Here is a 57,671-nt window from a genome sequence, read left to right as displayed (position 1 = left end):
TGAGAAAATAAAAGAAAAGCATGATGAAATGATGGCACAACAAATGCGAATTACAGAACAAAAGCAAATGGATGATATTTCAATTCAACAATATTGTTATCGAGAAACAAGGTGAGCGTCAATGGAACAGTTTGAAAAAGAAGAGGAAAAGAAAAAAGCGAGCAAGCTTCAATGGTTTCTTTTTGTCGTTTTTATTCCGCTTTTATTTACGATTTCGGTTGTTTTACTTATTTTAACGTTCTCTGGTATTAACGTATTTGAACAAGGGAAAAAATATGCAGGGCAACTGCCGTTCGTTTCCCAATGGATTGAGGGAACAGACGCGAACGAAAAAAAGAAACTACAAGAACAAATTGTCGAGCTAAAAGCAACGATTGTTGAGAAAGAAAAGGAGCTCGCAAAAACGAAAGATACTATAAAAGAAAAAAATGCCGAAATTGACACGCTCAAACAAGAAATTGCACGTTTGCAGGCGGAAAAGGAACAAGCACAACAGCCGACAGCACAGACAAAAGAGCAGACAAATGCTCCGCGTGTAGACGTTGTGAAAATGTATGAAACGATGTCTCCAAAAAAAGCAGCAGAAATTATTCCGCAAATGTCGGACCGCGAAGCTGTCGATTTGCTCTCGCAACTAAAAACAGACAAAGTGGCGGCCATTTTAGAAAAAATGGATGCCGCAAACGCCGCGAAATATACGAGCTTGCTTGCGAAAAAAGCGAACAATTGAAAGGAGGTGAAAACATGAATATCGCGCCGATTTCTTCAATCGTTTCGTTCGGCGGATCTCATCAACAAGCAACCGTTCAAACGGGTGATGGGGATGTATTTTCCCAATTGCTTTCATCATTGCGTCAAACGTCAGAATCGTTACAAGCATTGTCGGAACAGCCGGAAACGATGCAACGAGTGGATTGGGAGCAGTTGCAGCAATGGTTTGAACAGCTTCCGGCGCATGATGCGTATGCAGACAAGCACATATTATCAACTGAAATGATACAATCGTTTCTTTCTCTTTTACCAGAAGAAACAAAAGAGCAAATTGTTCAACGATTTTCAGCTGAGCCACCGTTTGAAACGATGTTTTCAGCGTCAGATGATCATGATGAAAAAGATGAACTGATGCTCGTCATTGCTTTGTTTCAACTAGAACAAAAGCAATGGACGATCCCACAGTCGATGACTGAACAAGTACGCACAACGTTGCGCAATGTATTTGGTGTGCAAGACGAACAGAGCGACACGATGACAGCGATGTTGCAAGCAATGTTGGACAACCAAACCCGGTTGGACAGCAGGCTTAATGCGAACGAAGTGAAGAGAAAAACAGTAAAATCGATGGCTCAAACGATTGCAGATCGACAATCACAATTAAACAACGTGCATAGTGTGAACAAAATGGAAAGTGAATCAGTAGAATTGACTGCTCGAATGATTACAGACCATCAAGTACGATGGAGCGGCAAAGAAAAAATAAAGGATAAATTGTTGAATATAGTTCCGTCCACTCATGAGTCGTTAGCTACAGATGTTGAAAAAATATTTGAAGATGGGAACATAAATAGTGATTTGTTCCGAAAATATCCGATTACTTCGCGAGCACAATTAGTAAGCACGTATGTACAAGAACAACAATCATCGGGGTCTGCGAAAAAGGAAGATGCTCTATTGACACAAGAGCGCAAACAATGGACGATTCGTTTGTCTGATTTGGTGCACGCTGTTCAACAATCAGATGATAAACATGTACCGTTTGACCGACCAACGATTGATACGACGAATGAAACACCGTTTGTCGCACAGTTTGAGCGAATTGTTCGTTCAAGTCAATTCACGAGATGGAAAAACGGCAATGCGCAAATGCTGATTCGCCTTCAACCTGAACATTTAGGATATATAACGATTAAGCTTATTCAACAAAAAGGGAAGCTAACGGCAAAAATGATTACATCGACTGAAGCGGCGAAACAGCTAGTGGAACAACATATTCATCAGCTTGCGCATATTGCGGATCATATTACGGTCGAACAATTTAATGTATTTGATCAAGCGAAATTTCGCGATCATTCATTCCATCAACAAAAACAGCAACAGCAACAACAAGAGCAACCAAGAGAAGAGAAAAAGCAACCTGATCAATCATTTGATGAGTGGCTAAACGAATGGTTTGACTTTGACATGTAGAGGTGATAGACGTGACAGCGATCGATCCGAGCTTGCTTTTGTCTCAGCGGCAAGTACAGCAGCGCGAAACAGGGAAAAGCTCTTTAGGAAAAGACGATTTTTTAAAAATTTTAATTGCTCAATTGCAACATCAAGATCCGTTAAATCCGATGGAAGACCGTGAATTCATTTCACAAATGGCAAACTTCTCATCGCTTGAACAAATGGTCAATATGTCAAATATGATGAGCAAGTTTATTGAAACACAGACGGGCACATCGGAAAAACTTACAGGTACGTTAGATGCATTGCAAAAGCTTATTCAACAACAATCTGCCCCATCGCTTGCTCAATATAGCGAATGGATCGGTAAGACGGTTACATGGGATGAACAAAGCGGTGTGGTGAAAGCTGTCGTTCAAAAAGAAACAGACATATGGTTAGAGCTTGATCAAGGGAAGATGGTGTTAGCCTCTCGCGTCACAAGAGTGTCGCAATAAAGGAGGTGAGAAAATGAATCGCATTCAATTTTTTCCGCACACCCCATTGATTCCGTCGAAAAAACAGACGGTTGCTTCAACGGAGCGGCAATCGTTTCACGATGCCCTTGTTGAAGCGGAGCAAACGTTAAAAATAAGCAAACATGCCCAACAACGTTTGCAAGAACGAAATATTCATATTAACGATGAACAGTGGGCAGCGATCGGACAAAAAATTGTTGAGGCAAAACAAAAAGGGGTGCGCGACTCGCTCGTCATTACAAATGAAGCTGCGTTTATTGTGAGCGCAGTCAATCAAACGGTCATTACAGCGATGCATCGTGAAGAGGCGCAGAGCCAATTGTTCACAAACATTAACGGAGCCATTATTATATAAGGCCGGACCTTTACGGAGGCCTTCGAGCGTGCGGAATGACAGAAGCCGCTCAAACAACGAAAAGGAGAGGATTATATGTTACGTTCCATGTTTACTGGAATTGGTGGTATTCGCAACTTTCAATATAAATTAGACGTCATTGGTAACAATATTTCTAACGTCAACACGTATGGCTACAAAAAAGCGCGCGTCACATTTAAAGATCTTGTTTCCCAACAAATTTCTGCGGCAACATCATCAACAGGAACACGCGGGGGAATTAATGGCAAACAAATCGGATTAGGAAGCGGGCTAGGTTCGATCGAAACGATTCACACGCAAGGTTCGACGCAAACGACATCGCGTCCGCTTGACTTAGCGCTCGGCGGCGACGGCTTTTTCGTCGTTGGGTCGATTAATGATGTGACATTAATTAGTATGGATGGACCAGCTGGAAAATTAGGAACAAATAGAGTGAATGCGGGTGTACCGATCGATCGAGTGTTTAATTTGAATTTTACACGTGCTGGAAACTTTTATTTAGATGAGTATGGCTATGTTGTAAACTCTGATGGACAATATTTAATTGGTGAGGCAGCGATTAAGACATTACCTTCTGCCACAAACCTTAATCAAGTTAACACTTTAAGAACTCAACTCGATAACTTTGTAAACGGGGCTGGAGGGCTAGTTAATTTCGTTCAAAATTGGAAAAATAATTTTGACCCCCCTTCTTTTTCTAACTTTAATACTTTTATCAACAATTTTAATACACAAATTAACAATATGAATACGAATATCGGTAACTTTAATAACAATGTTTCGCCAAAAGCAAGTATCAATAACATGACAACAATTCCAACAAGCGGATGGCCAACTACGTTAGACCAAGCTGAAAAAATGATGGGCCCATATTTAGAAGGAATTAGTGGTTCTGTGGAGAGTATTCAACAAGTGCTGCAAGACTACAGCGAGCCGAAATACGGAAATGTGACAAGTTTTGAGCCGGGGTTAATTCAAATTCCGAAAACAGCGAAAAGTTTTGGAATTACGGCGGACGGAAAAGTGACGTTCATTGACAGCAATGGGCAATTAAAAATTGCAGGACAAATTTTGTTGGCGCAATTTCCGAACCCGAGCGGTTTAGAAAAAATGGGCGGAAATACGTTTAAAGAAACGAACAACTCGGGGAAACTCGACCGAAATGCAAACGGCTTGACGATTAATGAATTGTCGCGTCCAGGTTTAAACGGTGCCGGTGAAATTATTTCCGGGGCATTAGAAATGTCGAACGTCGATTTATCTGAAGAGTTTACAGAAATGATCGTTGCGCAACGAGGATTCCAAGCGAATACACGCATTATTACAACGTCGGATGAAATTTTACAAGAGCTTGTCAACTTGAAGAAATAATAAATAAAGGGGGGACGGGGGCGTTTGCCCCCGATACATAATGATTCGATTAACGAGGTTAAACGGTAAACCTTTTACGTTAAACGCCATTTACATAGAACAAGTTGAAGCGTTCCCAGACACGACCATTACGTTAACGAATGGCAAAAAGTTTGTCGTGCGGGAGTCTGTAGAAGATGTTATGTTATTAGTAGAAACGTTTTATCGTAACATTTCTGTGCTCGGATTAAGGAGAGAGGCGGAGGGATCCGACGTTGAAAGACAATAAAATGTTAAAAATCATGTTGATTGTTATGGGAGTGATTACGCTTGTTAGCGTCGTCGCCCTTGTTGTTGTTATGAAATTTATGGGGAATAATGAGCCAAAAGAACCGACAGTCGATGAAATTGTCGCCAGTTCGTTTGATGTACCGGAAATCATGACGAATTTAATGGACGGAAGCTTTATTAAAATTGCGTTTAAAATTCAAACAGATAGCGAAAAAGCAAAAGAAGAAGCCGAAAAACGCGATTTCCAAATTAAAAACATCATTATTGAAGAATTATCAGAAATGACAGCGGAACAGTTTAAAGGAAAACAAGGAAAGTTGCTTTTAGAGAAAAAACTTCGCGAACGCATCAATGAGCTCATGCAAGAAGGAAAAGTTGAGAAAATTTATATAACCTCCTTTATTCTCCAGTAAATAAAATGAATAGGAGTAGGAGGTGAGAACGATGTCAGGAGAAGTTTTATCGCAAAGTGAAATAGATGCCTTGCTTGCGGCGCTATCTGCTGGAGAGATGAGCGCCGATGAGCTGAAAAAAGAAGAAGCAGAGAAAAAAGTGAAAGTGTATGACTTTAAACGGGCGTTGCGGTTTTCAAAAGATCAAATTCGCAGTTTAACGCGCATACATGAAAACTTTGCTCGACTATTGACGACGTTTTTTTCCGCGCAATTGCGCACATATGTGCAAATTTCCGTCGCATCGGCTGACCAATTGCCATACGAAGAGTTTATTCGCTCTATTCCGAAAATGACAATTTTAACGGTGTTTGAAGTTCCTCCGCTGGATGGACGCGTGCTGTTAGAAGTCAACCCAAACATTGCTTATGCCATGCTTGATCGCGTATTAGGAGGCAGAGGTGTAAGTTTAAATAAAATCGAAAATTTAACCGAAATTGAAACAAAAATTATGTCCAGTTTGTTTGAAAAAGCGTTTAGCAACTTGCGTGAAGCGTGGGAGTCTGTAGCAGATATCGATCCGATGCTCACAGATTTTGAAGTCAATCCACAATTTTTACAAATGGTATCACCAAATGAAACGGTTGTTGTTATTTCGCTAAATACACAAATTGGTGATACAAGTGGAATGATTAACATTTGTATTCCACACGTCGTTTTAGAGCCGATTATCCCGAAATTATCTGTTCATTATTGGATGCAAACACAAAAAAAAGAGCGTGAACCAGAGGAAGTTGCGACGCTACAAAAACGATTAAAACAAACGAAAGTACCAATGATCGCAGAGCTTGGTACATCGAGCATTTCCGTCCAAGAATTTTTACAACTTTCCGTTGGCGATGTCATTCAGCTTGATCAAACGGTGCGCGATCCACTCATTATTAAGGTAGGAGATGTACCGAAATTTATTGGACAGCCGGGAAAAATGAATAAACGATTAGCAGTGCAAATTTTAGATGTAATAAAGGGGGAAGACGGCGATGATGAGTGACGATATGTTATCTCAAGATGAGATTGATGCGTTGTTGCGAGGAATTGACGAAGACCCGATGCCGTCTAGTACAATGTCGATCGATGAAGTATTGACACCAATTGAACAAGATGCGCTTGGTGAAATTGGAAATATTTCGTTTGGCAGTTCAGCGACAGCGTTATCGATGTTATTAAATCAAAAAGTTGAAATTACGACGCCGAGCGTTTCACTCATTGAACGTGCACGCGTGGCAGAAGAGTTTCCGCATCCGTATGTTGCGATTCAAGTGAGCTATACGGAAGGATTTTTAGGAACGAATTTACTTGTCATTAAACAATCTGATGCCGCCATTATCGCAGATTTAATGATGGGGGGAGACGGCACAAATCCGCCCGCCTTTATGGATGAAATTCAACTGAGTGCTGTGCAAGAAGCGATGAACCAAATGATGGGTTCCGCCGCAACGTCAATGTCGACGATTTTTAGTAAAAAAGTCGATATTTCACCACCAAGTTTACACTTACTTGATTTATCAGAAGGCGAAGGGTTTGAATATTTACCGCCGGACGACGTGCTTGTAAAAGTATCGTTTCGCTTAAAAGTAGGCAATTTAATTGATTCTAACATTATGCAACTGTTGCCGATTCATTTTGCGAAAGAATTAGTCGAAAATTTATTAAATCCGTCTAGTACAAAAGCGCAAACATCAGCTACAATAAATACGAACGAGCCACGTCAAACCGCGCCATCCGCACAAACGCAACCAGCGCCTTCACCGGCTCAACAAATGCAAAAAGAAGCTCCTCAACATTTTGGAACGGGAGCCGTGCAGCAGCCTGTCAACGTCCAGCCTGTTGCTTTTGCAAGTTTTGAACCAGCGCCGCTTCCAGAAGCGGAATCGCGCAATCTCGACATGTTGCTTGACATCCCGTTGCAAGTGACGGTTGAACTCGGGCGAACGAAGCGTTCTGTACAAGACATTTTAGGCTTATCGTCAGGTTCTATCATTGAGCTCGATAAGCTAGCTGGTGAACCAGTTGACATTTTAGTAAACAACAAACTGATCGCAAAAGGCGAAGTTGTTGTCATTGATGAAAATTTCGGCGTGCGTGTGACAAGTATTATTAGCCAAAGCGATCGGCTAAACAAATTACGATAATTTGGGAGGTTTTTGGAGAATGGCGAGAATTTTAATTGTTGATGATGCAGCATTTATGAGAATGATGATTAAAGATATTTTAACGAAAAACGGGCACGAAGTTGTCGCAGAAGCAGCCGATGGAGCACAAGCGGTCGAAAAATATAAAGAATTTCGTCCGGACTTAGTTACAATGGACATTACGATGCCAGAAATGGATGGCATTACGGCGCTGAAAGAAATTAAAAAAATTGATAGCAACGCCAAAGTCATTATGTGTTCAGCTATGGGGCAACAAGCGATGGTTATCGATGCTATTCAGGCAGGAGCAAAAGATTTTATTGTCAAGCCGTTCCAAGCAGATCGTGTCATTGAAGCGATTAACAAAACGCTCGGTTAGAGGTGGAATTCATTGCGCTATATTCGCATCATCATGTTGTGCGCGTTCGTTGTTCTGCAAGCAGTTTCTCCTGCTTTTGCAGAACAAACGAATAGCGTAAAAGAATGTGTAGAGCATCCAGAAAAGTGTCAAGAACAACAAACAGACAAGGCAACGGAATCCGAAATCGTTGCCCAACCGTCTCCGATTACGGTTTGGGATTTTGTCAAACTGATTGCCGCAACGGCTTTTGTTGTATTGTTGTTATATGCGCTTTTAAAATGGTTAAATAAACAAAACCGATTTTATGAGCGAAAAGGGCTTATCCAACATTTAGGTGGGACAAGTTTAGGAATGAATCGGACGATTCAAATTGTGAAAGTCGGTCGGCGTGTGTTTGTTGTCGGTGTAGGTGAATCAATTCACTTATTAAAAGAAATTACGGATGAACAAGAAATTGAAGAGTTGCTTAAGCAACACGAAGCACGTCTTGATTCATTGCTTGATAAGAACGTATGGAAATCGCTCCAATCGTTTTTGCAGCGAAAAACAAACGAGCCTCGTTTTCGCCAATTATTCGATCGAGAATTACAACAGTTAGCCGAGAAGCGAAAACAAGCGATGAGAGCGCTGGAAAAAGAAAGGGATCCACATGAATGAAGTCATGCAGTTTTTTAATAACAGTGCGCCCGAAAACGTAGCAACATCCGTCAAACTGTTGTTGCTTTTGACGGTCTTGTCAATTGCACCCGGTATTTTAATTATGGTGACATCGTTTACACGCATCGTCATTGTTTTATCGTTTGTTCGAACAGCGCTCGGCACGCAACAAATGCCACCAAACCAAGTCATTATCGGGCTATCGCTATTTTTAACATTTTTTATTATGGCACCGACTTTTCAACAAATTAATCGTGATGCCTTGCAGCCGCTGTTTGATGAAAAGATTAATTTAGAGCAAGCTTATGAACGTGCCGAAGCGCCGCTAAAAGAATTTATGAGTAAACATACGCGACAAAAAGATTTAGCTTTATTTTTAAGCTACGCAGGAGCTAAACAACCAAAAAAGGTGCAAGACATTCCGATGTCAGCGCTCGTCCCCGCTTTTGCGATTAGCGAACTAAAAACAGCGTTTCAAATCGGCTTTATGTTATTCATTCCGTTTTTAGTCATTGATATGATTGTCGCAAGTGTATTAATGTCGATGGGAATGATGATGTTACCGCCGGTCATGATTTCGTTGCCGTTTAAAATTTTATTATTTGTTCTCGTGGATGGTTGGTATTTAGTCGTGAAATCATTATTAGAAAGCTTTTAAAGTAGGTGGGAAAAATGAGTCCCGATTTTGTCATTCAAGTTGCGGAACGCGGTGTATACATGGTGCTTGTGATATGCGGTCCGCTCATGTTGCTTGCCCTTGCGGTCGGCTTGTTTATTAGCATTTTGCAGGCGACAACGCAAATTCAAGAACAAACGTTAGCGTTTGTTCCAAAAATTGTCGCAGTGCTACTCGGTCTCGTCTTCTTCGGACCGTGGATGCTTTCGCGCATGGTGTCATATGCATATAATATTTTTAGTAACTTGAGTAAATTTGTAGGATGAAGCGTATGGAGCTATATACGTATGTACCGACATTTTTACTTATTTTCGCGCGCGTCGCTTCGTTTTTCGCAACGATGCCGCTTTTCTCCTATCGAAATGTACCAAACGTTCATAAAATCGGTTTTGCTTTTTTTATAAGTTGGCTCATGTTTTTTTCACTCGATCCAAAGCCATTAGATATTGACGGAACGTATATGATGTTGCTGATGAAAGAAGTGCTTGTCGGGTTACTGATTGGGCTTGTTGCGTTTATGATCATGTCAGCGATTCAAATTGCAGGAGGATTCATTGATTTTCAGATGGGGTTTGCGATCGCAAACGTCATCGATCCGCAAACAGGCTCCCAAAGCCCATTAATGGGACAGTATTTATACACAATTGCTTTGTTTTTTTTGCTTGCCGTCAATGGACATCATTTGTTGTTAGACGGTATTTTTTATAGCTATCAGTTCATTCCGCTTGATCACCCCATTTCTTTCGAGAATGGACAAATTGCAGAACAAGTCGTTCGTTTATTTCAAGCGATGTTTGTTATTGCATTGCAAATGGCCATTCCGATTGTTGGCTGTTTGTTTTTAGTTGATGTAGCACTCGGCATTGTAGCCCGAACGGTTCCGCAGATGAACATTTTTGTCATTGGGCTACCTGTGAAAATTATTGTTAGCTTTGTTTTGTTTGTCATTGTATTTTCAAGCATGTTTGTCGTCACAAAACAACTGTTTGAATTCACCTTTATGTCGATGCGCAGCATGATGAAACTATTAGGAGGCGCGTAACGTGAGCTGGCTGTCCGTTGATTTGCAGTTTTTCGCCGGAGAAAAAACAGAAAAAGCAACGCCGAGAAAACGGCAAGAAGTGCGTAAGAAAGGACAAGTAGCAAAAAGTGCGGATGTGACCGCTGCCTTTTTAATGCTCATTGTTTTTCTTGTTCTTTCGTTTTCTTTAGGCATATGGGGAGATGCGATCGCCCGGCTATTTCGTCAGTCGTTTCAACATTACTTTTTCATGGACGTCACGGTCGATTCCGTGCAGTTGATTTTCGTTGATCTTCTTCGCCAGTTTGCGTTGCTTGTTGGTCCGATTTTTTTAGCCGCCATTGCTGCAGCGCTATTTGCTAATTTTGTGCAAGTTGGTTTTTTATTCACGACCGAACCACTGCAAATGAAGCTAAGCAAACTCGATCCGATTCAAGGATTTAAGCGCATATTTTCACTTCGGGCGCTTGTAGAATTGTTAAAGTCCATTTTAAAAGTATTGTTTGTTGGTGTTGTAACTTTTTCCGTTTTGTGGATGCACATCGATGATATTTTATCTCTATCTCATAAATCAATCGGAGCGATTGCGGCCACGCTTGGACGTTTAACGATTCAAATGGGGCTTGTTGCTTCTGTCGCTTTACTATTTCTTTCCCTTTTCGATTACTTGTATCAACGGTACGATTTTGAAAAAAATATTCGTATGTCAAAGCAAGACATTAAAGACGAATATAAAAAGACAGAAGGGGATCCGTTAATTAAATCCCGCATTAAGCAAAAACAACGAGAAATGGCGATGCGCCGTATGATGCAAGAAGTGCCGAAAGCCGATGTGGTCATTACAAACCCAACCCATTTTGCTGTGGCGTTAAAGTATGATGAACAACAAGCAGACGCTCCGATCGTTGTCGCTAAAGGAGCAGATTATATGGCGCAAAAAATCAAAGACATCGCGAAAAAAAATGATGTCATGATTGTTGAAAATCGCCCGCTTGCACGTGCACTATACGATCAAACAGATATCGGCATGGTCATTCCAGAAGCTTTTTTCAAAGCGGTAGCAGAAATTTTAGCGTACGTCTATAAAACAAAAAATAAACTTTAATTTTATGTATGTGAACAGGAGAGAACGTTTATGTCGGCAAGGGACTTATCTGTATTACTTATGGTTGTATTGATTGTAGCGATGCTCATCATCCCTCTACCATCGTGGTTGCTCAGTATCCTCATTATTATGAATATTTCTCTTGCATTGCTCGTTCTCTTAACATCGATGAATATGCGCGAACCGCTCCAATTTTCGATCTTCCCTTCGCTTCTCCTTTTGCTTACATTATTTCGCCTCGGTTTAAACGTTTCCACGACTCGCTCGATTTTAAGTAAAGGGGAAGCAGGGGGAGTGGTTGAAACGTTTGGAACGTTTGTTATTGGTGGAAATGTTGTTGTCGGTTTCGTTGTGTTTTTAATTTTAATTATTATTCAATTTGTCGTCATTACAAAAGGAGCAGAGCGCGTATCTGAAGTTGCGGCGCGCTTTACGCTCGACGCGATGCCGGGAAAGCAAATGAGCATTGACGCCGATTTAAATGCCGGCATCATCTCTGAACAACAAGCGAGAGAACGACGTGAAAAAATTGCGCAAGAAGCTGATTTTTATGGGGCGATGGACGGAGCAAGTAAATTCGTAAAAGGTGACGCGATCGCAGGAATTATTATTGTATTAATTAACATGTTATTTGGAATTGTCATCGGCATGGTGCAACAAGGGATGGACATTGGCGAAGCGGCAAGAAGATATACGCTATTAACCGTTGGAGATGGAATTGTTAGCCAAATTCCAGCGTTATTAATTTCAACGGCTACTGGTATTGTCGTTACTCGTGCGGCTTCCGATGATAATTTAGGTGCCGATATTATGCGGCAGCTGTTTGCGTATCCGAAAATGTTATACGTCACAGCGGGGACCATTTTTTTACTCGGTTTGTTTACCCCGATTAATGATTTGCTAACGATCCCGATTGCTTCTTTGCTCGCTTTCGGAGCCTATCAATTAGCAAAACAAGCGCATGTGGATGAAACAAAACTAGAAGAGACAGAAGAAGAGATCGAAATGGATCAAATGAAAAGCCCAGAAAGTGTTGTTAGTTTACTTAGCGTTGATCCGATTGAGTTTGAATTTGGATACGGATTAATTCCGCTTGCTGATGCGAATCAAGGTGGAGATTTATTAGATCGTATCGTCATGATTCGTCGTCAACTTGCTTTAGAGTTAGGAATCGTCATTCCAGTTGTTCGCATTCGTGACAATATTCAATTGCAGCCGAATGAATATCGACTAAAAATCAAAGGAAATGAAGTAGCGCGTGGCGAGTTGTTACTTGATCATTATTTAGCGATGAGCCCGGGCGTTGATGATGATTCCATTGAAGGAATCGATACGATTGAACCGGCGTTCGGTTTGCCAGCGAAATGGATTTCTGAAGAAATGAAAGAGCGAGCCGAAATGTTTGGATATACGGTCGTTGATCCACCATCTGTCGTATCTACGCATATTACTGAGCTGTTAAAGGCACACGCACATGAATTGCTCGGGCGTCAAGAAACAAAACAGTTAATCGACCATGTGAAAGAATCGTATCCAATTTTAGTGGAAGAAGTGACGCCAAATCCGTTATCCGTTGGTGATATTCAAAAAGTACTTGCCAACTTATTGCGTGAAAAAGTATCGATTCGCAATTTGCCAGTCATTTTTGAAACGCTTGCGGATTTCGCTCGAATGACGACAGATCCGGATCTTTTAACAGAATACGTTCGGCAAGCGCTCGCTCGTCAAATTACGAGCCAATATGTAGTTGAAGGTCAACCTTTACGTGTCATTACATTATCAGGAAAGGTCGAAAAAATGATTGCCGAAGGTGTGCAACAAACGGAACACGGTAACTATTTAGCGCTTGATCCGGTCGTTTCGCAAGCGATTATTGAAGCGATTGCGATGCAAATTGAACAATTTCCGTTTCAAGATCAATCACCAATTTTACTTTGTTCACCGGCTGTGCGCATGTATGTGAGACAATTAACGGAACGATATTTCCGTCACGTTCCAGTATTGTCGTATAATGAGCTTGAGGCAAATGTTGAAGTTCAAAGTGTTGGGGTGGTGAATGTGGAATGAAAGTAAAAAAGTTTGTCGCTTCGTCTATGCCAGAAGCGATGAAAATGATTCGAGCAGAACTTGGCAATGATGCTGTCATTTTAAACTCAAAAGTTGTGCAAAAAAAAGGTTTTCTTGGGTTGTTTTCTCGGAAAAATATCGAAGTGATCGCTGCCGTTGATCCAAAGCCTGCCACTGCGTCCGTTCAAAAAATAAAAGAAAAACGAAAAGAGCGTACAGAACCGGCGCACGATGAACAACTATTAAAAGAAATTCATGAATTAAAAGCGACGATCCGCCAGTTGTCACAAGGAGGGGGAGTTGAGCATTACCCCGCTCCGTTAAAAGGAATAGATGCTCATTTAATCGATCAAGAAATAAGCGATGATGTGCGGGCAATGTTTATGTCCGCATTGTTGCAACGTTGGTATACGTCCGGGGCGAACGCTTCATATGACGAAGTGAAACAATGGCTTCATGAAGAAATCGTTCACATGCTATCCCCTCTTCCGTTTGGTGGCATGTCGTTTCAAAAAAAATTTGTCAACGTTGTTGGACCGACCGGTGTTGGTAAAACGACAACGCTTGCGAAAATGGCCGCCGATTGTGTCATTAAACACCGAAAAAAAGCGGCGTTTATTACGACAGATACGTATCGTATTGCTGCTATTGATCAGCTGAAAACATATGCAAAAATTTTAAATGTGCCGCTTGAAGTATGTTACAATCTCGACGATTTTCGTAAAGCGAAAGAGAAGCTTGCATCGTATGATATTGTGTTTATTGATACAGCTGGACGAAATTTTCGCAATGTCCAATATGTGAACGATTTAAAAGAAATGATCGACTTTAATGAAGAAATGGAAACGTTTCTCGTTTTATCACTAACCGCAAAGTGGCGAGATATGAAAGACATTTATACACAGTTTTCGATCATTCCGATTCATAAATTTATTTTTACGAAAGTGGATGAAACGAGTCGGCATGGAGCGATGTTAAATATGATGATCGGATGCGGCATCGGTGCAGCTTATATGACGCACGGACAAAACGTACCTGATGATATTGTTGAAGCTACTCCACAGCTTGTGGCAAATATGGTTACTGGGGTCGAGCAACAATGATGAGAGATCAAGCGGAAAGCTTACGTTTGCGCGTGAAAAAAATGCAACATGGAGCAGAAACGAAAGCGATTGCTGTATTGAGTGGCAAAGGCGGGGTCGGAAAGTCGAACGTTTCGTTAAACTTTTCCTTAGCGCTACGTCAGCGGGGAAAACATGTATTGTTGTTTGATATGGATATTGGCATGGGAAACATTGATATTTTGCTTGGACACACATCTTCTCGTACTATTATCGATATTTTTCGTCCAGACGTCACCATTCATGATATTATAAAAACAGGACCAGAACAGCTGTCATTTATTGCTGGGGGAACAGGATTAACAGAAATTTTTCATATGGATGAGCAAAAAGTCGAGTATTTTATTGAACAATTGCAACTCGTTTCCGAGCAATACGACTATCTCATTTTCGATATGGGAGCAGGTATGTCTGAAGATCGTCTTCAGTTGCTCAAGGCGGTGGATGATATTTTTATCGTCACGACACCTGAACCGACCGCTTTAACAGATGCATATGCAACGATGAAGTACATTCATTTAGCAGATCCACAACTCCCAATTTATGTGCTAGTCAATCGCGTACGTTCGGATAAAGAAGGAACAGAAACATTGCAACGTCTAAAACAAGTGGCGAAACGTTTTTTAGGAAAGCAATTACATGCATTAGGCTATATACCTGAAGACCGAACAGTAAGCACGGCTGTCATTCGGCAAACGCCTCTTCTTTTATTTGATCCGAGTGCAAAGGCGAGTAAGGCGGTTATGCAAATGACGGATCGCTACTTAGCAAAAGAAGAGCACGAGGGGCAAGCGAAACGTCCGTTTCACTTTTTTGCCAAGCTACGTCAATACTTTTTGGAAAGGTAGGTTATCATGACTGTGAAGAAAGTGAAAGTGCTCGTCGTTGATGACTCTGCTTTTATGCGAAAATTAATTAGCGATTTTTTGTCAGAACATCCGCGGTTGCACGTTGTCGGTACAGCACGTGACGGACAAGAAGCGTTACAAAAAATTGAGCAATTAAATCCGGATGTTGTGACGCTAGATGTTGAGATGCCTGTCATGAACGGGCTTGAAACGTTAAAGCATATTATGCAGAAACGACCGCTTCCAGTCGTCATGATCTCAAGTACGACGACAGAAGGGGCGGAAAATACAATTTTAGCGTTGCAATACGGGGCGGTTGATTTTATTGCGAAGCCTTCAGGAGCCATCTCACTAGATTTATATAAAATTAAAGATAAGATGATCGAAAAAGTGCTTTTGGCAAGCGAAGCCAATTTGCGAACAGTGAAAACAAAACAAAAAATGTCTATGTTGCCACAAAAGCAATATAGTAAAATAGAGGTAAGTGAACGACAAAGCGTAAGTGGAAAGAAAAAAATCATCGCCATCGGCACATCTACAGGGGGCCCTCGCGCGCTTCAACACGTATTAACGAAATTTCCAGCAACGATTGACGCGCCGATTTTAGTCGTTCAACATATGCCAAAAGGCTTTACAAAGTCTTTAGCAACCCGACTTGATTCATTATGTCACATTCGCGTCAAAGAAGCAGAAGATGGTGAAATTATTCAAAAAGGGACGGCGTATATCGCACCAGGAGGAAAACATTTATATGTGAAACGGGTAGGTATGTCGCTAGCCATCCACTTAGATGAAGCAACACCGCGCAATGGTCATCGACCTTCCGTTGACGTGATGTTTGAGTCGTTAAGCGCTCTAACAGATTACGAGAAAATCGCTGTAATTATGACAGGAATGGGTTCAGACGGTACAGCAGGATTGAAACAATTGAAAGCGTCGGGCAACACGTTTGTCGTTGCAGAATCTGCCGAATCTTCCGTCGTATTCGGCATGCCTAAGTCAGCCATTGCTGCAAACGTTGTTGATGAGATCGTTCACGTCGACAATATTGCTGAAGCGGTAATGAAACACGTACAAGTTTGAGGGGGATAGGAACAATGGACATGAGTCAATACCTCGAAGTGTTTATTGATGAAAGTAAAGAGCATTTACAAACGATTAACGAGCAACTGCTAGAACTTGAAAAAAACCCAGATGATGTGTCGATCGTCAATGAAATTTTCCGATCAGCCCATACGCTAAAAGGAATGTCAGCAACGATGGGATTTGAGGACTTAGCTAATTTAACGCATCAACTGGAAAATGTGCTCGATGGAATACGAAATGGGAAAATTGCGGTTACGCCTGAACTGCTTGATGTCATTTTTCGCGCTGTTGATGATTTAGAAGCGATGGTCGTTTCCATTGCAGAAGGTGGAGATGGAAAACGTGACGTTACAGAAGTTGTTGCCCAGTTAAAGCAAATTGAAAAAGGGGAAGTCGTTGTCACTCCGCAAAAAAGCCATTCAACATATGAACAAACATACGATGAGTTTGAATACACGATTTTAAAACAGTCGGCTGAACAAGGGTTCCATAGTTATGAAGTCACGATTAAGCTTCGCTCTGACTGCTTATTAAAAGCTGCCCGTGTATTTATGATTTTTGAAGTGATTGAACAAATTGGTGAAGTGATCAAGTCTGTTCCGACCGTTGAAATGCTTGAATCTGAACAGTTTGACGATCAATTTGTCGTGACGGTAGTGACAAAAGTATCACAAGACGAGTTACAAAAGCGCATTATGAAAGTGTCAGAAGTAGAGGAAGTGCGCGTCCAGTCCGTCGACTTACATCGATCTAACCTTCCAGTAGAGCAAAAAGAAGAACCAAAAGAAGAACAAAAAGAAGAGACAAAAACTGTTGAGCAAACCGTCGAGAAAAAACAAGAAGCACAAGAAGAAAAGCAAACGGGAAAACAGGTGAGCAATAAAACGATTCGCGTTAATATTGAACGTCTTGACGTATTAATGAACTTATTTGAAGAACTTGTCATCGATCGCGGTCGACTAGAACAAATTTCGCGCGAGTTAAACAATCCTGAATTACACGAAACGGTTGAACGGATGTCGCGCATTTCAGGAGACTTGCAAAACATTATTTTGAATATGCGCATGGTGCCTGTTGAAACGGTATTCAATCGCTTTCCGCGCATGGTTCGTCAATTAGCTCGTGATTTAGGAAAGAAAATTAACCTTGAAATTATCGGAGCAGAAACGGAACTCGATCGAACAGTGATTGATGAAATTGGCGATCCGCTCGTTCACTTGTTGCGTAACGCTATCGATCACGGCATTGAAACACCAGATGTACGTCGGGCAAAAGGGAAACCAGAAGAAGGAACAGTTAAATTAAAAGCATATCATAGCGGCAATCATGTATTCATTGAAATTGAAGATGACGGTGCAGGCATTAGCCGCGAAAAAGTGCTGAAAAAAGCCATTAGTAAAGGCATTGTCTCGGAACAAAACGCAGCCAATTTAACTGACAAACAAGTATACGAACTTATTTTTGCTTCAGGTTTTTCAACAGCGGATAAAGTATCTGACATTTCAGGCCGTGGTGTCGGATTAGACGTTGTAAAAAGTACAATTGAGTCGCTAGGTGGATCGGTATCAATTGACTCGGAAGAAGGAGTCGGTTCTGTCTTTTCAATTCAGCTACCGCTTACACTATCCATTATTTCTGTTATGTTAGTTGAAATTCAAAAGGAAAAATATGCGATTCCGTTGTCATCGATTATCGAGACAGCCATTGTGAAAAAAGAGGACATTTTACATGCCCATAACCAAAAAGTCATCGATTTTCGTGGAAAAGTTGTTCCGCTTTTATTCTTAAAAGATATTTTTGAAGTGCCGGTCATCAAAGAAGAAGACGATTTCTTGTCGGTTGTCATTGTACGTAAAGGTGAAAAAATGGCTGGACTTGTCGTCGATTCATTTATCGGTCAACAAGAAGTGGTGTTAAAATCGCTTGGCAACTACTTAACATCTGTGTTTGCAATTTCTGGCGCGACAATTTTAGGTGACGGACAAGTTGCGCTCATTATTGATTGCAACGCGTTAATTAAGTAGGGACAAGCGAGAGGGGGAATTTAATGTGGCTGAGCTGAAAGTAATTGTGTTTCAACTAAAAGACGAAGAATATGCGATTCCAGTTCAACAAGTACGCTCGATTGAAAAAATTCAACATATTACACGCGTTCCTCGCGTTCCGAAATATGTCAAGGGCGTCATTAATTTACGCGGAGTCGTTACACCGATTATTGATTTACGCATGCGATTTGGACTGGAAGAGGCAGCATTTTCTGATCATACGCGCGTCATCATCGTTGCGTTTGATGATATTGAAGTCGGTTTAATTGTTGATGCAGCAAACGATGTCGTTGATATTTCGACAGAAGCGATTGAACCGCCGCCAGAAGTAGTTGATGCAACAACAGCAGATTATATTAACGGTGTCGTAAAAATCGGAAAGCGTCTATTTATTTTATTAAACTTAGAAAAAGTATTAAAAACAGAGAAAGGATAAATCGTCCATGTCATATTTTGAACGGATGGATGCCGTCCATATGGACATACTAAAAGAGATTGGAAATATCGGTGCGGGTCACGCAGCAACAGCGTTATCAAAGCTGTTAAATAAAAGAATTGAAATGACGATTCCGGATGTGCGAATCATTTCATTTGATGAAATGATGGACATTGTCGGGGGAGCTGACAATGTCGTTGCTGCTGTTTTTTTACGTATTGAAGGCGATGCCCCTGGCAATATGTTTTTTGTACTATCGATTGAGCAGGCGGAACGATTTGTTCAACAAATGATTGGTGACGAACAGTTTAAATTAGAACAAGATTGTTCAGAGTTATCATTATCCGCATTACAGGAACTGGGCAACATTTTAGCCGGTTCATATTTATCGTCTTTATCCGATTTTACAAATTTAAATTTACATCCATCTGTTCCGGCGCTCAGCATTGATATGATTGGTGCCATTTTAAGTTATGGATTAATTGAAATGTCACGAGTCGGTGATCATGTCATTGTCGTCGATACGGCCATTCATGAGGAACATCAGCCGGATGATCGTGTCAATGGACACTTTTTCCTACTTCCTGACCCTGAATCATTTCATATCATCTTTCGAGCTTTAGGTGTGGAACATGATGAGTGAAATTGTTCAAGTAGTGAAAGTCGGAATTGCTGATATGAATGTTGTCAAGGCACCGCATGTCATTCGTACATGCGGACTTGGCTCGTGCGTTGGTGTGGTCGTATATGATTTAGTAAAAGAAGTGGCTGGGATGGCGCACGTCATGTTACCTGATTCGTCGTTAGCAAAATCCGAAAACATGAATGTGGCGAAATATGCCGATACTGCGATTGAAGAGCTGATTCGGCGCGTCATTGGGGCAGGAGGACGAAACGGTCATTTAAAAGCAAAAATGGCTGGTGGGGCGCAAATGTTTCAATTTCGCACAGGAACGACGGATATGATGCGTATCGGACCGCGCAACGTTGAGGCTGTTCGCCAGCAGCTTCAACGCTTTCGCATTCCGATTGTTGCTGAAGATGTCGGAGGAAGCAGCGGACGGACGATTGAATTTCATCCGAAAACAGGCATGTTGCTCATTCGAACAGTAAATCAAGGGGTACGGGAAATGTAATGGCTGGTACATGGAAATTTAACATTGGTTTTGCTTTATTCGGCTGCATGATCGCTTTTTTCGCTTCATTATTACAAAATAGCATATGGACATCTACAATACGGGCTTTCATTACATTTGTAGTTTTCTTTGTTTTCGCGTTTATTGTTCGCTGGATGATTGGATTTATCCAAAGAGATGAATCAACACCGAGCGTTTCGTTTACACAGCCGAATGACACCGAAGTGGAACAGATGATTGAAAACTTAAGTGAAGAAGAACAACAAAAAGTAGCGGAGTATATTCGTCAATTATTGAGTGATGAAGAAAAATAAATGCCAAAACGTAGCTTAGGGGGGATGATATATTGTGCTGGCAAAAGTGGATAGATGCTCGCGATCGTGAGGCGGGCAACCAACTGATTGAAAAGTATATGCCACTTGTCGATTATCACGTACAACGTATGGCTTCATCCCTTCCGAAAAGCGTGAAAAAAGAAGATTTAAAAAGTTTAGCGCTACTCGGTTTATACGATGCGCTAGAAAAATTCGATCCTTCGCGTGACTTGAAGTTTGACACGTATGCTTCATTTCGGATTCGTGGTGCCATTTTAGATGGTTTGCGAAAAGAAGATTGGCTGCCCCGAAGTATACGAGAAAAAGCAAAAAAAATTGAAGCGACAATTGAGCGGCTACAACAAATGCATATGCGTGACGTTAGTGCCAAAGAAGTGGCTGACGCGTTAAATATATCAGAAGATGAAGTATACGCAGTCATGAATGAGCAGTTTTTCGCGAATGTTTTATCGCTCGATGAGCGACCGTTTGACGATGACGATGATCAATCATCGTTTACGATACGCGATGATCGATCGCCGTCGCCTGAAGAACATATGTTAAGAGAAGAACAAATTGCCGAATTAGCCCAAGTCATCCAACAATTAAATGAAAAAGAACAGTTAGTTATTAGTTTGTTTTACAAAGAGGAACTGACGTTTACAGAAATCGGGCATATTATGGGGCTGTCGACGTCACGAATTTCCCAAATTCATGCAAAAGCATTATTTAAAATGCGCAAACTAATTGAGCAAGCGATATAACGTGACAGTCCTTCATCAATTTTATGAAGGAAGTGAAAACATGAACTTGAAGTTAGTCGAGTTACAAGTGGCTTTGCCGAAAACACATGAGCTCGGAAAATGGCAAGAACATATGCAACAGTACGGACAGCTTGCTCAACAACAACTTGCATCAGAAATAAAAAAACAAGACGAGCGCATTCGGCAACAAGTGACGAAAGCCGAACAAAGCGAACGTGCTAAGTGGAAAAAACAATCTGAGAAAAAAGAAAAAAGCAAACATCCTTATAAAGGAACGCATATTGATTTTATTGGATAAGAGGGATGGTATGACAACGTTTTTATGGTTTGTTAGCTTCGTTTTGCACGGTATCTCGCTCTTTCTCATCGTTCTTTTATCGTTGAAATGGGTGAAAATTAAAGAGACGGAAAGAGAGCAAGCGGAGCTCATTCGTGAAATGGAGACGATGATGACAACATATTTAATGCAGTTTAAAGAAGAAAATGAACGATTTGTTAAACAAATTACGTCATCGTCCATTCGCCAACATTCTCGTTCGTTGCGAAAAGAACAAATGTCTCCTCCAGTTGAGCACGTTGTTGACCGCATCGAATTATCGACAACTTCGGCTGAAGAACAATCGGCCGAATCGCTCGTTTCTGAAGCATTAAAACTTCAACAACAAGGGAAAACAATCGATGAAATTGCCAAAATACTCAAACGTGGCAAAACAGAAATGGAGCTTTTGCTTAAATTTCACCAAAAGTAGTTGAATGTGTTTTTTAATTATGATATAGTTCTACTTGGTGTGAATACACACGCTCATTGATTTAAGCAACGGTGCTGCTTTGCGGTCTTGCTTAAAAATGACATGAGCGGAGGAAAAAAACCGTGTAGGAGGATGAAAGATGTCTGTTATTTCAATGAAACAATTGCTTGAAGCAGGGGTTCACTTCGGGCATCAAACACGTCGTTGGAACCCAAAAATGAAAAAATATATTTTCACTGAGCGCAATGGTATTTATATCATTGACTTACAAAAAACAGTGAAAAAAGTAGAAGAAGCGTATAACTTCGTCAAAGAACTTGCGGCAAACGGCGGCAAAATTTTATTCGTTGGTACGAAGAAACAAGCGCAAGATTCTGTAAAAGAAGAAGCAGAACGTTCTGGCATGTTCTATGTGAACCAACGTTGGTTAGGTGGAACGTTAACAAACTTCGCAACTATTCAAAAACGTATTAAGCGTTTGAAAGAAATCGAAAAAATGGCTGAAGATGGCACATTTGATGTATTGCCTAAAAAAGAAGTGGTAAAACTAAAGAAAGAGTTAGAGCGTCTTGAAAAGTTTTTAGGCGGTATTAAAGAAATGAAAGAATTGCCAGATGCATTATTTGTCATCGACCCACGCAAAGAGCGCATTGCCGTTGCAGAAGCTCGTAAATTAAACATTCCAATCGTCGGAATTGTTGATACAAACTGCGATCCAGACGAAATCGACTATGTCATTCCTGCAAACGACGATGCGATTCGTGCTGTGAAACTTCTTACAGCTAAAATTGCGGATGCAATTTTAGAAGCAAAACAAGGCGAAGAAGCCGTTGTCACAGCTGAGTAAGCATGCGAAAGGTGATAAGAGGGGGGAGCCTTTTATCACCTTTTTTTAAGAAAATCGGGCATACTAAGCATACGAACCGTTTCGGTTTGTGTACATACGATTTGGCACATAAAAAGGAGGATGTTTCAAATGGCAATTACTGCTCAAATGGTAAAAGAATTGCGCGAAAAAACTGGCGCAGGAATGATGGACTGCAAAAAAGCGTTAACAGAAACAAATGGTGATATGGAAAAAGCAATCGACTGGCTTCGTGAAAAAGGAATGGCGAAGGCAGCGAAAAAAGCAGATCGCATTGCAGCTGAAGGAACAACATTAATTGAAGTTGACGGAAATGTAGCTGTCGTTTTGGAAGTAAACTCTGAAACAGACTTCGTTGCCAAAAACGAAGGATTTAAAACATTAGTAAAAGAATTAGCAGAGCATTTATTAAAACATAAACCTGCAACAGTAGAAGAAGCGTTACAACAAAAAATGGACAACGGTGCGACAGTTGAAGAGCACATCAATGCAGCGATCGCTAAAATTGGTGAAAAAATTACGTTACGTCGCTTTGCAGTTGTAGAAAAAGGTGACAACGCAGCGTTTGGTGCATATCTACACATGGGTGGTCGCATTGCCGTATTAACAGTATTAGAAGGTACAACAAATAGCGACATTGCAAAAGATGTAGCGATGCACATTGCTGCGATTAATCCAAAATACGTTTCTCGCGATGAAGTATCTGCAGATGAAATCGCTCGCGAGCGTGAAGTATTAAAACAACAAGCATTGAATGAAGGAAAGCCAGAAAATATCGTTGAAAAAATGGTTGAAGGCCGTTTAGGCAAATTCTTTGAAGACATTTGCTTACTTGAGCAAAACTTTGTAAAAAACCCAGATGTGAAAGTACGTCAATTTGTAGAATCTAATGGTGCAACTGTAAAAAGCTTCATCCGTTACGAAGTAGGCGAAGGGATTGAAAAGCGTCAAGATAACTTCGCTGAAGAAGTTATGAGCCAAGTTCGTAAGTAATGAAGACAAATAGGGAACACATATGTGTTCCCTATTTTTAAAGAACGGTATGGAGGTTTACAATGAAAAGCCCAAAATATAAACGTGTCGTTTTAAAATTAAGCGGTGAAGCGTTAGCTGGTGATCAAGGATTTGGAATTAATCCTTCTGTCATTAAATCTATTGCGCAACAAGTAAAAGAAGTAGCAGAACTTGGAGTTGAAGTGGCGGTCGTTGTTGGCGGTGGGAACATTTGGCGAGGAAAAATCGGCAGTGAAATGGGCATGGATCGTGCCACAGCCGATTATATGGGCATGTTAGCAACAGTAATGAATTCGCTCGCTTTGCAAGACAGCCTAGAGCAACTCGGTGTACAAACGCGCGTACAAACGTCCATCGAAATGCGCCAAGTGGCAGAGCCGTACATTCGACGGAGAGCGATTCGGCACTTAGAGAAAAAACGCGTTGTCATTTTTGCTGCAGGAACAGGCAATCCGTACTTCTCGACAGATACGACAGCTGCGCTTCGTGCGGCAGAAATTGAAGCGGACGTCATTTTAATGGCAAAAAACAATGTAGACGGTGTATATAGCGCCGATCCAAAAGTGGACAAAAACGCAGTCAAATATGATGAACTATCCTACTTAGATGTGATCAAACAAGGATTAGGCGTTATGGATTCAACAGCTTCATCGTTATGTATGGATAACGATATTCCACTTATTGTTTTCTCGATTATGGAAGAAGGAAATATTAAACGTGCCGTATTAGGCGAAAATATTGGAACAATTGTAAGGGGGAAATAAGATGCAAGTGTTAACGAACGCGAAAGAAAAAATGGATAAAGCAGTTCAAGCTTTTTCTCGTGAACTCGCAACGATTCGTGCTGGTCGTGCAAATCCAGCGTTATTAGAAAAAATTACAGTAGATTACTATGGCATGCCAACACCAATTATTCAGTTAGCAGGCATTCAAGTGCCGGAAGCGCGCCTTCTTGTCATTCAACCGTATGACAAATCCGTATTGAAAGAAATTGAAAAAGCCATTTTAGCATCTGATTTAGGGTTAACACCTTCAAACGATGGTTCAGTCATTCGTATTTCCATCCCGCCGCTAACGGAAGAGCGTCGTCGTGAGCTTGTGAAGTTGGTAAAAAAATATGCTGAAGAAGCGAAAGTCGCTGTGCGCAACATTCGCCGCGATGCAAACGATGAGTTGAAAAAACTAGAGAAAAATGGTGAAATTACAGAAGATGAGTTGCGTGGTTATACAGAAGACATTCAAAAATTAACAGACGATCATATCGCAAAAATTGATGTGATTACGAAAGAAAAAGAGAAAGAAGTCATGGAAGTATAAGTCCCTCTATGTTTATAGAGGGTTTTTTGCTATAATTACAAAATAGGGCGCACAGCCTAATCGTGTTGGATCAAAGCTGGAGGATACGCGCTGATGTTTGAAAAGATGAAAAGATGGAAAAACAAAGAAGAAGGATATGAAAAAGAAACAATTTCACAAGGACCTATTCCCACGCATGTCGCAATCATCATGGACGGAAACGGACGATGGGCGAAAAAACGAGCGTTGCCACGCATGGCTGGACATTATGAGGGCATGCAAACGGTACGGAAAATTACACGCTTTGCGAATGAACTTGGTGTGAAAGTGCTAACATTATACGCATTTTCAACGGAAAATTGGAAACGACCAAGAACAGAAGTCGATTATTTAATGCAGTTGCCTGAGCAATTTTTGAACACATTTTTGCCAGAGTTAATCGAAGAAAACGTGCAAGTACGCGTCATGGGACATAAAGATCAACTACCTTTACATACGTTACGTGCAGTCGATAAAGCAATCGAAGAGACGAAACAAAATACCGGCTTAATTTTAAACTTTGCGTTAAACTACGGAAGTCGTGCAGAAATTGTGCATGCCGTTCAAAAGCTTGTTGATGATGTGCAAAGGGGAACGATTCAAGCAAACGATGTAAATGAACAGCTGTTTCATTCCTATTTAATGACAAACGATTTACCAGATCCAGATTTGCTTATTCGCACAAGCGGAGAGATTCGTTTAAGTAATTTTATGCTTTGGCAATTAGCGTATACAGAATTTTGGTTTACAGATGTACTCTGGCCAGATTTTACAGAACAACATTTTTTACAGGCGGTACATGAATTTCAACAACGAAGCCGTCGATTTGGAGGCGTATAATTTCATATGAAACAAAGAATTGTAACAGCAATTATTGCAGCTTCAGTCTTTTTACCAATCGTCATATATGGCAAATGGCCATTTTTCATTTTAACGTATGTACTAGCTACAATTGGTTTATTTGAACTGATTCGCATGAAACGTATGTCTCTTTTCTCGTTCCCGAGCGTTGTTAGTTTTCTTACACTATGGCTCTTTTTATATCCATATGAACATATGATAAATATATGGATCCTCGTCGTTGGGCTCTTTTTGTTGTTCATTTATACGGTCATATCAAAAAATGCATTTACGTTTGACGATGCAGGGTTTATGATTGCCGCTGTATTATACGTAGGCATTGGTTTTTATTCTTTTGCTCAAGTGCGTGAAGCCGGATTGTCGTACATTTTTTATGCGCTCTTTTTAATTTGGGCAACGGATAGTGGAGCATATTTTATTGGTCGGGCGTTTGGCAAGCGAAAGCTATGGGAGCATATTAGTCCAAACAAAACAGTTGAAGGTGCGATGGGCGGTATTTTATGTGCGCTTGTTGTTGTAAGCGTGTATGAGTGGTTATCGCCATTTGCTCCGTCTTTTCTCATGTTACTCATTGCGACGGTTATTTTATCCATTTTCGGACAGCTTGGTGATTTAGTGGAATCGGCATTTAAACGCCATTACGGAGTAAAAGATTCAGGAGCTATTTTGCCAGGACATGGCGGCATTTTAGATCGATTCGATAGTTTGTTATTTGTTTTGCCCATTTTACATTTGTTTTACCTTATTGCTTAAAAAGGAGTGAATAGTTTGCGAGCAATTAGTTTGTTAGGGGCGACGGGTTCGATCGGCATGCAAACATTAGATGTGATTCGCGCTCATCCTGATGCGTTCCGTCTCGTCGCTTTTTCAGCCGGGCGCAATATAGAACAGGCAAGAATGATCATTGAACAATTTTCACCAAAAGTTGTATGTGTTGCCCAAAAAGAAGATGCCGACATGTTGCAGAGCGAATATATTGGGCGAGTACGCATCGTTTCAGGTGAAGATGGGCTCATTGAAGTGGCGACCGTTCAAGAAGCTGACATTGTCGTCAATGCGGTAGTAGGAAGCGTTGGACTAGTGCCTACGTTAAAGGCGATTGAGGCGAAAAAAACGATTGCGTTAGCCAATAAAGAAACGTTAGTTACCGCAGGTCATCTTGTCATGAAGCACGCTGCCGATTATGGCGTAACCATTTTGCCTGTCGATAGTGAGCATTCGGCAATTTTTCAATGTTTGCAAGGAGAACAACAAAAAAATATCGAATGTATTATTTTAACGGCATCTGGTGGTAGTTTTCGTGATCGGACGCGCGAACAACTACAACATGTCACAGTTGAAGAGGCGTTAAAGCATCCGAACTGGTCGATGGGAGCAAAAATTACAATTGATTCTGCAACGATGATGAACAAAGGACTCGAAGTGATCGAAGCACACTGGTTATTCCAATTACCGTACGAACAAATTGACGTGCTTTTACATAAAGAAAGCATTATTCATTCGATGGTGCAATTTCACGATGGAAGTGTCATTGCTCAACTCGGAACGCCAGATATGCGGGTACCGATTCAATATGCATTAACATATCCTGACCGTTTTCCGCTACATATTGAACGATTGAACTTAGCACAAGTAGCCACGTTGCATTTTCAAAAAGTGGACATGGATCGGTTCCGTTGTTTACAATTTGCTTATGAAGCAGGACAGATAGGTGGAACGATGCCGACTGTATTAAACGCAGCCAATGAGGAAGCGGTGGCAGCCTTTTTAGCTGGACGAATATCGTTTCTAGCGATTGAACAATGCATTGAAAAAGCGATGGAGCGGCACATATCGATTGCCCATCCAGACCTCGAGACGATTCGTGCAGTTGATCTTGAAACGAGACAATATGTAAAATCACTACACATGTAAAAGGTGGTTGAAACTTTGGAGACGGTTATTGCTTTTCTTATTATTTTTGGTGCGCTTGTGTTTTTTCATGAATTAGGTCACTTCATTTTCGCCAAGCGAGCAGGTATTTTATGCCGCGAGTTTGCGATTGGATTTGGTCCAAAAGTGTTTTCGATGAAAAAAGGGGAGACGACGTACACCATTCGCCTACTTCCGCTTGGCGGTTTTGTGCGCATGGCTGGCGAAGATCCAGAAATGATTGACGTCAAGCGCGGTCAAGTGATCGGCTTATTGTTTGATTCAGACGGTAAAGTGAAAAAAATCATCGTCAATCATAAAGACGAATATCCCGATGCGAAAATCATTGAGGTGGAACGCGCCGATTTTGAACATGAGTTATATATTGAGGGTTACGAAAGTGACGATGATCGCTTACAACGTTTTGAATTAAGCGATCCAGCTTACATCGTCATTGATCGAGAAGAAGTACAAATTGCGCCGTACGATCGTCAATTCGGTTCCAAGACGCTCGGACAGCGGGCGATGGCCATTTTTGCCGGTCCGCTTATGAATTTTGTGCTAGCGCTTGTGATCTTTATTGTTATTGGGCTATTACAAGGCTACCCTGTGGATAAACCAATCGTTGGTGAATTGACAGAAGACGGTGCTGCGCGCCAAGCAGGATTAAAACAAGGTGACATTGTCATTTCGATTGATGGACAGCCGATGTCTTCATGGACCGATGTCGTGACAATCATTCGAAAAAGTCCAGAGAAGCCGCTCCAATTTCAAGTAAATCGCAACGGTCAAATCATTGATCTCACCGTCACACCAGAAAAGAAAACGATCGAAGGTGAGACGATCGGTCTCATCGGTGTGTATGGACCGATGGAAAAGTCGTTTGTCGGAGCAATCAAACAAGGAGCGTTAGAAACGTACTATTGGACAAAGGAAATTATCGTTGGATTAGGTCATTTATTGACGGGCAAATTTTCATTTGATATGTTATCTGGACCTGTTGGTATCGCTGTTTCCACACATAAAGTCGCCCAATCTGGCGTGTATTACTTGATGAAATGGGGAGCTATTTTAAGCATTAACTTAGGGATTATCAACTTGCTTCCGCTTCCAGCGCTCGATGGGGGACGTTTAACGTTTTTTGCGATTGAAGCGTTGCGTGGTAAACCGATCGATCGCCAAAAAGAAGGTATCGTTCATTTCATCGGGTTTGCGCTCCTCATGTTGCTTATGCTTGTTGTTACGTGGAATGACATTCAAAAATTTTTCTTATAAATCAATGAAGTAAGAGGTGCTAAAAGAAGATGAAACAAAGTATGTCGTTTATTCCTACTTTACGTGAAGTGCCGGCAGATGCGGAAATTAAAAGCCATCAACTGCTGCTTCGTGCCGGCTTTATTCGCCAAAATGCAAGCGGAGTATATAGCTTCTTACCGCTTGGTAAACGTGTATTACAAAAAATTGAAGCGATCATTCGTGAAGAAATGGATCGGGCAGGTGCTATAGAACTGTTAATGCCAGCGCTTCAGCAAGCAGAGTTATGGCAAGAATCAGGCCGCTGGTATTCATACGGACCAGAATTAATGCGTTTAAAAGATCGTCACGAGCGTGACTTTGCACTTGGTGCAACACATGAAGAAGTCATTACGGCACTTGTTCGCGATGAAGTGAAATCGTATAAGCGTTTGCCACTTACGCTTTACCAAATTCAAACAAAGTTTCGTGACGAAAAACGCCCGCGTTTCGGATTGCTTCGTGGCCGTGAGTTTATTATGAAAGATGCGTATTCGTTTCACGCTTCGCACGAAAGTTTAGATGAAGTATACAATAAAATGTACGAAGCTTATGCGAATGTGTTCCGTCGTTGCGGATTAAATTTCCGCGCTGTCATTGCCGATTCTGGTGCAATGGGTGGAAAAGACACGCATGAGTTTATGGTTTTATCTGATGTTGGAGAAGATACGATTGCATATTCCGACTCGTCTGACTATGCAGCGAACATTGAGATGGCTCCAGTCATTACGACGTATGAGCGAAGTGATGAACCGCATGCCCCGCTTGAAAAAGTGCATACGCCAGAACAACGCACAATTGAAGAAGTAAGTCAATTTCTACAAGTACCAAAAGAAAAATGCATCAAGTCGTTATTATTTAAAGTAGATGATCGCTATGTGCTCGTTCTTGTGCGCGGTGACCATGAAGTAAATGATGTAAAAGTAAAAAATATATTAGAAGCAACAGTTGTGGAATTAGCGACACCAGAAGAGACGAAGCAAGTGATGAACTGTGAAATTGGTTCACTTGGTCCGATTGGTGTTCGGGATGGTATAATCGTTTTAGCTGACCATGCGGTAAAAGCGATTGTCAATGGCGTGTGCGGAGCGAATGAAGCGCACTATCATTACAAGGGGGTCAATCCAGATCGTGACTTTGCTGCGCAATATGCAGATGTGCGTTTCATTCAAGAAGGAGATCCGTCACCAGATGGAAAAGGAACGATTCGTTTTGCGCGCGGAATTGAAGTAGGACACGTATTTAAACTCGGAACGCGTTATAGCGAAGCGATGAATGCGACGTATTTAGACGAAAACGGACGCACGCAGCCGATGATTATGGGCTGTTATGGTATCGGTGTGTCTCGTACGCTTGCTGCGATTGCTGAGCAATATAATGATGAGCATGGACTCATATGGCCAACAGCGGTTGCTCCTTTCCACATCCATTTAATTTCGGTAAATCCAAAAGTGGACGAGCAGCGGGAGCTTGCCGATGAATGGTATGCACGTTTGCAACAAGAAGGGTTTGAAGTGTTGTATGACGATCGTGCCGAGCGTCCAGGAGTCAAATTCGCCGACAGTGATTTAATTGGGTTACCTGTGCGTGTAACAGTCGGAAAGCGTGCAAATGAAGGAATTGTTGAAGTAAAAGTACGAAAAACAGGTGAAACAGAAGAAGTACACGTGTCGCAATTAGTGGAAACGTTGCGCCGTTACTTATAAGGCAGAGAGGGGGCTTCCCCCTCTTTCTGTCGTCTATCGCTCCCAAACGAGGTATAAAAAAGAAGGGGAGGTGTACCGTTACATTTTTGTAACGAACAACGATGAGGGAAGAACAAAAACAACGATTTTCGATTTTACTACAACAACTACAACTTTCTTCGCATATGGCAGAGGACTTATTGCATGGGCGGATTGACAAAGTAGTTGTTGATAAACGAATGAAATGTTGGCACTTTTATTTTCGATTTCCTACGATCTTACCAGCACACGTATATGCCGAGTTTCGTAAACGACTAATCGAACAATTTCGCCATATTGCCGATGTGCAATGCACGATAGAAGTAGAGGATCAAACGTTTACTGCTGAAGATGTGGTGTCGTACTGGCCAATATTTGTCGATACGATTCAACAAACATCGCCGCTTTTTTCACTACTTACACAACAGCAACCGGAAGTAAAAGGAACGAAAGTCACTGTACAAGCGCGCAATGAAGCAGAAGCAATCGCGTTAAAAAAGCGATTTGCGGAAATGTTCGCTGCGACGTATGTTTCTTTCGGATTTCCGCACTTGCAGTTAGAAGCGAGTGTAAAACATGATGAGCAGCAGTTTGAACAATTTTTAGCGCAAAAACAAAAAGAAGATGAAGAACGAGCGTTAGCCGCATTTATGGAAGCGATGCCGAAACAAGAAGAGACGAACACAACGGAAGTAAGCGGCCCGCTTGTAATTGGCTACCAAATTAAAGATGAGGAACATATTCGTTCGCTCGATCAAATTGTGGAAGAAGAACGTCGTGTCGTTGTACAAGGATACATTTTTGATGCTGAAGCAAAAGAATTAAAAAGTGGACGTACGTTATTGACGTTAAAAATAACGGACTACACAAATTCGATTCTTGTCAAAATGTTTTCGCGCGATAAAGAAGATGCCGAGCTTATGCAGCGTGTAAAAAAAGGAATGTGGGTTAAAGTGCGCGGCAGCGTACAAAACGACACGTTTGTACGCGATCTTGTGCTTATCGCGAACGATTTAAATGAAGTGAAACCGAACGAACGTCAAGATACAGCGGAAGAAAAGCGCGTGGAATTACATGTTCATACCCAAATGAGCCAAATGGATGCTGTCGCTTCCGTTACCAAACTTGTTGAACAAGCGAAAAAATGGGGACATGAGGCGATCGCCGTCACGGATCATGCCGTCGTTCAATCGTTTCCGGAAGCGTATAGTGCAGGAAAAAAATACGGTGTGAAAATTTTATATGGATTAGAGGCAAATATTGTTGATGATGGAGTACCGATCGCTTATAATGAAGCGCATCGACGGCTCATGGACGATACGTTTGTTGTATTTGACGTAGAAACGACAGGGCTTTCTGCCGTATATGATACGATTATTGAGTTAGCAGCGGTGAAAGTAAAAAACGGGGAAATTATCGACCGTTTTGAGTCGTTTGCTAACCCGCATCATCCGCTTTCTGTGACAACGATTGAATTAACAAAAATTACAGATGATATGTTAAAAGACGCACCAGATGTTGAAGAGGTGTTAGAAAAGTTTTACGATTGGATCGATGATTGCGTGCTTGTTGCTCATAATGCAACGTTTGATATCGGTTTTTTAAATGCAGGATTTAAGAAAATCAATCGTGGCAAAGTCAAAAACCCGGTCATTGATACACTTGAACTCGCTCGTTACTTATATCCAGAGTTAAAAAACCATCGTTTAAATACGCTTTGTAAAAAGTTTAATATTGAATTAACCCAGCATCATCGCGCCATTTATGACGCAGAAGCGACAGGGTATTTACTTATTCATTTGTTAAAAGAACTTGATGAAAAAGGAATTCAATATCTCGATCAATTAAATGAAGCATCGAAAGAACAAGGAGCGTTCCAACGTTCCAGACCGTTTCATGCAACGTTACTTGTACAAAATGAAGTGGGGCTAAAAAATTTATTTAAACTCGTATCGTTTTCACATGTGAATTATTTTTATCGCGTTCCACGCATTCCACGTTCCGTATTACAACAACATCGCGAAGGGATTTTAGTCGGATCAGGTTGCGATAAAGGTGAACTGTTTGAAGCGATGATGCAAAAAGGAATCGAAGAAGCGGAAGCGATTGCGCCGTTTTACGATTTCCTTGAAGTGCATCCGCCAGAAGTGTATGCGCCGCTCATTGAAATGGAATATGTACGCGACGAAGAAGCACTAAAAGAAATTATTACAAACATTGTGCAGCTTGGTGAACGGCTCGGCATCCCAGTTGTTGCGACAGGAAATGTGCATTATATCCATCGAGAAGATAAAATATATCGCAAAATTTTAATTCATTCACAATCTGGTGGCAATCCGTTAAATCGCCACGAATTGCCGAACGTTCATTTTCGTACGACAAACGAAATGTTAGAAGCCTTTTCGTTTCTTGGTGAACAAAAGGCGAAAGAAATTGTTGTTACAAATACGAAAAAAATCGCCCATTCCATCGAAGAAGTGAAGCCGATTAAAGATGAGTTGTACACACCGAAAATTGAAGGGGCGGACGAAGAAATTCGGCGAATGAGTTATGAACGGGCGAAAAGCATTTATGGGGATCCGCTGCCAGACATCGTTGAAAAACGGCTAGAAAAAGAATTGAAAAGCATTATTGGTCACGGCTTTGCGGTCATTTATTTAATTTCTCATAAACTCGTAAAAAAATCGCTTGATGACGGTTATCTTGTCGGTTCACGTGGTTCAGTTGGTTCATCGTTTGTTGCGACGATGACAGAAATTACAGAGGTGAACCCGCTTCCGCCGCATTACGTTTGTCCGAGCTGCAAACATTCCGAGTTTTTCGATGATGGTTCGGTCGGCTCAGGATTTGACTTGCCCGATAAAGACTGTCCAAAATGTGGCACGCGTTACAATAAAGATGGTCACGATATTCCGTTCGAGACGTTTTTAGGGTTTAAAGGAGATAAAGTGCCAGACATTGATTTGAACTTTTCAGGTGAGTATCAACCTCGAGCGCATAACTATACGAAAGTGCTATTCGGTGAAGATAACGTATATCGTGCTGGAACGATTGGTACCGTCGCGGACAAAACAGCATACGGATTTGTGAAAGGATATATAAACGATAAAAATCTTCATGTACGTGCGGCGGAAATAGATCGTTTAGCCGCTGGATGTACGGGAGTGAAACGAACGACAGGGCAACATCCAGGTGGGATTATCGTCGTTCCAGATTACATGGATATTTATGACTTTACGCCGATTCAATATCCTGCTGACGATACAAGTGCGGAATGGCGCACGACGCATTTTGACTTCCACTCTATTCACGATAACTTATTAAAACTCGATATTCTCGGACACGATGATCCGACAGTCATTCGAATGTTGCAAGATTTAAGTGGAATCGATCCAAAGACGATTCCAACAGACGATCCGGAAGTGATGAAAATTTTTAGTAGTACAGAATCGCTTGGGGTGACACCTGAACAAATTATGTGTAACACAGGAACGCTCGGTATCCCAGAGTTCGGTACGCGCTTTGTTCGTCAAATGTTAGAAGAAACGAAACCGAAGACGTTTTCGGAGCTTGTGCAAATTTCAGGATTATCACATGGGACGGACGTTTGGCTTGGTAACGCGCAAGAGCTTATCCAAAGCGGAACGTGTACGTTATCAGAAGTGATTGGATGTCGCGATGACATTATGGTGTATTTAATTTATCGTGGCTTAGAGCCATCGTTAGCGTTCAAAATTATGGAGTCCGTTCGTAAAGGAAAAGGATTGACGCCAGAATTTGAAGAAGAAATGCGCAAACATGATGTGCCAGAATGGTACATTGAGTCATGTAAAAAAATTAAATACATGTTCCCGAAAGCGCATGCCGCTGCTTACGTGCTTATGGCTGTTCGCATTGCGTACTTTAAAGTTCACCATCCGCTTCTTTATTACGCATCGTATTTTACCGTGCGTGCGGAAGATTTTGATTTAGATGCGATGATTCAAGGGTCTGCTGCGATACGTAGACGAATTGAAGAAATTCAAGCAAAAGGGCTTGATGCGTCCGCGAAAGAAAAAAGCTTGTTGACTGTGCTTGAAATTGCCCTTGAAATGTGTGAACGAGGATTTTCATTTAAAAATATTGATTTGTATCGTTCGCAAGCAACAGAGTTTATCATTGACGGAAATTCGCTTATTCCACCGTTTAATGCCATTCCTGGGCTAGGGACAAACGTTGCGCAAAGCATTGTACGCGCTCGCGAAGAAGGGGAATTTTTATCGAAAGAAGATTTACAACAACGCGGCAAAGTATCAAAAACGATTTTAGAATATCTCGAAAGTCGTGGTTGTTTACAGTCGCTACCAGATCACAATCAATTGTCGCTCTTTTGAATGAGTTGCAATTTTTTTGCCAATATGTTATAGTTCTAGTGGAAATGGTAAAGATAATGCACACAAAGAGTGGGGAGACCCACTCTTTCGTATTGATTCGAGATTCCTTGCCAGCCGCAAGGGATTTTCTTGCAGTTAGGAGGACCAACATGAAAAAAGTGACGCACATCGTTGAGGAGCTCGTGACTCCGATCGTGACAGAGATGGGGTTAGAACTTGTCGACATTGAATATGTGAAAGAAGGAAAGAACTGGTTTTTGCGCGTCTTTATTGATTCACCAACTGGAATTGATATCGATCAATGTGGTGTCGTAAGCGAGCGATTAAGTGAAAAGCTTGATGAAATCGATCCGATTCCGCACAATTACTTTTTAGAAGTATCGTCACCAGGGGCAGAGCGTCCGCTTAAAAAGGCGAAAGATTTTGAACGCGCCGTTGGGAAAAACGTTTATGTGAAAACGTATGAGCCAATCGATGGCCAAAAAGAATTTGAAGGATTGTTAACTGCATTTGATGGTCAAACGGTGACCGTAGAAGTAAAAGTGAAAACAAAGAAAAAAGCGATTACGATTCCATACGAAAAAGTAGCTAGTGCACGGCTAGCTGTCATTTTCTCTTAATTCACATTAAAGGGGGACGACCGGTTCATGAATACAGAGTTGTTAGATGCTTTAACAGCGCTTGAGCGCGATAAAGGCATTGGTAAAGAAGTGCTAATTGAAGCGATTGAAGCGGCCATTGTATCCGCATATAAACGCAACTTTAATCAGGCGCAAAACGTTCGTGTTGATTTTAATCAAGAAACGGGAACAATTCGCGTATTTGCTCGTAAAGAAGTCGTAGATGAGGTGTATGATTCACGTTTAGAAATTTCGCTTGATGAAGCGAAGCGAATGAACCCGAACTATCAAGTAGGAGACGTTGTTGAAATTGAAGTAACACCGAAAAATTTCGGACGCATCGCTGCCCAAACAGCAAAACAAGTCGTCACGCAACGCGTCCGCGAAGCAGAACGAGGCGTCATTTATGCTGAGTTTGTTGATCGTGAAGAAGACATTATGACAGGCATTGTACAGCGGACTGATTCAAAATTTATTTACGTCAGCCTTGGGAAAATTGAAGCGTTGCTTCCGATCAGCGAACAAATGCCGAATGAAACATATAAACCACATGATCGTATTAAAGTGTACATTACGAAGGTAGAAAAAACGACAAAAGGGCCACAAATTTACGTATCACGCACGCACCCAGGACTATTAAAACGATTGTTTGAATTAGAAGTACCAGAGATTTATGACGGGACGGTCGAAATTAAGTCTGTCGCACGCGAAGCGGGGGATCGCTCAAAAATTTCTGTTCATTCCGATAACCCAGAAGTCGATCCAGTTGGTGCATGCGTCGGTCCAAAAGGACAACGAGTACAAGCGATAGTAAATGAATTAAAAGGCGAAAAAATCGATATCGTTCGTTGGTCAGCCGATCCGGTTGAATTTGTAGCCAACGCGTTAAGCCCATCCAAAGTGCTTGACGTCATCGTCAATGAAGAAGAAAAAGCGACGACGGTCATTGTACCAGATTATCAACTATCTCTTGCGATTGGAAAACGTGGTCAAAATGCACGTTTAGCGGCGAAATTAACGAATTGGAAAATTGATATTAAAAGTCAGTCTGAAGCTGAGCAATTAGGTATTTACCCTCGTTCTTCATCATCGTTCCAAGTTGACGAAGAGGAGATTAGTGAGGTGGAATAATATGCCAAAAAAAATCCCGATGCGCAAATGTGTTGTTACAGGGGAAATGAAGCCAAAGAAAGAGCTTATTCGCATCGTTCGTTCGAAAGAAGGCGATGTGTCAATTGACCCAACGGGAAAAAAAGCTGGACGTGGTGCATATATCACGTTAAGTAAAGAATGTATTTTGCTCGCGAAAAAGAAAAATACGCTGGCATATCATTTAAAAGCGACTATTGACGATTCCATTTATGAACAGCTGTTGCAACTTGCCGAGGAGGAGAACGGAGAAACAAATGAATCATAAACTATGGGCTTCTTTTCTCGGATTAGCGAATCGGGCGCGTAAAGTCATTTCGGGAGAAGAACTTGTTGTAAAAGAAATTCAGCGTAAACGCGCGAAACTTGTCATTTTATCGGAAGATGCGTCAGAAAACACAAGAAAAAAAATTTCCGATAAATGTTCGTTTTATCGCGTTCCGCTTTGTTACGTGGACAATCGTCATGAATTAGGTGGGGCGATTGGAAAAGGGGCACGTGTTGTTGTAGCGATTACGGATGAAGGATTCGCACAAAAACTGAAAACGATGCTCTAACATTTTGGGGGTGAATGTATGTCAAAAATGCGTGTATACGAATATGCCAAAAAACATAATGTGTCAAGTAAAGATGTCATCCATAAACTAAAAGAAATGAACATCGATGTATCAAACCATATGACGATGATTGAAGCAGATATTGTTGAACAATTAGATCGTTCATTTAAAAGCGAGGAAAAACAAGAACAAAAACAAGAAACGAAAAAAGAAGAAAAGAAAGCACCTGTAAAAACACCTGTTTTAGAACAGTTTGAAGAAGATGACGATGAAGTCATTCAAAAGAAAGTGCCGATCAAAAAAGCAGTAGTCAAAAATCGCGAAGGGAAAAAACACGACTTGCAAATTCAACAAAAAGAAAAGAAAATTTTCAATAACAAAAAAAATAAAAAACAAAAACCTCAGCAAGCTCCACAACAAGAAGTACAAAAGAAAAAGGAAAAGGAGCTTCCGAAAAAAATTACATTTGAAGGTTCATTAACGGTTGCTGAGCTAGCGAAAAAACTAGGTAAAGAGCCTTCTGAAATTATTAAAAAGTTATTTATGCTCGGTATTATTGCAACAATTAACAAAGATTTAGATAAAGATGCGATCGAGTTAATTTGCTCAGATTACGGTGTGGAAGTAGAAGAAAAAGTAACTGTTGACGAAACAGAATTTGAGACGATTGAAATTGTCGATAACCCAGAAGATTTAGTTGAACGTCCGCCTGTTGTCACGATTATGGGACACGTTGACCACGGAAAAACAACGTTGCTTGACTCGATTCGCCATACGAAAGTAACGGAACAAGAGGCAGGCGGTATTACACAACATATCGGTGCCTATCAAGTCGTTGTTAACGGTAAAAAAATTACGTTTTTAGATACACCGGGGCACGAAGCGTTTACAACAATGCGCGCACGTGGTGCACAAGTAACAGATATTGTCATTCTTGTTGTTGCAGCCGATGATGGTGTGATGCCACAAACCGTTGAAGCAATTAACCATGCGAAAGCCGCAAAAGTTCCAATTATCGTCGCCGTCAATAAAATCGATAAGCCTACAGCGAACCCAGATCGCGTCATGCAAGAGTTAATGGAATATGAGCTCGTTCCAGAAGAATGGGGGGGCGATACAATTTATTGTAAATTGTCGGCATTAACAGGAGAAGGGATCGACAACTTACTTGAAATGATTTTGCTTGTGAGCGAAATGGAAGAATTAAAAGCAAATCCGAATCGTCGTGCGACAGGAACAGTCATTGAAGCGAAGCTCGATAAAGGTCGCGGTCCAGTGGCAACCCTTCTCGTTCAATCCGGCACATTACGCGTAGGTGACCCGATTGTTGTCGGTTATACGTACGGACGCGTGCGGGCAATGACAAATGATCTCGGTCGTCGTGTGAAAGAAGCAGGTCCATCTACACCTGTTGAAATTACAGGATTAAACGAAGTACCGCAAGCAGGCGATCGCTTTATGGTATTTGAAGATGAGAAAAAAGCCCGTCAAATTGGCGAAGCTCGCGCCCAAAAGCAAATCGTGCAACAACGAAGCGTAAAAGCGCGCGTTAGCTTAGACGACTTGTTTGAAAAAATTAAGCAAGGTGAAATGAAAGAATTAAATATTATCGTCAAAGCTGATGTTCAAGGTTCTGTTGAGGCGCTTGTTGCCGCATTGCAAAAAATTGAAGTAGAAGGTGTACGTGTAAAAATTATCCACTCTGGTGTTGGCGCAGTAACAGAGTACGACATTATGCTTGCATCTGCATCGAACGCAATTGTCATCGGCTTTAACGTTCGTCCGGATGCGAACGCAAAACGTGTTGCAGAAACAGAAAAAGTAGACATTCGTCTCCATCGTATCATTTATAAAGTTATTGAAGAAATTGAAGCAGCGATGAAAGGTATGCTTGATCCAGAGTATGAAGAAAAAGTGATCGGTCAAGCGGAAGTTCGTCAAACATTTAAAGTATCGAAAGTCGGTACGATTGCAGGATGCTATGTAACGGATGGAAAAATAACGCGCGATAGTAGCGTTCGTCTCATTCGTCAAGGTATCGTTGTTTATGAAGGGCAAATCGATACGTTAAAACGTTACAAAGACGATGTGAAAGAAGTGGCACAAGGATACGAGTGCGGGATAACGATTAAAAACTTTAATGATATTAAAGAAGGCGACGTTATTGAAGCATATGTTATGCAAGAAGTGGCACGAAAATGATCGGATACGTCGAATGTGAATGTATCATTTACGACGTCCAATCATTGAAAGAAAAGCGAGCCGTGTTGCAGCGCGTTGTCACACGGCTCAAACAAAAATATAATATATCAGTAGCCGAAGTAGATTATCAAAACGTATGGCAACGAACGAAGCTTGGAATTGTAGCTATTACAGCCGAGCGAACAGCCACGGAACAAGAACTTCAACGAGCATTGCAATTGATCGATTCGTTTCCAGAAATCGAGCGAACGGTTACAACATTTGAGTGGTTTTAATCGAGGTGATGATTATGAGTTTGCGAGCCACACGTGTAGGCGAACAAATGAAGAAAGAATTAAGTGACATTATCGGACGCAAACTAAAAGACCCACGCATCGGTTTCGTTACTGTAACGGATGTTCGAGTAACGGGCGATTTGCAACAAGCAAAAGTGTATATTTCTGTTCTTGGGGATGAAGAACAAAAGAAAAATACGCTCAAAGGATTAGCAAAAGCGACGGGATTTATCCGTTCAGAAATCGGTCAGCGTATTCGTTTGCGCAAGACGCCGGAAATTTACTTTGAAATTGATGAAACAATCGATTACGGACAACGAATTGAAAGTTTAATTAAACAAATTTCCGAAGAAAAAGAACATAAAGAAGAATAATGGATAGACATGCGTCTATCCATTTCCGCTATTTTAGAGGTGAAGCGATGGACGGAGTGTTATTGTTACATAAACCTGCTGGCATGACCTCACACGATTGTGTCATGCGCATTCGTAAGCTATTTCAAACGAAAAAAGTTGGTCATACAGGAACGCTCGATCCCGATGTATCTGGTGTATTACCGATTTGCATCGGCAAAGCGACAAAAATTGTTGAACTATTAACAGCGGAGAAAAAAACGTATGAAGGAGAAGTGACGCTAGGGATAGCAACAACAACAGAAGACGCATCAGGCGATGTCGTCTCTATAAAACAAATTGAACGACCGATTACTCGTCATGACATTGAATGTGTTTTTGCTGAGTTGACAGGGGAGATTGAACAAATTCCACCGATGTACTCTGCTATAAAAGTCAATGGAAAAAAGCTATATGAGTACGCACGCGCTGGTATTGATGTTGAGCGACCGAAGCGAAACGTCCATATTTACGAGTTGCAACTTCTGGATAACAGACAAGTATTTGCAGGTGAGCGTATATCATTTCGTTTTCGGGTGACGTGTAGCAAAGGAACATACGTGCGTACACTTGCGGTTCAAATTGGCGAACGCCTAGGCTATCCAGCGCATATGTCACATCTTGTTCGCACGGCGTCAGGGGCGTTTACGCTTAATGAATGCGTGACATTTGCTGACATTGAACAGCATGTCGTAGCTGGTACAGCGCATACGTTACTTTTACCGATTAAACGAGCGCTAGCTCATTTCCCAACGTATGTCATGAGTAAGGAAGAAGAGGAAAAAGTAAAACATGGGGCGCTTTTACCTATTCTACCTTCTATGCCAGAGCGTCTGTTAATGGTTAATGAACAAGGTGAAGCGTTAGCGATTTACATGCCTCATCCGACAAAGCAAGGCTATATGAAACCTTTAAAAGTATTGTAGGTGAAAACGATGAAAACGATTTGGCTGTCCCATCCGTTAAACGAAAAAAACAATGGCCCACTTGTCATGGCGCTCGGATATTTTGACGGTGTTCATCTTGGACATCAAAAAGTGATTCAGACAGCGAAGCGAATTGCCGATGATCATCAATACAAAAGCGCGGTCATGACGTTTCATCCGCATCCGTCTGTCGTGCTTGGGCGCTCACAGAAACATGTTCGTTTTATTACACCGTTAAAAGAAAAAGAAAAACAAATTGCAAAACTTGGCGTTGATTATTTATATGTTGTTGAATTTACACCGGCATTTGCCCATTTGTTGCCACAACAATTTGTCGATGAATATATCATCGGGCTCGGTGTAAAGCATGTCGTGGCAGGATTTGATTTTACGTACGGACGCTTAGGAAAAGGGACGATGGAAACATTGCCGTTTCATTCTCGTCAACAATTTACCCAAACGGTCATACCAAAACAAATGTTTGGTGAAGAGAAAATTAGTTCAACATATATTCGCCAACGTTTAGCTGAAGGGGACGTCGAGCAACTTCCGAATTTGCTGGGGCGATTATACGAAGTGACAGGCACGGTTGTTCATGGGGATAAACGCGGGCGTACAATCGGATTTCCAACAGCAAATGTTGCGCTTGACGATGACTATATCATTCCGCGTATCGGGGTATATGCGGTAACGGTTACGATCGATGATAACACGTGGACGGGAGTATGTAACATTGGATATAAGCCGACATTTCATACGGAACAGCCAAAAGAACCAACGATTGAAGTGCATTTATTCGATTTTTCAGCAGACATTTACGGTGCGAGTGTATCGATCCAATGGCATAAACGTTTGCGCGATGAACGAGCGTTTTCTTCCGTTCACGAGCTCGTTGAACAAATTCATCGCGATGTTCAAGCGGCACGCGAATATTTTCAAAATCCCCTTGCATTTTATCGGAAAAACATGTATTCTATTTAGTGTATGTTAACCATTGCTGGGCAATACGAGTCACCGCCGTTTGCTCGGTAATTGGGGCTGAAAAAAGAGGAGGTGAACAAGGATGGCATTAACACAAGAGCGTAAAAACGAGATCATCAACCAGTTCAAAATTCACGAAACTGACACAGGTTCTCCAGAAGTACAAGTTGCTATCCTTACAGAGCAAATTAACAACTTGAACGAACATTTACGTGTTCATCGTAAAGACCATCATTCTCGTCGTGGTCTTTTGAAAATGGTTGGTCGTCGTCGTAACTTACTTACGTATTTACGCAACAAAGATATCAACCGTTATCGTGAATTGATTAACAAACTCGGATTACGCCGATAAGTAAAAAGCGGGAGCATTCCCGCTTTTTATTAGTATTTGCGCCGATATTTGCTTATACTAAAACAAATATGATTTTTTATTTGTACATAGAGAGGGGTACTCGGTTTATATGGAACAAGAAAAACATGTGTTTTCGATCGACTGGGCAGGTCGGCCGTTAACCGTTGAAATTGGCGAATTAGCCAAGCAAGCAAACGGTGCTGTATTAGTGCGATACGGCGATACGGTCGTATTGAGCACAGCGACAGCATCGAAAGAACCAAAAAGCGTCGACTTTTTCCCATTAACAGTTAATTACGAAGAACGTTTATACGCTGTTGGTAAAATTCCTGGGGGATTCATTAAGCGTGAAGGACGTCCGAGTGAAAAAGCCATTTTAGCTAGCCGTCTCATCGACCGTCCAATTCGTCCGCTATTCGCTGAAGGATTTCGTAATGAAGTACAAGTTGTCAGCATGGTGATGAGCGTTGATCAAGATTGCTCACCAGAAATGGCAGCGATGTTTGGTTCTTCGTTAGCGTTGACGATTTCTGATATCCCATTTGAAGGACCGATTGCTGGAGTGACAGTTGGTCGCGTAAATGGAGAGTTTGTCATTAACCCGTCTGTCGCACAAATGGAGCAAAGCGATATGCATCTTGTTGTTGCAGGGACAAAAGATGCGATTAACATGGTTGAAGCAGGAGCAAACGAAGTACCGGAAGAAATTATGCTTGAAGCGATTATGTTTGGGCATGAAGAAATTAAGCGGCTCATCGCATTCCAAGAGGACATTGCCGCAAAAGTTGGCAAAGAGAAGATGGAAGTCGTTCTGTATGAACTCGATGCCCAGCTTGAAGCGGACATTCGTGCTCGCGTGGAAGGTGAAGTGAAACGCGCGGTTCAAGTACCTGAAAAATTAGCGCGCGAGGCAGCAATTGAACAATTAAAAGCGGAAGTTGTTGCTTCATATGAACAACAAGAAGCAGACGAAGAAACGATTAAGCAAGTAAAAGAAATTTTATATAAACTTGTGAAAGAAGAAGTACGCCGCTTAATTACAGAAGAAAAAGTGCGCCCAGACGGACGAAAAGTCGATGAAATTCGCCCTCTTTCGTCAGCTGTCGGACTTTTACCACGTACGCATGGCTCTGGCTTGTTTACACGTGGTCAAACGCAAGCACTTAGCGTATGTACGCTTGGAGCACTTGGCGATGTACAAATTTTAGATGGGCTTGGCATTGAAGAAACGAAACGCTTTATGCATCATTACAACTTCCCACCATTCTCCGTTGGAGAGACAGGAGCGATGCGTGGACCAGGCCGTCGTGAAATTGGGCATGGAGCGCTTGGTGAGCGTGCGCTTGAACCGGTCATTCCATCTGAAAAAGAGTTTCCATATACCATTCGCCTTGTATCTGAAGTGCTAGAATCAAACGGTTCAACGTCTCAAGCGAGCATTTGTGCGAGCACATTGGCGATGATGGATGCGGGAGTGCCAATTAAAGCGCCGGTTGCTGGTATTGCGATGGGGCTTGTGAAAAGCGGTGAACATTACACCATTTTAACAGATATTCAAGGTATGGAAGACCATCTTGGTGATATGGACTTTAAAGTGGCTGGTACGGAAAAAGGGGTTACCGCCTTGCAGATGGATATTAAAATTAAAGGATTGTCGCGTGAAATTTTAGAAGAAGCGTTGCAACAAGCGCGCAAAGGTCGTCTCGAAATTTTAAAACATATGATGCAAACGATTAGCGAACCGCGCAAAGAGCTATCTAAATATGCACCGAAAATTTTAACGATGCAAATTAATCCTGATAAAATTCGTGACGTCATCGGTCCAAGCGGAAAACAAATTAACAAAATTATTGAAGAAACAGGCGTAAAAATTGATATTGAACAAGATGGAACAATCTTCATTTCATCTGTAAACGAAGATATGAATCAAAAGGCGAAAAAGATTATTGAAGATATCGTTCGTGAAGTGGAAGTTGGACAAGTATATTTAGGAAAAGTAAAACGAATTGAAAAATTTGGTGCATTTGTCGAATTGTTTAGTGGAAAAGACGGTCTCGTACACATTTCAGAATTGGCGGAGGAACGCGTCGGAAAAGTGGAAGATGTCGTTTCGATCGGCGATGAAATTTTAGTAAAGGTAACAGAAATCGACAAACAAGGTCGTGTAAACTTATCACGCAAGGCCGTGTTACGTGATCAAAAAGAAGCCGAACAATAAAATCGGAGCCTTGGGTTCATATCCCCTTGGCTTCTTTGCTGTGTGTAAAATTTTTTCGTGCTCGTTCTACCTTGTCCCTCTTACACATACCCTCTTTATTAGAGAAGGAGGGGACGAAGCGTGCGACGAGCGTTTTTCTTAACGATGATTATATGTATGGCAGCCATAATTGTACAAAATCCGTGGACGACCACGTACATTCATGAGTTACGGCATATGACGGTGGCAAAACAAAGTGATCCGTTATATATTCAAATTATAGAGCGTGCAAAACAATACAATATTCCTGCACAAAACGCTAAGATAGACAGAGTGTGGAAAACAATCCCAGGCTACAACGGATTAGAAGTAGACATTGAGGCATCGTACAAGCAAATGAAACAAAACGGAACATTTTCTGAACAACAGCTTGTATATAAACAAGTATCGCCCTCTATTCATTTATCTGATTTGCCCCCATCACCCATTTATCGCGGGCATCCAGATAAACCGATGGTCTCTTTTTTAATTAACGTTGCTTGGGGAGGCGAACATATCCCGAGTATGTTACATATTCTCGAAAAATATAACGTACGCGCAACGTTTTTTTTAGAAGGGCGTTGGGTAAAAGAAAACCCGAAACTAGCTAAAATGATTGCAGATGCCGGTCATGAAATTGGCAATCATTCATACAACCATCCAGATATGAAAACGATGAGCAAACAAGCCATTCGGGAACAAATCATCAAAACGAACGATGCCATTGAAGCAGCGACAGGAATAAAACCTCGCTTATTTGCTCCGCCAAGCGGTAGCTATCGAGATGATGTCGTATATATCGCCCATGAGCTCGGGATGTACACCATTTTATGGACAGTCGATACAATTGATTGGCAAAAACCATCGCCTTCTGTTATAGTGGAACGAGTAACATCAAAGGTGCATAACGGAGCGATGATTTTAATGCACCCGACTGTATCAACGGTAAAAGCGTTACAACCGTTAATTCAATCATTACAAAAACAAGAATATGTAATCGACAATGTGTCCACATTATTAAGTGAGGAAAGAATTGTAAAAAGTAGGAGGAAGGGACTTGATTAAAACATATACGTGTCAAAACGGGGTAAGAGTTGTACTCGAGCATATTCCAACTGTTCGGTCTGTGGCAATCGGAATTTGGATTGGCACCGGATCGCGCAATGAAAATGAACAAAACAATGGTATTTCGCACTTTCTTGAACATATGTTTTTCAAAGGAACGAAAACGCGCTCGGCACGTGATATTGCGGAATCGTTTGATCGTATCGGCGGTCAAGTCAACGCGTTTACGTCAAAAGAATATACGTGCTACTATGCCAAAGTATTAGATACACATGCATCATTTGCTTTAGATATACTAGCCGATATGTTTTTCCACTCGACGTTTGTAGACGAGGAGTTACAAAAAGAAAAAAATGTCGTATTTGAAGAAATTAAAATGTATGAAGATACACCAGATGATCTCGTTCATGACTTGTTAAGTAAGGCAAGTTATGGAAATCATCCGCTCGGTTATCCGATTTTAGGAACAGAGCAAACGTTAGCAACATTTACAAGAGATACGTTACGACAATATATGCATGAATCGTATACGCCAGATCGTGTGGTGATTTCCATTGCAGGAAATGTCGATGAGTCATTTATTCAACAAGTAGAAGCTTACTTCGGCTCATTTACGAGACAAAAAGGTAACGATGCGCATATCACACCAACGTTTTATCCGAATAAAGTCGCGCGCAAAAAAGAGACAGAGCAGGCGCACGTATGTATCGGATTTAACGGACTACCGATTGGGCATGAAGACATTTATAGCTTAATTATTTTAAACAATATTTTAGGCGGAAGTATGAGTAGTCGTCTTTTCCAAGAAGTGCGTGAACAACGCGGATTAGCTTATTCTATTTTCTCTTACCATTCCGCATATCGCGATGGAGGAATGGTAACGATTTATGGAGGGACAGGAAGCCAACAGCTCGATCTTTTATTCGATACGATTCAACAAACGATCGAACAATTAAAACAAGATGGAATTACGGAAAAAGAGCTAGAAAATAGCAAAGAGCAAATGAAAGGGAACTTAATGTTAAGTTTAGAAAGTACAAATAGCCGTATGAGCCGAAATGGAAAAAACGAGCTGTTGCTCGGCCGTCATCGCTCGCTCGATGAAATCATTGAAAGCATCGATCGCGTGACGAAAGAAAGCGTTGACCGCATGGCGCAAACGATTTTTACAGACGACTTTTCCGTTGCGCTCATCAGCCCGGAAGGAACATTGCCAAAAAGCCTGCAACAATAAACTTGCAGGCATTTTTTTATGCCCCGTTTTCTACAATGATAAAGAAAGGGGGGCGACATGTGCGACTAAGTGAATTAAGTGGCAAAGAAATTGTTGATATGAAGCGAGCAGAGCGTCTCGGTATTTTAGGACAGACTGACTTAGAAATTAATGAACGAACAGGTCAAATTCAAGCGCTTTTAATTCCGACAACAAAATGGTTTGGTTTTCGGAAAGATGGGACAGATATACGCGTGCCATGGAGCCGTGTAAAAAAGATCGGTTCTGATATGATTTTGATTGACGTCGATGAATAGACACCTTAAGGGGTGTCTTTTTTCATTTTCTGCTCACCGTTTGATGGCCGACATCATAAGATGTGAAAGTAACGATGGGCAAAAAACTAGATGTATAAGAGGGTGAATGAACTCATGCTGACAGGAATGCACGTTGCGATCATCGGTGGGGACGCTCGGCAGCTTGAAGTCATTCGGAAATTGATGGAACTTGACGCGAAATTGTCACTTGTTGGCTTCGATCAATTAGACCATGGCTTTGCTGGAGTAACAAAAATGAAAATTCACGAAGTCGATTTTCACGAAGTAGATGCCATTATTTTACCTGTTCACGGAACGAGCATGGACGGTGAAATTCAAACGGTATTTTCAAACGAAAAAATGACGTTTACAGAAGAATTACTCCGCCCAACCCCGACGCATTGTACCGTTTATTCAGGGATTACCAATGACTATTTAGACCGTGTCGTCAAGTCGGTCGGACGAAAACATGTTCAACTATTCGAACGAGATGACGTCGCTATTTATAACTCGATTCCTACGGCAGAAGGAACGGTGATGATGGTCATTCAACATACAGATGTGACGATTCATGGATCACGCGTTGCTGTTTTAGGGTTAGGTCGTGTAGGTATGACCGTTGCTCGAACGTTTGCGGCTTTAGGAGCGAAAGTAAAAGTGGGAGCTCGCCGCTCCGAACATTTAGCCCGCATTGCAGAGATGGCGTTAGAGCCGTTTCATTTAAACGATTTAGAACAACACGTGAAAGATATTGACGTTTGTATTAATACGATTCCACATCCTGTTGTGACCGCTAGTGTCATTGCGAAAATGCCGGCTCATACACTTATTATCGATTTGGCGTCAAAACCGGGAGGAACCGATTTTCGATATGCGGAAAAGCGCGGCATTCAAGCGTTATTAGCGCCAGGGCTTCCTGGCATTGTCGCCCCAAAAACAGCGGGGCAAATTGTCGCAAACGTATTGGCGCAACTTCTTTCAACAGATTTGAAAAAAAGAAAGGAGAATAAAAAATGAACGTACAAGGAAAGCGCATTGGCTTCGGCTTAACCGGATCACATTGCACATATGATGCGGTAATGCCGGAAATTGAAAAATTAATTGCTAAAGGGGCAGACGTCATTCCGATCGTTTCATATACGGTACAATCGACAAATACCCGATTTGGCAAAGGAGAAGAATGGGTGAAAAAGCTTGAAGAGATGACAGGTCATCAAGTCATTGATACAATTGTAAAAGCAGAGCCGTTAGGACCGAAATTACCGCTTGATTGTATGGTCATTGCGCCGCTCACCGGAAATTCGATGAGCAAATTAGCGAACGCAATGACAGATTCTCCTGTACTAATGGCTGCAAAAGCGACGATGCGCAACCATCGTCCCGTTGTGATCGGCATTTCGACAAACGATGCGCTTGGTTTAAACGGAGTGAATTTAATGCGGTTAATGGCAGCAAAAAATATTTACTTCATTCCATTTGGGCAAGATGATCCGTTCAAAAAGCCAAATTCAATGGTCGCTCATATGCCATTGCTACTTGATACGGTAGAAGCAGCGCTCGAGGGTCGACAAATTCAGCCCGTCATCGTTGAATATCGTCGTTCATAAATAAACAGTTTTAAGAAAATTTATAAAAAACGTCTCTCCTTTATGAATGAATGTGCTAAAATAAATGATATTAAAATTGTCTATCAGTTGGAAGGAGAAGAAGAAATGGAACAAAAAGGATTACATGTCGCTGTCGTTGGTGCGACAGGAGCTGTCGGACAACAAATGATTCAAACGTTAGAGAAAAGAAATTTCCCAATTGCAAAGCTATCTTTGCTTTCTTCAGAGCGTTCGGCTGGAAAAAAAGTCATGTTTCAAGGTGAAGAAATTGAAGTGCAAGCAGCTAAGCCAGAAAGCTTTGAAGGAGTGCATATTGCGCTATTTAGTGCAGGTGGAGCAGTATCGAAGCAACTTGCTCCAGAGGCTGTAAAGCGCGGAGCAATTGTTGTTGACAATACGAGCGCGTTTCGCATGGACGAAAATGTCCCGCTTGTCGTTCCAGAAGTAAATGAGGCAGACTTACATTGGCATAACGGAATTATTGCGAATCCAAACTGCTCAACGATTCAAATGGTTGTTGCGCTCGAACCGATTCGTCAAGCATTCGGGTTAAAGCGCGTCATTGTTTCAACATATCAAGCGGTATCAGGAGCAGGGGCACAGGCGGTAGAAGAGTTAAAAACGCAAACAATGCATATGTTACATGGTGAAGAAGTGACACCGGAAATTTTACCGGTGAAATCCGATCGTAAACATTATCCAATTGCATTTAATGCCATTCCACAAATTGATAAGTTTCAAGATAATGGATTTACATTTGAAGAAATGAAAATGATTAATGAAACGAAAAAAATTATGCATATGCCTGAATTGGAAGTAGCAGCAACATGCGTACGCATTCCAGTGATGGTAGGGCATTCAGAATCTGTTTATATTGAAGTAGAAAAAGAAGGAGTAACGGTTTCCCAAATTCAATCGCTCCTAAAAGAAGCACCGGGCGTCGTCTTACAAGACGATCCAAGCGAACAACTATATCCGATGCCGTTATATGCAACGGGACAAAACGATGTATTTGTCGGTCGCATTCGCAAAGATTTAAATCGCGATACAGGGTTCCATTTATGGATTGTTTCTGATAACTTGTTAAAGGGAGCGGCGTGGAACTCTGTTCAAATTGCTGAAAGTCTTTTAAAATTAGGGCTTGTGAAAGCGTAAAATCAGCATCGAGGTGTTGACGTTGAAAATTATCGTTCAAAAGTTTGGTGGCACGTCTGTTCGTGATGAACACGGCCGAAATTTAGCGCGCAAACATATTGAAAAAGCATTGGAAGACGGATATAAAGTTGTTGTCGTCGTTTCAGCGATGGGGCGAAAAGGGGATCCGTATGCAACGGATACGCTTCTTAGCCTCATTGACGGAGCCAATGCACATGTGACAAATCGTGAAAAAGATTTATTGATGGCGTGTGGGGAAATTATTTCAAGTGTCGTTTTTACAAATATGTTAAACAAACATGGTGTCAAATCGACAGCCTTTACCGGAGCGCAAGCAGGCTTTCGTACGAACAACGATCATACGAATGCGAAAATTATCGATATGCGTTGTGAACGGTTGTTGCGTGCGCTGAAAGAGCACGATGTTGTCGTTGTCGCAGGTTTTCAAGGTGCGGCTGAAAACGGAGATGTGACAACGATCGGGCGCGGTGGGAGTGACACGTCAGCAGCCGCGCTCGGCGCTGCACTAGGTGCGGAATGGATTGACATTTTTACCGACGTCGAAGGTGTAATGACGGCGGATCCACGCATTGTAGAAAATGCACGACCACTTGATGTCGTGACATATACAGAAATTTGCAATATGGCATATCAAGGGGCGAAAGTCATCCATCCACGTGCGGTCGAAATTGCGATGCAAGCGAAAGTACCTCTGCGCATTCGTTCGACGTATTCCGATGCGCCGGGGACGCTTGTTACATCGATTGGGAAAAAAGGAAGCGATGTAAAAGAGCGATTAGTGACAGGAATTGCCCATGTTTCAAACATTACGCAAATTAAAGTGACAGCGAAAGAGGGACATTACGATTTACAAGCGGAAGTATTTAAAGCGATGGCGAATGAAGGAATTAGCGTCGACTTCATTAACATATCACCGAACGGGGTCGTATATACCGTATCGAGCGATGTAGCAGATCGCGCAATTGCAACGTTGCAAAAGCTTGGCTATGAGCCAACCGTCACGCGCGGTTGCGCAAAAGTATCGACTGTCGGAGCAGGCATTGCTGGCGTTCCGGGGGTAACAGCGAAAATTGTTACCGCGTTATCCGAACGCGGTATTCAAATTTTACAATCAGCTGATAGCCATACAACCATTTGGGTACTGGTGAAAGAAGAGCATTTAAAAGAAGCGGTAAATGCATTGCATGATGCATTTCAACTTGCGGAACAAAAACAATATGATTTTAGTTAGGAGTGAAACATTGTGGTTCAATTTGGTCAAATTGCCACAGCGATGGTCACCCCATTTGACAATAAAGGGAACATCGATTTTGCGAAAACAACGCAATTAGTGAACTATTTAATTGAAAACGGCACCGATTCTCTTGTTGTCGCTGGAACGACTGGAGAATCACCGACGTTAACGACAGAAGAAAAATTGGCGCTTTTCCGTCACGTTGTCGACGTTGTTGCCGGACGTGTCCCCGTTATTGCTGGAACAGGGAGCAACAATACGCGTGCATCGATTGAACTAACGAAAAAGGCAGAAGAAATCGGCGTCGATGCTGTTATGATCGTCGCGCCTTATTACAATAAACCAAATCAAGAAGGGATTTACCAACACTATAAAGCAATTGCCGAAAGCACATCGTTGCCTGTGATGGTGTATAACATTCCGGGACGGGCGGTTGTCAATATTTCCGTTGAAACGATTGTGCGTCTTTCCGAAATTCCAAACATTGTAGCTGTTAAAGATGCAAGCGGAAATTTAGATGCGATGACAGAAATTATCGCAAAAACGCGCAATGATTTTATGTTGTATAGCGGAGATGACGGATTGACCCTTCCTGTATTATCTATTGGCGGAAGCGGTGTCGTCTCCGTTGCCTCGCATATTATCGGCAACGAAATGAAGGAAATGATTGAAGCATTTATGTGTGGAGACAATAAGGAAGCAGCGAAGTTGCATCAGCGTCTATTGCCGATCATGAAAGCATTATTTGCCGCTCCAAGCCCTGTCCCAGTCAAAACGGCTCTACAAATAAAAGGGTTAGATGTCGGTTCTGTTCGACTACCACTTGTACCGTTGACGGAACAAGAACGTTTGCAGCTCATGCATGTGTTACAAGGTTAAGAAAGGGAATTCATCCCTTTCTTTTTTATTGTTGAATCAGTTATAATGGATATAAGTGACTTTGAGCGGGTAAGTTTGGTTGATTGTAGGAGGATTTAAAATGAAACAAACAGAGAAAATTCGTGTGTTTGCTCTCGGCGGCGTCGGAGAGGTAGGAAAAAATATGTATGTCGTTGAGGTGGATGAAGACATTTTTGTCTTAGATGCGGGACTCATGTTTCCAGAGGATGAAATGTTCGGCATTGATATGGTCATTCCTGATATTTCCTACTTGGTTGAACAACAAGAACGTATTCGTGGTATTTTTTTAACGCACGGCCATGATGATCATATTGGGGCGATCGCGTATGTACTACGGAAAATTACTGTCCCTGTGTACGGGGCGAAATTGACGCTCGCGCTCATGGAAGAAAAATTAAAAGAGCAAGGGATTACATCGAAAGCGAAGCGCATCGAAATACATGCTGACAGCGAAATTATATTTGAAAAAGCTATCATATCATTTTTCCAAACGAATCATAGCATCCCAGATTGTCTCGGGGTAAGCATTCAAACATCGCAAGGTGCCATTGTATATACGAGCGATTTTAAATTTGATCAAACACCTGTTGGTATATGTCGCACCGATTTTGGTAAAATGGCCCAAATTGGGGCACAAGGTGTGCTTTGTTTATTATCGGATAGCACAAACGCGGAAAAGCCGGGATATACAGGTTCTGAAGCGGTTGTTGGTCAAGAGATTTCCGATGTCATTTACAATGCGCAAGGTCGTGTGATCGTTGCTTGTTTTGCATCAAATATTACGCGTATTCAACAAGTGTTACATGCTGCTCGTGATCATCGACGGAAAGTCGTTATTATGAGCCGTCATATGCATAAAGTGATTGACATTGCGGTGCGCCTTGGATATTTAAAATTGGATGAAAATATGATCATCCCGATGAGCGAAGTAGATCGTTACGATGATCGTGATTTAGTCATTTTAACGACAGGCAACCAAGGAGAACCAATGGCGGCGCTTGCCCGCATGGCAAAACAGGCACACAAATACATCAATATTAAAGAAGGAGACACAGTGATTGTGGCTTCTTCTCCAATGCCGGGGCATGAGTTATTTATTGCTCGTACAATTGATGCTTTATACCGCGCAGGAGCGAATGTCGTGTACGGTCAACGTCAAGTGCATGTGTCTGGACACGGATACCAAGAAGAATTGAAGTTAATGATTAATTTCATGAAGCCAAAATATTTTATTCCGGTACATGGAGAGTTTCGCATGCAAAAGGCGCACGGGAAAATTGCCCAAGCGGTCGGCATTCGCCAAGATGCGATCTTCTTAATTGAAAAAGGAGAAGTGATCGAATTTCGTAATGGTCACGCTCGTTTCGGTGGAAAAGTGCCGAGTGGCCAAATTTTAATTGACGGATTAGGCATTGGCGATGTAGGAAATATTGTGTTGCGCGATCGTCGTTTACTGTCACAAGATGGAATTATGATTGTTGTTGTAACGTTAAGTAAACAAGATAAGCGTGTCGTTGCTGGCCCAGAAATGATTTCACGTGGCTTCGTATATGTACGTGAATCGGAAACACTTTTTGAAGAATCGATAAAAATTGTAAAACAGATCGTTGAAAAAAGTATGGAAGATTACGTCATTGAATGGTCTTCATTAAAAACAAATATTCGTGATGCACTTAGCCAATATTTATTTGAAAAAACAAAACGGAAACCAATGATTTTACCGATCATTATGGAAGTATAAAACAACATGCTCAAAGTCAAGAAAACACCTGCGCATCGCAGGTGTTTTTCTGTAAGATAGGAATTTACAATGAGGTGGAGCGTTGTCTAGCTCTAAGCGCTATCGGTGTGATGAGCTCCGTCCCTTCTTTCGGCCGCACATTAATTGTCTTCATTAAGTTTAACCACGCGAAACCAAGCTATACTTGGTTCGAAAGCCTCCTCGGTGGGGCTTGTGCGCTCTTCGCGGAGCCAAGGATGGCGACATTTAGGATACAGGCTGCTTTTAGGCAAAATAGGGGGCGCTTTGCGCTTTTCTTGTATGAACAAGTCGATGTTCACGTATACTAACGACATCATGTAATGGAAAGGGGATTGTTATGGAAGAACGGGATATATCTCAAGAAGAAACGAAGCCATCTCCGGCAGAAAATATTGTTCAACTCGGTCAAACGAATGTTCCGCAGCTTTCTTCTGATTCCACAATTCATTGTTTAACGATCGTTGGGCAAATTGAAGGGCACATTCAACTACCACCGCAAAACAAAACAACAAAGTACGAACATATTATTCCACAAATTGTGGCAATTGAGCAAAACCCGAATATTGAAGGATTGCTCGTCGTATTAAATACAGTAGGCGGTGATGTCGAAGCAGGGTTAGCCATTGCAGAAATGTTAGCCTCGATGTCCAAACCAACTGTTTCGATTGTGCTCGGCGGCGGCCATTCGATCGGTGTGCCGATTGCTGTGTCTTGCGACTATTCATTTATCGCAGAAACGGCAACGATGACGATTCACCCGATTCGCCTCACAGGTCTTGTTATTGGCGTGCCACAAACGTTTGAGTATTTAGATAAAATGCAAGAGCGTGTCGTCAATTTTGTTGTCAAACATTCAAACATTAGCGAAGAAAAATTTAAAGAACTCATGTTTTCGAAAGGTAATTTAACGCGTGATATCGGAACGAATGTGGTAGGAACAGATGCTGTGAAGTACGGTTTAATTGATGAAGTGGGGGGGCTGTCACAAGCGATGCGCAAATTGCGTGAACTCATTGATCATTCTCATCAACAAGGAGCGATGTTACAATGATTTTACATACAATCGTTCCAGAGTTTTTAGTTTTTCAAACGAACGAGGCCGAGTATAAAAAACAACGCACCGTTCAATATAACGGAGTGACGTTGCTTGTGCAACAAACAGAAACGAATGAGTATGAAATTGTGCGTGTATTAAGCAGCGATCCGCAACATTATTTAACGTATGAACCCGGTATAAAACTTCATGCGACATCACTACAATTTATGGTATAATAAGAACAAGCAGCCACGCTTCTCTGTTGGCTGCTTTTTCATCTTATTATGTTGGAGTGGGCGAAATGGGAAAAAAAAATAAGCGTCGCACAAACAAACAAGATCAATGGAAAAAAACGATACGCTTTGAGTTAATCGGTTTAACGATGTTAGCATGTACGGTCATTGCGATGGCGAATGTCGGAGCTGTCGGGCGTTCACTCGTTTTTGCTACTCGCTTTTTTATGGGCGAGTGGTATATCGTTGCACTATTAGGAGCGCTTGTGACATCGCTATATGTCATTTGGAAGCGCGCATGGCCTCCATTTTTTCAACGCATTCTCGTTGGATTGTACTTGATTGTTCTTTCCTTATTGTTGTTTAGTCACGAAGCGTTGTTTCATATTTTATCAAGAAATGGGAAATTAGCAAATCCAAGCATTATTCGAACGACATGGGAACTATTTTGGGCAGATGTGCATGGAGAAAATAGTTCTTTTTCGGATTTAGGCGGTGGGATGCTTGGCGCCTTGCTGTATACGATAAGCTATTATTTATTTGATGAATTAGGAACAAAATGGATTGCTTCATTATTGATGATCATTGGCGTGTTACTTCTCACAGGCAAAACGTTGCGTGATACAGTCGGCAAAGGAATAGAGTGGTTTGTTTCGTTTATACGGACGCAAACAAAAGCTGTTATTGCGGATGTCCGCTCGTTTTTGAATCGCCCGAAAAAAGAAAAGCAACAACAGCCGCATATTGAAGTGGTGACGGCGCTCGAAGAACTCGAAGAAAAAGAAGAAAAAGAGGAAGAAAATGAAATCGAAGGACCTGTCATTTCTAATTTTCATGAAGTAGTTGAAAAAGAAAAGCCGCTCGTATTTACGCAAACACATGAAACAGATTACACGTTGCCACCCATTGATTTGCTTTCTCCTCCGAAGGCGGTTGATCAATCGAGGGAAAAAGAAAGTATTTATGAAAATGCCCGCAAGCTTGAAAAAACGTTTCAAAGTTTCGGTGTAAAGGCAAAAGTAACAAAAGTGCATATCGGACCAGCCGTCACAAGATATGAAGTATATCCAGACGTTGGTGTGAAAGTAAGTAAAATTGTGAGTTTAAGTGACGATTTAGCGCTCGCTCTAGCTGCAAAAGACATTCGCATTGAAGCACCGATTCCGGGAAAATCAGCAATTGGTATTGAAGTACCGAATGAAGAAATTGCGATGGTATCTCTACGCGAAGTGTTGGAAGCGAAAGAAGCAGATAAACCTGAAGCAAAACTGTTAATTGGACTTGGGCGTGACATATCGGGACAAGCGGTGCTTGCTGAATTAAATAAAATGCCGCATTTACTCGTTGCGGGTGCGACAGGTAGTGGAAAAAGTGTATGTATTAACGCCATTATCGTTAGCTTATTGATGCGTACGAAACCGCATGAAGTAAAGATGATGATGATCGATCCGAAAATGGTTGAGTTAAGCGTATATAATGGTATTCCGCATTTGCTTTCTCCTGTCGTTACTGATCCGAAAAAAGCGTCCCAAGCATTAAAAAAAGTAGTGAGCGAAATGGAGCGACGATACGAGCTATTTTCGCATACAGGAACGCGTAATATTGAAGGATATAATGAATATATTGAGCGGCATAACGAAACAGCGGAAGTGAAACAACCTCTTTTACCATACATTGTCGTCATTGTAGATGAGTTAGCAGATTTAATGATGGTTGCCTCAAGTGATGTTGAAGATTCGATTACACGTCTTGCCCAAATGGCGCGGGCGGCGGGCATTCATTTAATTATCGCAACACAGCGTCCATCCGTCGATGTTATTACCGGTGTCATCAAGGCAAACATTCCATCTCGCATTGCGTTTAGCGTATCATCACAAACCGATTCACGGACGATTTTAGATATGGGGGGGGCGGAAAAATTACTTGGGCGTGGTGACATGCTCTTTTTACCTGTTGGTGCTTCTAAACCTATTCGCGTACAAGGTGCTTTTTTGTCCGATCAAGAAGTAGAAAACATCGTGCAATATGTTATTTCCCAACAACAAGCACAATATGAAGAAACGATGATGGCGCAAGATGACGAACCACAAGAAGCGTTCGACGATGAGTTGTTTGATGAAGCCGTTCGGCTCGTCATTGACATGCAAAGTGCATCTGTCTCGATGTTGCAACGACGATTCCGTATCGGTTATAACCGTGCTGCACGTTTAATTGATGCGATGGAAGCGCGAGGCATCGTCGGGCCTTATGAAGGAAGCAAACCGCGCGCCGTGCTCGTATCGTCAAATGATGAAGCAAAAACGTCATAAAAGAGGCTGAAAAATAAGCCTCTTTTTTGGTGTGCTCGGCATGGGTGCAATCTATAGGGTGAAAGTCCCGAACTGCGAAGGC

At 41.6% G+C, this 57,671-nt stretch carries 61 protein-coding genes (1 of these 61 running past the window's edge); all 61 read left to right on the top strand.

Annotated features, from left to right (window positions below):
- Window positions 1–115: the final stretch of a flagellar export protein FliJ gene (gene fliJ / locus CS060_RS00310; protein WP_035047061.1), read on the top strand. Its footprint begins 329 nt before the window's first position; 115 of the gene's 444 nt are visible here — the last part of the coding sequence; its start codon lies beyond the left edge, outside the window; its stop codon occupies window positions 113–115.
- Window positions 116–121: 6 nt separating this feature from the next.
- Complete coding sequence (locus CS060_RS00305; protein ID WP_099668573.1) at window positions 122–730, top strand: MotE family protein; 609 nt, start codon at window positions 122–124, stop codon at window positions 728–730.
- Between the two features lie 14 nt (window positions 731–744).
- Window positions 745–2,184: a flagellar hook-length control protein FliK gene (locus tag CS060_RS00300; protein ID WP_035047057.1), complete on the top strand. Its 1,440-nt coding sequence runs from the start codon at window positions 745–747 to the stop codon at window positions 2,182–2,184.
- Between the two features lie 11 nt (window positions 2,185–2,195).
- Entirely contained in the window at window positions 2,196–2,663 is a 468-nt protein-coding gene (flgD, locus tag CS060_RS00295; RefSeq protein WP_035047054.1) for a flagellar hook assembly protein FlgD, read from the top strand.
- 13 nt (window positions 2,664–2,676) lie between these two features.
- A complete protein-coding gene (locus tag CS060_RS00290) occupies window positions 2,677–3,039 on the top strand; it encodes a TIGR02530 family flagellar biosynthesis protein (RefSeq protein ID WP_035047052.1) in 363 nt (120 codons plus the stop codon).
- 75 nt (window positions 3,040–3,114) lie between these two features.
- Window positions 3,115–4,431, top strand: coding sequence for a flagellar hook-basal body complex protein (locus CS060_RS00285; protein WP_035047049.1), 1,317 nt, complete (start codon window positions 3,115–3,117; stop codon window positions 4,429–4,431).
- A gap of 40 nt (window positions 4,432–4,471) precedes the next feature.
- The gene (locus CS060_RS00280; protein WP_035047047.1) at window positions 4,472–4,699 is read left to right on the top strand and encodes a flagellar FlbD family protein; all 228 of its coding nucleotides are present in this window, start codon (window positions 4,472–4,474) and stop codon (window positions 4,697–4,699) included.
- Window position 4,700: 1 nt separating this feature from the next.
- Window positions 4,701–5,114, top strand: coding sequence for a flagellar basal body-associated protein FliL (gene fliL / locus CS060_RS00275; protein WP_006323069.1), 414 nt, complete (start codon window positions 4,701–4,703; stop codon window positions 5,112–5,114).
- A 31-nt stretch (window positions 5,115–5,145) separates the two neighbouring features.
- Window positions 5,146–6,144 carry a flagellar motor switch protein FliM gene (fliM, locus tag CS060_RS00270; RefSeq protein ID WP_035047045.1) on the top strand — a complete coding sequence of 333 codons (999 nt, stop codon included), beginning with the start codon at window positions 5,146–5,148 and terminating at the stop codon, window positions 6,142–6,144.
- A complete protein-coding gene (fliY, locus tag CS060_RS00265) occupies window positions 6,134–7,285 on the top strand; it encodes a flagellar motor switch phosphatase FliY (protein ID WP_035047043.1) in 1,152 nt (383 codons plus the stop codon). Before fliM ends, fliY begins: the two co-directional genes overlap by 11 nt.
- 19 nt (window positions 7,286–7,304) lie before the next feature.
- Complete coding sequence (cheY, locus tag CS060_RS00260; RefSeq protein ID WP_003394872.1) at window positions 7,305–7,664, top strand: chemotaxis protein CheY; 360 nt, start codon at window positions 7,305–7,307, stop codon at window positions 7,662–7,664.
- Window positions 7,665–7,676: 12 nt separating this feature from the next.
- Window positions 7,677–8,303 (top strand): flagella biosynthesis regulatory protein FliZ, encoded by a 627-nt coding sequence (gene fliZ / locus CS060_RS00255; RefSeq protein ID WP_035047041.1) that lies wholly within the window; start codon window positions 7,677–7,679, stop codon window positions 8,301–8,303.
- Entirely contained in the window at window positions 8,296–8,961 is a 666-nt protein-coding gene (fliP, locus tag CS060_RS00250; protein ID WP_035047039.1) for a flagellar type III secretion system pore protein FliP, read from the top strand. Before fliZ ends, fliP begins: the two co-directional genes overlap by 8 nt.
- A 14-nt stretch (window positions 8,962–8,975) precedes the next feature.
- Entirely contained in the window at window positions 8,976–9,245 is a 270-nt protein-coding gene (gene fliQ, locus CS060_RS00245) for a flagellar biosynthesis protein FliQ (RefSeq protein WP_035047153.1), read from the top strand.
- Window positions 9,242–10,021, top strand: coding sequence for a flagellar biosynthetic protein FliR (gene fliR, locus CS060_RS00240; protein WP_099668572.1), 780 nt, complete (start codon window positions 9,242–9,244; stop codon window positions 10,019–10,021). The genes fliQ and fliR overlap by 4 nt, the downstream gene beginning before the upstream one ends.
- A 1-nt stretch (window position 10,022) precedes the next feature.
- A complete protein-coding gene (gene flhB, locus CS060_RS00235) occupies window positions 10,023–11,105 on the top strand; it encodes a flagellar biosynthesis protein FlhB (protein WP_035047037.1) in 1,083 nt (360 codons plus the stop codon).
- A gap of 30 nt (window positions 11,106–11,135) precedes the next feature.
- Window positions 11,136–13,172, top strand: coding sequence for a flagellar biosynthesis protein FlhA (gene flhA / locus CS060_RS00230; RefSeq protein WP_035047035.1), 2,037 nt, complete (start codon window positions 11,136–11,138; stop codon window positions 13,170–13,172).
- Complete coding sequence (flhF, locus tag CS060_RS00225) at window positions 13,169–14,275, top strand: flagellar biosynthesis GTPase FlhF (RefSeq protein WP_099668571.1); 1,107 nt, start codon at window positions 13,169–13,171, stop codon at window positions 14,273–14,275. Before flhA ends, flhF begins: the two co-directional genes overlap by 4 nt.
- Complete coding sequence (locus tag CS060_RS00220; RefSeq protein ID WP_035050730.1) at window positions 14,272–15,141, top strand: MinD/ParA family protein; 870 nt, start codon at window positions 14,272–14,274, stop codon at window positions 15,139–15,141. The genes flhF and CS060_RS00220 overlap by 4 nt, the downstream gene beginning before the upstream one ends.
- Window positions 15,142–15,153: 12 nt before the next feature.
- Window positions 15,154–16,224 carry a protein-glutamate methylesterase/protein-glutamine glutaminase gene (locus CS060_RS00215; RefSeq protein ID WP_035050732.1) on the top strand — a complete coding sequence of 357 codons (1,071 nt, stop codon included), beginning with the start codon at window positions 15,154–15,156 and terminating at the stop codon, window positions 16,222–16,224.
- Between the two features lie 14 nt (window positions 16,225–16,238).
- Window positions 16,239–18,251, top strand: a complete 2,013-nt coding sequence (locus tag CS060_RS00210; RefSeq protein WP_035050729.1) for a chemotaxis protein CheA — start codon at window positions 16,239–16,241, stop codon at window positions 18,249–18,251.
- Between the two features lie 25 nt (window positions 18,252–18,276).
- Window positions 18,277–18,708: a chemotaxis protein CheW gene (locus CS060_RS00205; protein ID WP_035050727.1), complete on the top strand. Its 432-nt coding sequence runs from the start codon at window positions 18,277–18,279 to the stop codon at window positions 18,706–18,708.
- 7 nt (window positions 18,709–18,715) lie between these two features.
- Entirely contained in the window at window positions 18,716–19,351 is a 636-nt protein-coding gene (locus CS060_RS00200; RefSeq protein ID WP_035050725.1) for a chemotaxis protein CheC, read from the top strand.
- Complete coding sequence (locus tag CS060_RS00195; protein ID WP_035050724.1) at window positions 19,344–19,844, top strand: chemotaxis protein CheD; 501 nt, start codon at window positions 19,344–19,346, stop codon at window positions 19,842–19,844. The genes CS060_RS00200 and CS060_RS00195 overlap by 8 nt, the downstream gene beginning before the upstream one ends.
- Window positions 19,844–20,158 carry a hypothetical protein gene (locus tag CS060_RS00190; protein ID WP_035050723.1) on the top strand — a complete coding sequence of 105 codons (315 nt, stop codon included), beginning with the start codon at window positions 19,844–19,846 and terminating at the stop codon, window positions 20,156–20,158. Before CS060_RS00195 ends, CS060_RS00190 begins: the two co-directional genes overlap by 1 nt.
- A 32-nt stretch (window positions 20,159–20,190) precedes the next feature.
- Window positions 20,191–20,922, top strand: coding sequence for a FliA/WhiG family RNA polymerase sigma factor (locus tag CS060_RS00185; protein WP_082180339.1), 732 nt, complete (start codon window positions 20,191–20,193; stop codon window positions 20,920–20,922).
- 40 nt (window positions 20,923–20,962) lie between these two features.
- Entirely contained in the window at window positions 20,963–21,220 is a 258-nt protein-coding gene (locus CS060_RS00180; RefSeq protein WP_035050731.1) for a hypothetical protein, read from the top strand.
- A 10-nt stretch (window positions 21,221–21,230) separates the two neighbouring features.
- Window positions 21,231–21,671, top strand: a complete 441-nt coding sequence (locus CS060_RS00175) for a DUF6115 domain-containing protein (protein WP_035050721.1) — start codon at window positions 21,231–21,233, stop codon at window positions 21,669–21,671.
- 139 nt (window positions 21,672–21,810) lie between these two features.
- A complete protein-coding gene (gene rpsB / locus CS060_RS00170; RefSeq protein WP_035050720.1) occupies window positions 21,811–22,518 on the top strand; it encodes a 30S ribosomal protein S2 in 708 nt (235 codons plus the stop codon).
- Window positions 22,519–22,647: 129 nt separating this feature from the next.
- Window positions 22,648–23,529 carry a translation elongation factor Ts gene (gene tsf, locus CS060_RS00165; protein ID WP_035047342.1) on the top strand — a complete coding sequence of 294 codons (882 nt, stop codon included), beginning with the start codon at window positions 22,648–22,650 and terminating at the stop codon, window positions 23,527–23,529.
- Window positions 23,530–23,591: 62 nt separating this feature from the next.
- A complete protein-coding gene (pyrH, locus tag CS060_RS00160) occupies window positions 23,592–24,314 on the top strand; it encodes a UMP kinase (protein ID WP_004891026.1) in 723 nt (240 codons plus the stop codon).
- A 1-nt stretch (window position 24,315) separates the two neighbouring features.
- A complete protein-coding gene (frr, locus tag CS060_RS00155; protein ID WP_035047341.1) occupies window positions 24,316–24,867 on the top strand; it encodes a ribosome recycling factor in 552 nt (183 codons plus the stop codon).
- 90 nt (window positions 24,868–24,957) lie between these two features.
- On the top strand, window positions 24,958–25,725 hold the full coding sequence (gene uppS, locus CS060_RS00150) for an undecaprenyl pyrophosphate synthase (RefSeq protein ID WP_369795723.1): 768 nt from the start codon (window positions 24,958–24,960) through the stop codon (window positions 25,723–25,725).
- A 6-nt stretch (window positions 25,726–25,731) separates the two neighbouring features.
- Entirely contained in the window at window positions 25,732–26,499 is a 768-nt protein-coding gene (locus tag CS060_RS00145) for a phosphatidate cytidylyltransferase (RefSeq protein WP_035047337.1), read from the top strand.
- A gap of 6 nt (window positions 26,500–26,505) precedes the next feature.
- Window positions 26,506–27,660: a 1-deoxy-D-xylulose-5-phosphate reductoisomerase gene (dxr, locus tag CS060_RS00140; RefSeq protein ID WP_082180263.1), complete on the top strand. Its 1,155-nt coding sequence runs from the start codon at window positions 26,506–26,508 to the stop codon at window positions 27,658–27,660.
- 15 nt (window positions 27,661–27,675) lie between these two features.
- Window positions 27,676–28,932, top strand: a complete 1,257-nt coding sequence (rseP, locus tag CS060_RS00135; RefSeq protein WP_035047333.1) for an RIP metalloprotease RseP — start codon at window positions 27,676–27,678, stop codon at window positions 28,930–28,932.
- A 29-nt stretch (window positions 28,933–28,961) separates the two neighbouring features.
- Complete coding sequence (locus CS060_RS00130; protein WP_035047331.1) at window positions 28,962–30,656, top strand: proline--tRNA ligase; 1,695 nt, start codon at window positions 28,962–28,964, stop codon at window positions 30,654–30,656.
- A 101-nt stretch (window positions 30,657–30,757) separates the two neighbouring features.
- Window positions 30,758–35,047 carry a PolC-type DNA polymerase III gene (locus CS060_RS00125; protein ID WP_035047329.1) on the top strand — a complete coding sequence of 1,430 codons (4,290 nt, stop codon included), beginning with the start codon at window positions 30,758–30,760 and terminating at the stop codon, window positions 35,045–35,047.
- Between the two features lie 149 nt (window positions 35,048–35,196).
- The gene (gene rimP / locus CS060_RS00120; RefSeq protein ID WP_035047327.1) at window positions 35,197–35,667 is read left to right on the top strand and encodes a ribosome maturation factor RimP; all 471 of its coding nucleotides are present in this window, start codon (window positions 35,197–35,199) and stop codon (window positions 35,665–35,667) included.
- Window positions 35,668–35,694: 27 nt separating this feature from the next.
- On the top strand, window positions 35,695–36,798 hold the full coding sequence (gene nusA, locus CS060_RS00115; protein ID WP_035047325.1) for a transcription termination factor NusA: 1,104 nt from the start codon (window positions 35,695–35,697) through the stop codon (window positions 36,796–36,798).
- Window position 36,799: 1 nt separating this feature from the next.
- Window positions 36,800–37,084: an RNase P modulator RnpM gene (gene rnpM / locus CS060_RS00110; RefSeq protein WP_035047323.1), complete on the top strand. Its 285-nt coding sequence runs from the start codon at window positions 36,800–36,802 to the stop codon at window positions 37,082–37,084.
- Complete coding sequence (locus tag CS060_RS00105) at window positions 37,074–37,373, top strand: YlxQ family RNA-binding protein (RefSeq protein WP_099668570.1); 300 nt, start codon at window positions 37,074–37,076, stop codon at window positions 37,371–37,373. The genes rnpM and CS060_RS00105 overlap by 11 nt, the downstream gene beginning before the upstream one ends.
- Window positions 37,374–37,391: 18 nt before the next feature.
- Window positions 37,392–39,575 carry a translation initiation factor IF-2 gene (infB, locus tag CS060_RS00100; protein WP_099668569.1) on the top strand — a complete coding sequence of 728 codons (2,184 nt, stop codon included), beginning with the start codon at window positions 37,392–37,394 and terminating at the stop codon, window positions 39,573–39,575.
- Window positions 39,572–39,850, top strand: coding sequence for a DUF503 domain-containing protein (locus CS060_RS00095; RefSeq protein ID WP_035047322.1), 279 nt, complete (start codon window positions 39,572–39,574; stop codon window positions 39,848–39,850). Before infB ends, CS060_RS00095 begins: the two co-directional genes overlap by 4 nt.
- Before the next feature lie 14 nt (window positions 39,851–39,864).
- The gene (gene rbfA, locus CS060_RS00090; RefSeq protein WP_003394813.1) at window positions 39,865–40,224 is read left to right on the top strand and encodes a 30S ribosome-binding factor RbfA; all 360 of its coding nucleotides are present in this window, start codon (window positions 39,865–39,867) and stop codon (window positions 40,222–40,224) included.
- 47 nt (window positions 40,225–40,271) lie between these two features.
- Entirely contained in the window at window positions 40,272–41,168 is an 897-nt protein-coding gene (gene truB, locus CS060_RS00085; protein WP_035047320.1) for a tRNA pseudouridine(55) synthase TruB, read from the top strand.
- 9 nt (window positions 41,169–41,177) lie between these two features.
- A complete protein-coding gene (gene ribF, locus CS060_RS00080) occupies window positions 41,178–42,149 on the top strand; it encodes a bifunctional riboflavin kinase/FAD synthetase (RefSeq protein ID WP_035047346.1) in 972 nt (323 codons plus the stop codon).
- A gap of 82 nt (window positions 42,150–42,231) precedes the next feature.
- Window positions 42,232–42,501, top strand: coding sequence for a 30S ribosomal protein S15 (rpsO, locus tag CS060_RS00075; RefSeq protein WP_003394805.1), 270 nt, complete (start codon window positions 42,232–42,234; stop codon window positions 42,499–42,501).
- A 109-nt stretch (window positions 42,502–42,610) separates the two neighbouring features.
- Window positions 42,611–44,719 (top strand): polyribonucleotide nucleotidyltransferase, encoded by a 2,109-nt coding sequence (gene pnp, locus CS060_RS00070; protein ID WP_035047318.1) that lies wholly within the window; start codon window positions 42,611–42,613, stop codon window positions 44,717–44,719.
- Window positions 44,720–44,875: 156 nt separating this feature from the next.
- The gene (locus tag CS060_RS00065; protein WP_369795722.1) at window positions 44,876–45,802 is read left to right on the top strand and encodes a polysaccharide deacetylase family protein; all 927 of its coding nucleotides are present in this window, start codon (window positions 44,876–44,878) and stop codon (window positions 45,800–45,802) included.
- Window positions 45,795–47,036: a M16 family metallopeptidase gene (locus CS060_RS00060; protein WP_035047313.1), complete on the top strand. Its 1,242-nt coding sequence runs from the start codon at window positions 45,795–45,797 to the stop codon at window positions 47,034–47,036. The genes CS060_RS00065 and CS060_RS00060 overlap by 8 nt, the downstream gene beginning before the upstream one ends.
- Before the next feature lie 59 nt (window positions 47,037–47,095).
- Window positions 47,096–47,332 carry a YlmC/YmxH family sporulation protein gene (locus tag CS060_RS00055; RefSeq protein ID WP_035047310.1) on the top strand — a complete coding sequence of 79 codons (237 nt, stop codon included), beginning with the start codon at window positions 47,096–47,098 and terminating at the stop codon, window positions 47,330–47,332.
- Window positions 47,333–47,446: 114 nt separating this feature from the next.
- On the top strand, window positions 47,447–48,349 hold the full coding sequence (dpaA, locus tag CS060_RS00050; RefSeq protein ID WP_231563556.1) for a dipicolinic acid synthetase subunit A: 903 nt from the start codon (window positions 47,447–47,449) through the stop codon (window positions 48,347–48,349).
- Window positions 48,346–48,939 carry a dipicolinate synthase subunit B gene (gene dpaB / locus CS060_RS00045; RefSeq protein WP_035047304.1) on the top strand — a complete coding sequence of 198 codons (594 nt, stop codon included), beginning with the start codon at window positions 48,346–48,348 and terminating at the stop codon, window positions 48,937–48,939. The genes dpaA and dpaB overlap by 4 nt, the downstream gene beginning before the upstream one ends.
- A gap of 105 nt (window positions 48,940–49,044) precedes the next feature.
- The gene (asd, locus tag CS060_RS00040) at window positions 49,045–50,094 is read left to right on the top strand and encodes an aspartate-semialdehyde dehydrogenase (protein WP_035047345.1); all 1,050 of its coding nucleotides are present in this window, start codon (window positions 49,045–49,047) and stop codon (window positions 50,092–50,094) included.
- 22 nt (window positions 50,095–50,116) lie between these two features.
- Complete coding sequence (gene dapG, locus CS060_RS00035; RefSeq protein ID WP_099668567.1) at window positions 50,117–51,346, top strand: aspartate kinase; 1,230 nt, start codon at window positions 50,117–50,119, stop codon at window positions 51,344–51,346.
- Between the two features lie 12 nt (window positions 51,347–51,358).
- On the top strand, window positions 51,359–52,228 hold the full coding sequence (gene dapA / locus CS060_RS00030; RefSeq protein WP_035047301.1) for a 4-hydroxy-tetrahydrodipicolinate synthase: 870 nt from the start codon (window positions 51,359–51,361) through the stop codon (window positions 52,226–52,228).
- Window positions 52,229–52,328: 100 nt separating this feature from the next.
- A complete protein-coding gene (locus CS060_RS00025) occupies window positions 52,329–53,990 on the top strand; it encodes a ribonuclease J (protein ID WP_099668566.1) in 1,662 nt (553 codons plus the stop codon).
- A 358-nt stretch (window positions 53,991–54,348) separates the two neighbouring features.
- Window positions 54,349–55,062: a ClpP family protease gene (locus CS060_RS00015; RefSeq protein WP_099668564.1), complete on the top strand. Its 714-nt coding sequence runs from the start codon at window positions 54,349–54,351 to the stop codon at window positions 55,060–55,062.
- Window positions 55,059–55,283, top strand: coding sequence for a YlzJ-like family protein (locus tag CS060_RS00010; RefSeq protein WP_035048695.1), 225 nt, complete (start codon window positions 55,059–55,061; stop codon window positions 55,281–55,283). The genes CS060_RS00015 and CS060_RS00010 overlap by 4 nt, the downstream gene beginning before the upstream one ends.
- A gap of 65 nt (window positions 55,284–55,348) precedes the next feature.
- The gene (locus tag CS060_RS00005; RefSeq protein WP_099668563.1) at window positions 55,349–57,589 is read left to right on the top strand and encodes a DNA translocase FtsK; all 2,241 of its coding nucleotides are present in this window, start codon (window positions 55,349–55,351) and stop codon (window positions 57,587–57,589) included.
- Window positions 57,590–57,671: the final 82 nt, after the last annotated feature.

The sequence above is a fragment of the Anoxybacillus flavithermus genome (assembly GCF_002742685.1).
GTDB lineage: Bacteria > Bacillota > Bacilli > Bacillales > Anoxybacillaceae > Anoxybacillus > Anoxybacillus flavithermus_E.
The sequence above is the reverse complement of the archived record's forward strand: the minus strand, read 5'-3'. Positions and strand labels throughout refer to the sequence as shown.

Coding starts and splice junctions, on each gene's coding strand:
- CS060_RS00305 (WP_099668573.1), top strand. CDS start 122: ATGGAACAGTTTGAAAAAGAAGAGGAAAAGAAAAAAGCGAGCAAGCTT.
- CS060_RS00300 (WP_035047057.1), top strand. CDS start 745: ATGAATATCGCGCCGATTTCTTCAATCGTTTCGTTCGGCGGATCTCAT.
- CS060_RS00290 (WP_035047052.1), top strand. CDS start 2,677: ATGAATCGCATTCAATTTTTTCCGCACACCCCATTGATTCCGTCGAAA.
- CS060_RS00285 (WP_035047049.1), top strand. CDS start 3,115: ATGTTACGTTCCATGTTTACTGGAATTGGTGGTATTCGCAACTTTCAA.
- CS060_RS00280 (WP_035047047.1), top strand. CDS start 4,472: ATGATTCGATTAACGAGGTTAAACGGTAAACCTTTTACGTTAAACGCC.
- fliL (WP_006323069.1), top strand. CDS start 4,701: ATGTTAAAAATCATGTTGATTGTTATGGGAGTGATTACGCTTGTTAGC.
- fliM (WP_035047045.1), top strand. CDS start 5,146: ATGTCAGGAGAAGTTTTATCGCAAAGTGAAATAGATGCCTTGCTTGCG.
- fliY (WP_035047043.1), top strand. CDS start 6,134: ATGATGAGTGACGATATGTTATCTCAAGATGAGATTGATGCGTTGTTG.
- cheY (WP_003394872.1), top strand. CDS start 7,305: ATGGCGAGAATTTTAATTGTTGATGATGCAGCATTTATGAGAATGATG.
- fliP (WP_035047039.1), top strand. CDS start 8,296: ATGAATGAAGTCATGCAGTTTTTTAATAACAGTGCGCCCGAAAACGTA.
- fliQ (WP_035047153.1), top strand. CDS start 8,976: ATGAGTCCCGATTTTGTCATTCAAGTTGCGGAACGCGGTGTATACATG.
- fliR (WP_099668572.1), top strand. CDS start 9,242: ATGAAGCGTATGGAGCTATATACGTATGTACCGACATTTTTACTTATT.
- flhA (WP_035047035.1), top strand. CDS start 11,136: ATGTCGGCAAGGGACTTATCTGTATTACTTATGGTTGTATTGATTGTA.
- flhF (WP_099668571.1), top strand. CDS start 13,169: ATGAAAGTAAAAAAGTTTGTCGCTTCGTCTATGCCAGAAGCGATGAAA.
- CS060_RS00220 (WP_035050730.1), top strand. CDS start 14,272: ATGATGAGAGATCAAGCGGAAAGCTTACGTTTGCGCGTGAAAAAAATG.
- CS060_RS00210 (WP_035050729.1), top strand. CDS start 16,239: ATGGACATGAGTCAATACCTCGAAGTGTTTATTGATGAAAGTAAAGAG.
- CS060_RS00200 (WP_035050725.1), top strand. CDS start 18,716: ATGTCATATTTTGAACGGATGGATGCCGTCCATATGGACATACTAAAA.
- CS060_RS00195 (WP_035050724.1), top strand. CDS start 19,344: ATGAGTGAAATTGTTCAAGTAGTGAAAGTCGGAATTGCTGATATGAAT.
- CS060_RS00190 (WP_035050723.1), top strand. CDS start 19,844: ATGGCTGGTACATGGAAATTTAACATTGGTTTTGCTTTATTCGGCTGC.
- CS060_RS00180 (WP_035050731.1), top strand. CDS start 20,963: ATGAACTTGAAGTTAGTCGAGTTACAAGTGGCTTTGCCGAAAACACAT.
- CS060_RS00175 (WP_035050721.1), top strand. CDS start 21,231: ATGACAACGTTTTTATGGTTTGTTAGCTTCGTTTTGCACGGTATCTCG.
- rpsB (WP_035050720.1), top strand. CDS start 21,811: ATGTCTGTTATTTCAATGAAACAATTGCTTGAAGCAGGGGTTCACTTC.
- tsf (WP_035047342.1), top strand. CDS start 22,648: ATGGCAATTACTGCTCAAATGGTAAAAGAATTGCGCGAAAAAACTGGC.
- pyrH (WP_004891026.1), top strand. CDS start 23,592: ATGAAAAGCCCAAAATATAAACGTGTCGTTTTAAAATTAAGCGGTGAA.
- frr (WP_035047341.1), top strand. CDS start 24,316: ATGCAAGTGTTAACGAACGCGAAAGAAAAAATGGATAAAGCAGTTCAA.
- CS060_RS00145 (WP_035047337.1), top strand. CDS start 25,732: ATGAAACAAAGAATTGTAACAGCAATTATTGCAGCTTCAGTCTTTTTA.
- CS060_RS00130 (WP_035047331.1), top strand. CDS start 28,962: ATGAAACAAAGTATGTCGTTTATTCCTACTTTACGTGAAGTGCCGGCA.
- CS060_RS00125 (WP_035047329.1), top strand. CDS start 30,758: ATGAGGGAAGAACAAAAACAACGATTTTCGATTTTACTACAACAACTA.
- rimP (WP_035047327.1), top strand. CDS start 35,197: ATGAAAAAAGTGACGCACATCGTTGAGGAGCTCGTGACTCCGATCGTG.
- nusA (WP_035047325.1), top strand. CDS start 35,695: ATGAATACAGAGTTGTTAGATGCTTTAACAGCGCTTGAGCGCGATAAA.
- rnpM (WP_035047323.1), top strand. CDS start 36,800: ATGCCAAAAAAAATCCCGATGCGCAAATGTGTTGTTACAGGGGAAATG.
- CS060_RS00105 (WP_099668570.1), top strand. CDS start 37,074: ATGAATCATAAACTATGGGCTTCTTTTCTCGGATTAGCGAATCGGGCG.
- infB (WP_099668569.1), top strand. CDS start 37,392: ATGTCAAAAATGCGTGTATACGAATATGCCAAAAAACATAATGTGTCA.
- CS060_RS00095 (WP_035047322.1), top strand. CDS start 39,572: ATGATCGGATACGTCGAATGTGAATGTATCATTTACGACGTCCAATCA.
- rbfA (WP_003394813.1), top strand. CDS start 39,865: ATGAGTTTGCGAGCCACACGTGTAGGCGAACAAATGAAGAAAGAATTA.
- truB (WP_035047320.1), top strand. CDS start 40,272: ATGGACGGAGTGTTATTGTTACATAAACCTGCTGGCATGACCTCACAC.
- ribF (WP_035047346.1), top strand. CDS start 41,178: ATGAAAACGATTTGGCTGTCCCATCCGTTAAACGAAAAAAACAATGGC.
- rpsO (WP_003394805.1), top strand. CDS start 42,232: ATGGCATTAACACAAGAGCGTAAAAACGAGATCATCAACCAGTTCAAA.
- pnp (WP_035047318.1), top strand. CDS start 42,611: ATGGAACAAGAAAAACATGTGTTTTCGATCGACTGGGCAGGTCGGCCG.
- CS060_RS00065 (WP_369795722.1), top strand. CDS start 44,876: ATGGCAGCCATAATTGTACAAAATCCGTGGACGACCACGTACATTCAT.
- dpaA (WP_231563556.1), top strand. CDS start 47,447: ATGCTGACAGGAATGCACGTTGCGATCATCGGTGGGGACGCTCGGCAG.
- dpaB (WP_035047304.1), top strand. CDS start 48,346: ATGAACGTACAAGGAAAGCGCATTGGCTTCGGCTTAACCGGATCACAT.
- asd (WP_035047345.1), top strand. CDS start 49,045: ATGGAACAAAAAGGATTACATGTCGCTGTCGTTGGTGCGACAGGAGCT.
- CS060_RS00025 (WP_099668566.1), top strand. CDS start 52,329: ATGAAACAAACAGAGAAAATTCGTGTGTTTGCTCTCGGCGGCGTCGGA.
- CS060_RS00015 (WP_099668564.1), top strand. CDS start 54,349: ATGGAAGAACGGGATATATCTCAAGAAGAAACGAAGCCATCTCCGGCA.
- CS060_RS00010 (WP_035048695.1), top strand. CDS start 55,059: ATGATTTTACATACAATCGTTCCAGAGTTTTTAGTTTTTCAAACGAAC.
- CS060_RS00005 (WP_099668563.1), top strand. CDS start 55,349: ATGGGAAAAAAAAATAAGCGTCGCACAAACAAACAAGATCAATGGAAA.